This window comes from Shouchella oshimensis (assembly GCF_004375095.1).
GTDB lineage: Bacteria > Bacillota > Bacilli > Bacillales > Bacillaceae_D > Shouchella > Shouchella oshimensis.
On sequence record NZ_SNUX01000004.1, the window covers coordinates 1 to 56,875 of the forward strand.

Consider the following 56,875-nt stretch of genomic DNA (forward strand, 5'->3'; position numbering starts at 1 on the left):
AGGATCAAACTCTCCGTTAAAAGTGTTTGACTTGCTCATTTGCACAATTTAAAGCTGTGTCTAACTTCATTGACGAGATACCTTGTATCTCTTTTTACGCTTGGCTTTTGTTCAGTTTTCAAAGAACCACATTGGTTTTAGCAACTTTTCTATCATAATAAACGAAAGATAAATTGTCAACACTTTTTTCATGGTGGGCCTGAGTGGACTCGAACCACCGACCTCACGCTTATCAGGCGTGCGCTCTAACCAGCTGAGCTACAGGCCCATTAAGTTCGTATTTAATGGAGCGGGTGATGAGAATCGAACTCACATCATCAGCTTGGAAGGCTGAGGTTTTACCACTAAACTACACCCGCATTAAAAAGAAAAAAATAATCTATGTAAGAGTCGGGAAGACAGGATTTGAACCTGCGACCCCTTGGTCCCAAACCAAGTGCTCTACCAAGCTGAGCTACTTCCCGAAATGGCGCGCCCGAGAGGAGTCGAACCCCTAACCTTCTGATCCGTAGTCAGACGCTCTATCCAATTGAGCTACGGGCGCATTTTTCAATTCATTCAGCAACTCGCTGACGACAAATAGTAATATAGCATAAATATTTTAGAGCAGCAATAGTTTTTCAAAAGAAAATTATTGACGGAATTTTCATCTCATTATCAAAAACTTATTAACCCCCTATTATATAGCTGTTCTTAGCTTGTTTATTCAGAAGGTAGCCATTAAAATATAAGAAACGGAACAGGAAGGATAGAATTTATGCGAGTCCACCACAAACTGTTTTTACCTATTTTTCTTTTTATCTTAGTAGGTTGTATGAATCACGAGTCTACTGCCGTCACTTTCCATCCGCAAAAAGAACTCTCTGAACATTTGGCTAAATCTAGTGCTATTTCTTCTGTTACAAATCAACATCAACTCGACCTTACGATTTATGAGCATCAAAAGCCGACAGAATGGGGGGAATTTATAAGCGGCGTAAAAACAAAAATGGAAACCAATGAAAAGGCAATGGCATTAACATTCGATGCTTGTGGTGGTGAGCATGGCTCTTTATACGATGAAGCGTTAATGAACTATCTTATTGATCATCAAATCCCAGCCACTCTTTTTGTTAATGCACGCTGGATAAAATCGAACGAACCACTTTTTCTTGAATTAGCGGAAAATCCTTTATTTCAAATCGAAAATCACGGAACTGAACATAAGCCACTCTCTGTCAGCGGAAAAAGCGCTTGGGGGATAGACGGAACTAAATCAATTGAAGACGCCTATGAGGAAGTGCTAGTAAATCATAACCTTATAACCGAACTAACAGGAGTAGAACCGACGATGTTTCGCCCAGGTACAGCCTTTTTTGACAATATTGCTGTGAAACTGCTCGATGACTTAGAAATTGAAGCTGTTAACTATTCCATCTTAGGAGATGCAGGCGCCACCTTTACACCTGAGCAGGTGACGAATGCACTTGTTGACCATGCAGAACACGGAGCCATTGCCCTTTTGCATATGAACCAGCCAAGTAGCGGAACTGCAGAGGGCGTTAAACAAGCCATCCCCCTTTTAATGGAAGCAGGTTACACATTTGTTCGTCTTAGTGAGTTCCCATTAAAATAAGTATTTAAGCCCACTTTAAAACAATGGATACATGACAACACTTTACCTCATCACTTACGCCTGGAGATTGCAATTGAAACACTACACCTGTGGGGGAATAATGAATTTGTGTAACAGCCGTTAAACCTGGAATGGACTGAATGAAGTGATCGACAGCTTGTTGGTCACTTTTTTGAGCAGCGTCCATAAGTTGATACGAAAACGGTTGATTCTCAAGTTGTTTCATTAATAGTTGACTTTGTTGTAAAAGGAATTCAACTTTACCAACTGATTGTATAAATGTTGTTGTATCAATAGCAGGAAACGATCTACTGTGCTGTTGATACGTAAACGGATAGTGGCAATAAGGATACATCAATTCTCCTCATTACAAATCTACCCTATCTTATGCAGTTAAACCATGAAGTGAGCTTATTACTGAAAAAAGGTTATCTGAAGAAATAAAACAACTATATAAATGGCTAATTGAATGAACACACCTCTCCTTTTAATATGATTTACCGCATCGTTTATCATTTGGTCATCAATAGGAAAATGGTATGGAATTAACTTTTTCCCTAATTTGATTCCTTGAGAGAATTGCAATGTGTTCAAATAGATCAATACAGCTAGCACTGGAACAAGAATGAATAAATTTTTAAAATAAACGATAATAAAGACGGTTAAGAGAATGACTCGAACAAAGTTTCGGCCACTTTCCGTTCCTCTAATGGTTGAACGCACGAATAGATAAACTAGTGGATTGTGCTTTTTTTCAAAAAAAGCTAACGGTATGATCGTGCTAGAAGATGACTGATTTAACTTCACATCAATAAAACCGCTTAAAAAAACCTGCCCTAGTTTTCTCGTTCTCTCTTCAGACTTCATTAATCTCTTCCAAGAATGAATAGGAAAGACCATCAATTTAGAATAGAGTATGCCAATAAGGACGATACCTATCATAACGATAAACCCAAAAATGATCGGAGCTTTTAGTAATAAAAGAAAACAACCTGCCATACAAGCATAGTGAAAGCCAACAAATAGCACTGGTTTTATTGTAGTCCTGCTTATTATCATAACGAGAAACAAAATATGGAGAATACCTATAAGCTGTAGAAAAAGAAAAAGAGGCACCAGCTCCCTTGTGTTTAAAGAAAGAGCATATAGTAAAAACAACGTAAATAACGTACCCTTTATAAATTGAATCGTTAAGTTATATAATAAACATTGACGAAAATAACCCTCCATCTCTTTTACTTTAGGAGCCAAATAAACCTCATCAAACTCATTAATAAAGCTAACGATCCCTCTATTTAGTGTAAAAAAAAGAAAGAGGCCAGTAAGAATGAGTGTTTGATAGAATGAATGAAGGTTGCCATCTTGAAGTACCATAATAAGACCATAAACCACTACCATCAAAAATGGTATTAACGCAAACATACCGCTATGTCCCAACACTTTAAACAGCATTTTTTTGTTTTGTAGCATCAAATTATGGAATCGGCGCACAAATAAACCCTTCATCTTTTATCCTCAATCATGGAAAAGAAAATATCCTCTAACGATCGATCTTTAAAATCATCAGTAGACAAGTAAGAGCGACCTTTATAATATTGTTGATTTCCTTCATGTAAAACAATAATTCGATCACACAAGTCTTCCGCTATAGTTAACATATGAGTTGAAAGGATAATTCCTACACCCTCTCTTTTAAGTCTATTAAGATCCTCCGTAAAGTATTTTAAACCTCGTGGATCTAGGCCCATAAAAGGTTCATCAATAATAAGAAATGTTGGATTTGCGATCATTGCACTAATAATTGATACCTTTTGCTGAGTACCTTTTGACAAGGCGAAGGGATATTTGTTTAAGTGGGATCGAATTAAATAACGGTCTAGTAAAGCATTTAAATAATTGTCCGTATTGATTCGATAAATGCTTTTTATAAACTCAAAGTGTTCATAAACAGTAAGATTTGGATAGAGATACGGTTTATCAGGTATTAGAGCAAGTTTATCTCTTTGACTATACCAATCTTTATTGTTAATGGTAACTTCCCCGTCCATAGGTTTTAACGTGCCTGTAATATGACGAAGAGTTGTGCTTTTTCCAGCTCCATTCAAACCAACTAAACCAATAATTTCTCCAGTGTGAATACCAAACGTAAGATCTCTAATAATTCTTCGGGTAAGATAGCCACCGCTTACATGGTTTAAACTTAACATCATCCACCTAACTCCCTTATTGCTTGATTTCTACTAACGATTAGAATATTCTAACTTTCTCATAAGTATATCATCTATCACGTTATTGGTACTGTCTCTATTCATCCCTATTCAAAAACGAAGATTACGTTTTCCCTCTATCCTCTTTATGTACAATACATTACCTACTTTGTTAGTCTAGCAACTTTTAAACACACCAAAGTCATATGCCTTGATGTGTTTAGTATACAATTCAAAATCACGACCATTTATATGTTTTCTAATAAGAAGTGCATCCTTCTTTAAGAAAGAATAGTATTCAACAGTTTTCGTCTGTCATAGCTGGTATATTTACCTCTTTAACACATGAAACAGTAGACAAACCCACTATACATTTGACAATTGACACAATATCTTGAACTGGGATTCTTGTGCCTTGATATTCTGTTATAGCCTTTTCAGCTCCATCTTCATAAGGAATTTCGGCAGCCAATTCACCTGGATTAATACAAGTAACTGCAATTTGATCTTTCCTTAAATGTTCTCTTAATGCACTTGATAACCCACGTAGTCCATATTTGGAAGTGACAAAAGAAACCTGTGAACTGCTTGTATTATCTAATCCAGCCGTTGATCCAATTAAAATAACCTTACCATTTATTGATCTTCTTATATTTGGTAACAACGCTTGAATAAAAGTTATTGTTGAGGTCAAGTTAATATTTAACATAGTAGCAATGTCTTTTGGCTTATCGTTATCAAAGTCATAATAATCTTCAAATCCATCCTTCTCCCAAACACCAACATTATAGATAAGCACATCTATTGTTTTATCTTTTAATGCGCCTTTAACCATACCTATTTTATCTTGTTGAGATAAGTCTATTTCTAACCAATATCTTCGAACGCCATCATTCAAGTCTAAGGCATTAGGCCTGCTTCTTGAAATAATCCATACGGTATCTCCATTAGTAGGCAACCCTTTCACAAATGCATCCCCTAAACCTTTACTTGCCCCAAAAATAATGAAATTTCTACTCAAATTACCTCAGCCTCTCTACAAAAACTAGTCATGATGTGAATCATTTTCTAGTAAAGATTAACACCGTACTCTATAGTAAGACACCTCTTAAAGTCCAATAATTACTACGACTTTCGTTGTAGAGAAAATAAGGTTGTATATTGTTTATTATTTTAACAGTCTTTATCTATGCTATAATGCGGTTAATTAACTAACGAGGAGATTAGATAAAGATGCTAAAACTTATTATCGCAAACTAAATTCTATGAATTTAATAGGGGTCGCATCTATAAATTTTTAAAGGAATTTACAGCTTATTCATGTTACCCTTTTGCGAAATAAGAGAAAAAACTTTGTCTAACAATGAGTGTATTTACTACTATTACTAAATCTTTTGTACGAGTAGTATGCTGTTTTACACACTAAAAGACTTTATGAGCTCATTCTCATAAAGTTTTTTTGTTATTCGAAAAGGGGGTTGTTCAAATGAACTAAATTCATAACAACTAATAAATCATTTTCAGGAGGATTAAATAATGAAGAATGTAAACTTCATAACGGATTACCGAGAGGACGAAAAATGTAGAAATAGCTTTAATCAATTAGCACAAACGACTTTTCAAATTGATTTTAGTAAGTGGTTTAACAAAGGGTATTGGAATGATAAATATGTTCCTTATTCATTTATGAATAACAATGGGGAAATCATAGCAAATGCTTCGATTTATAAAATGAACATTGTCATTGATAATAGATCTTATAACGCTATTCAAATTGGAACGGTTATGACTGCTAATCGATATCGTCAAAAGGGTCTATCTAATGTACTAATGAATAAAATAATTGATACTTTGAAGGATGAGTGCGATTTTTTCTACCTTTTCGCGAATGAATCTGTCCTCGATTTTTACCCTAAATTCGGCTTTTCTAGAGTTGATGAAAGTGAGTATCGTTTGACTACTAACCGGTCATTAAGAGAACGTACTAAAAATAATGTAAGAAAACTAAGCGTTGATTCTGATATCCAATTACTTGAAGCAATGGCCAAAAATCGCTATCAAAATAAAAGTAAAATTAGTGTGCTACATAATGATGAGCTATTGATGTTTTACTTTTTAGTTGTATTCCCTGAATCCATTTATTATATTGCAGAACTAGAAGCCGTTGTCATAATGGAACACGAAGAGGATACCCTGCATATTTTTGATATTATCTCATGCAAAGCACAAGACATTTACACGGTGTTAGGTAACGTATTAAAGGAGGAGACTGAACAAGTTGTCTTTCATTTTGATCCAGGGAATGTAGAAGGTTTACAAGTGAAAAAAATTCCTTCAGATGATGATGCCCTGTTTTACTTATCGAATGCTTCTATATTTGATGGTCATTTCAAATTCCCTCTTACATCACACTGTTAAATTCAAATTTTAGTCCTCAATCATGGGGACTTTTTTTGTTCGTACTCGAAACTATTTGGGAACACGCCAAACTTATTCTCCTTCACTATACGTCGAATGACCTTGGACTGCATTTAGCACTACCCTTTTTATTAAAAAATGGTTGGAACCATTCCCCCATCCATGCGAATAGGCGAACCTCTAAAAGCAGATGCATATGGACTACATAAAAACGAAGCAAGTCTGCCTATTTCAGATGGCCTGATGAACCTCTGTATTTCAGATTGTGGCAGGTTCTGAGCCATGAATTTTTTCTCTTTTTCTGAAAATACCATGCTCTCATCGTTGTACATACTTTCTATTATTGATTGAACATTCTCCGATAGTGTAGGTCCAGGCATAATTGTATTAACGGTCACTTCAGTTCCTTTGGTGAGTAGAGATAAACTTTTCGCTAGTGATAACAGCATCGACTTTGTCATACAGTACTGTGGCATTTGTCCAGAAGGCATTACTGCTTCTTCACTTGCTATAAAAAGAACACGACCATCATTACTTTCTAGCATTTTAGGAAGATAGTGTTTACACAATCCATTTGCAGCTAATACATTCGTTTCAAAGTATGTTCTCCATACATCATCCGTAACATCTTCATACTGCATAATCTCATAAACTCCCATATTGTTAACTAAAATGTCTACAATGGGATATCTTCTAATTAGTTCATCTCTTTCTTGTACGTTGACAATATCCGCTGTAGCATTTTTGGGGGACGTTAAAGGAAATTCTAATTTAAATTCCTGTACTGTTCGCTCTACTTCCTCATCATTACGTCCATTTATAAGAACATTAACTCCTTCTCTAGCCAGTTCTTTCGCAATGGCTTTACCAATTCCTTTTGTTGATCCAGTAACTAAAGCCGTTTTATTTAATATGTCCAGTTTCAAGATACTTTTCCCCTTTTCATTTTACTTTCTTTGTGATTATTACTTTAAGTGTCTAGCACGCCACTTCAAAGGAGTTTCTCCTTCCCAATCCCGGAATGCCCGATAGAAGGAGCTCTGATCTTTATAACCAACGAGAAACGCCACTTCTCTAATCTCTAGTTTTGGATTAGCCAAGTACAATCTTGCTTGTTCATGACGCACATTCTTTAACACTTCTTTATAATTTGTATGTTCATCAACTAACCTTCTCTGTAAAGTTCGTTCGCTCATGCCTAGCTCAAAGGAAATGTGATGAATGTCCAGTTTATCCCCAGTTAAATTGCGTGTTAACAACCATTTTACTACTCCTGTTATTGATTGATTACTCCGCTGTTCTTCCAATGTTTGCTCTAAAACTGGAGTTAAAACCTCCAGTAGCTCAGCGTTATATGAACTAAAGGGACGATCTAGGTCTTCCATATGCAACGTCAGTCTATTCCTCTTTGCCCCGATTTGGATCGGGCACCCAAAGTACTCTTTTAGTACATTTACTTGAGCAAATGAGTGAGTAAACTCTACTCGTTTAGCTTTTATGGGATATCCAGTTCCACGTCTTCCTAATTCTAGTAAAAACGTAATGGTTGTGCCAACAAGCAACGCCGGTTCAATTAGCCCCTTATCAAAACTCTCTAGTTCAATCGTACAATTCGAATGTTCTTCTATAATGTGTAGTGTTTCAGGAGGACACATTTCTTTATAACGTGCCATTCTCTTAAGGGCATCTCGATAATCACTAGCATGATAAGCAGCTAATACAGCTGGGGGATATTGTGCTGTTTCGAATACAGTTGGAAGTTGTACCATCCCAAATTCTATGTCATTGATGATATCTGAGTATGCTTGCCATAGTGCATAATAGTGTTCAATGGTAACAAACGATTCATTAATGACACGTAAAGGTAATCCTGCTTTTCGAACCAAATTGGGTGCTTTAACCCCAAGTTGCTTCAAAGCATTCCAGAGCCCATCAGGTATTCTAATTCGAGCATTCGTAGTCATAATTCACCTCTCTATCAGCACATTAACAGCCTTGGATAAGTTGTTAACGGGACAGCTATTTCATATTATCTAACTTTTAATCGTTTGTAATTCGTAAGGAACGACATCTGATTCGCCAAAAACGACAAATTTACTTCGTAAAAATTATAGCTACTATTTTACTCTTAAAGCTACTCCTATATAGAACAAAAAGCACTAAGTCTCTGAAAGACCTAGTACTTCAACATTTTTTCTATATGTTGTTAAGAGATTCGAACCTAATTGACCTCACTTGAGCCTCCATACCATGGGATACGAATTCATTCTTTTAACCACTTTTTTCGTACCTTTGAGCGAAGCCATATAGAATTGTTATTATAACCATACACTATTAGGTGGTGTTCCACCTTCCAATGCTGTTGTAAGATTTAATGCAGCAAGCTCCCACATTTTCATTCTAGTTTGTACACTTGCACTTCCAATATGAGGAAGTGCAACAACAGTTGGAAGTGATAGAAGCGGGTGATCGAGCGGTATTGGTTCCTGTTCATACACATCTAAACCTGCCCCAAAAATCATGTCTGATTTGAGCGCAGCAACTAGATCGCTTTCGTTAACAATACCTCCTCTTGAAGTATTGATGAGAATGGAGGTTTTTTTCATCATTTTTAATTCGTTTAACGTAATCATATTCTTTGTCTCTGGGGTTAAAGGTGTCAGTATACTAACAACATCTGAAGTTTGTAGTAACTCATCTAAATTGGTATAAATCATTCCATGCTCTTCTTCCAAGTGTTTCTTTCTCGTTCGATTATAATAAAGTATCTTCATTCCAAACCCTTTTGCTCTTTTAGCTACAGCTAATCCAATTTCCCCCATGCCTATTATACCTAATGTGGAGGAATGCACATCTCTACCAGCTAGCATAAAAGGAGACCATGTTTTCCACTTTCCAGTTCTTAGCTCATTTGAAGCCTCAATGATCCTTCTTGCTGTAGTGAGCATTAATGCAAAGGTAAGGTCAGCTGTCGTTTCAGTTAAAATGCCTGGTGTATTCGTCACTTGAATACCTCTTAATTGAGCATTTTTCACATCAATGTTATCGTGGCCAACAGCTAAATTACTAACGACTTTTAGATGATGACTTTTTTTAAATAAATCGTTATCAATCGTATCGGTTAAGAGACAAAGCAACCCCTCAATGTTATCGATCTTTTGTAAAAGTACGTCCCTTGGAATAGGCTGGTCTTCAAAATCCCACGTTTCAACATCAAACTTTGCAGAAAGCTGTTCCAATAAATAGGTTGGAGGTCTTCTTGTAATCAATATTTTTTGTCGCATTGTCTATCTCCTCTCATTAGTATGAGCTACAAAGAGTAAGAACCGCCAATCATTACTTTGTGCGGCTCTTAGCTTTACCTATTACTCTGAGACATGTATTTTACTCAAAACATCTTTCCAGTTGGTAGGAGCACTTTCCCATATGTCCGCATTTAGGTTTGCTAGCTTTTCGAATCTATCACGTGCTGCCGTACTCATAGTTGCTTCGAGTCCAGCTTCTTTTAACATTTCAATTGATCCTTCAAGCTCTATGCCTCTTCTTTTTGCATGAACTGCACTTCCAGCAACCAATCGGTTCAACGTATTCATAAACGTATGGGTATCCATTGTTTCCTCTAAAGAAGTTAAAACTTTTTCAGATACATTGAATGTTTCAGATGCTTCAAGCATCTCTACATACAGCCCGACTATCCCTTTCATAAAAATACTGCGAACTAGTTTTACGGCCGAAGCTTCTCCAGGGTTTTCTCCCACATAGTCAATACTCATGTTTAAGGGTGTCATTTTTTCAATGAGATAGAGCGTGCCCGTACCACTAGCCATAATTGGTACTTTATGTTTATAAACCGGTAAAGGTCCCAGCATTGCAACATCTACAAACGTTATGTCTACTTTTTCTAACCCTTTTGAAATGTCCTGTTTCACTTTAGGAGTCGCAGCAGAAACATCGACATATATGAGATTTGATTCTTCCAGAAAAGAAGTAATCTCCACCGATACGTCTAATGCTTTATTAGCTGGGACTGCAACAAATAAAACGTCGAGGTCACTGACAACTTCTGCAATACTGTTCTTTAAGAAGACTCCTGCCTCTTGAGCTCGCTGTAAAATTTTCGGACCGAAATCTTCGTGCCCTACCATAACATCATAAGCCTTTATATGCTCAAGTCCTTCATCCCTTAATCCGCGAGATAGTTCAAAAGATGCTTCTCCATAACCAATGAAACCAATTCTCATAAGATTTCTCCTTTTAACATCTTTTTCTTTAAACAAAGCTTCATCTTTTACCTATTTTTGTTTAAGCCATTTAGGCCTAATATTGCCTGCAGCAATATCTTCAAGTCGCTTCACTTCATATTCTGCTTTCTTTTCAGCACGTGTAAGAGCCTCTTCAACTTGATCTACTGGAATGACAATGACGCCATCGGCATCACCCATAATAAAATCTCCAGGGTTAACATGTAGCCCTCCACATTTTATAGGTGTATTAATTGAACCTGGTCCATCTTTCTTTGGTCCAGATGGAATGGACCCTTTACTAAATACCGGAAAATCAGAAGTTGCAAGTGTTCCTGCATCCCGAATTAACCCATCTATTACATAACCGTTCAACTGTAGTGCCTGTGCAGCTGCAACCATTAATTCTCCAGTTACTGCTCTATCCGTAGAACCGTTCGAAGTTATAACCATTACGTGTCCTGGTTCTGACGCGTACATAGCTTCATGTAAAGCTAAATTATCCCCCACTGGCAGATCAATCGTTACTGCTGCCCCTACTAGAACACTATTAGGATTAGAAGGTTTTATATCCGCTGTCATTACTGATAAATTCTCCAATCCATCACTTATTAAAGTGGTACTTAATTTTTTAGCTCTCGTAACCCAAGATTCTTTTAATACAGTTGGTGATTCTTCAATTCTAATGGTCGTCATTTTTACAATCTCCTTTAGCATGTTAATTTAGCTCCAACAGGGAAGAAATATATATAACTAAAAAAATAAAAAAGGAAAAAATATTCCTTCATCGCTATAAAAAAAGTCAATCTGCGGTGACGCAATTGCTGTGCTGTTCCTATTGCTTGCTTTGATTATACAAATACATAGCCGACATATCGTTATGTGCATAAGGACTTTGATTTGCATCTAAATAGAGCGAAACGATTAAGTCTTTTAATGGCAACTTACAATCATTATCCTCCATCATCTTATTTACAAGTGAGATGTCTTTAGTTAACAACTCTAGAGAAAAACCCGGAGAGTAACGGTTCTTAGAAATAAACTCTTGAAAATGCCTATCGTAAATTTTGCTTTGGGCAAAACTATTTGAAAGAATGGAGAATAACTGATCGTGATCAATCCCCATTTTTTCACTAATTACTAACGCCTCACTAACAACTTGAGTGTGCACACCTACTAGATATTGATTAATCAATTTAATAGTAGTACCAGAGCCAACTTTTCCTGTGTGAAATAATTGAGAACCTAGGACAGTTAAAATAGGCGTAACTTCATCATAGACTTTTTTATCCCCACCAACCATAATACTCAATGTTCCATTTTCAGCTCCAACTGTTCCACCACTTACAGGAGCATCTAGATAACTCACTTGATTTTTCTGAGCTTCTCGATCAAGTATTGTCGTTAAATCAGGTGAAACTGTACTAAAATCTATAAAGATTTGCTTCGCGCGTGAATTTTTGAACAGCCCTTTATCGCCTAGATAAACGCTATTTACATCCTCAGGTTTTGGGAGACACGTCATGATTACATCAGATTCTTCGAGTAAACGTTGAATGGAGTACCCAGCCTTACCACCATTCTTACTAAACGTTTCTTCTTTTTCTTTACTTCGATTTAACCCTTTTACGTCAAATTTAGCTTTTACTAAGTTTAAAGCCATGGGCATCCCCATGTTTCCAAGGCCAATAAACCCTACATTCATTTTTCTCACATCCTTGTAGGTTAGTCTTTTTGTAATCCAACCATTTCCCATTCATGAATTTCATACCCTCTTGCTTTCTCAATAACGTAGGGATCTTCATGGACCAATTTAGTAACTTCCTCAATAGTCTCTACATAATAAATGACTAATCCACCTGCTCCATCTGAGAATTTCCCATTTAAGAAGATTTTTCCTTCTTTTCTTTTCGTTTCTAAATAATCAAGATGATTCTCACGGTATTTCTGACTTTTCTCTTTGTCTAACATAGGCAAAAAAACGGCAAAATATTTCATTTAATCCTCTCCCTCTACTGTCAGAGTTTTCATGAATTCAGATATAGTATATAAGTAATCCCCTTTAAAGTAAACGCTATCAGAAAAAAATATTTCTTTTTTAAAAATAATGTTATATTTTTTCCTTGTTTTTGATACTCTATTTTTAAGTAATTAATAAATAGGAGTGAACATACAGTGAACCCATTAAAACGTTTAAAATCTAAAGGTAGTTCATTAACTAAATCACAGAAACTAGTTGTAGATTATATTTTAAACCATTACCAAGAAGTGGGTTTTATGACAATAGAGCAATTGTCAAAGAATGTTGGTATTAGTCCTACAACGATTATGAGACTCATGGTGAACGTAGGTTTTTCCGGTTACTCTGAATTTCAAAGACATTTACATGCTACTCTTAAAGAAGAAACATCTCTCCAAAGCAAATTAATGTATAATCTTTCTATTATTTCTAAAAATGAAAGCTGGACACATCATTATGATTTACACATGAAACAAATTGAAAAAGCAATTGAGGATAATAGTGAAGATCATTTGATACAAGTTGTACAAATGATTAGCGAAGCCGACAATATTTACTGTACGAGCGTTCGTGCCGGTTTACCAGTTGCGCACTACTTGTCACAGAACATAAATAGAGTATTAGGAAATACAAGATTATCGCTTGCTGACTCTAGTGATTGGGCAGATGATGTCATCTCATATAGTAAAAAAGACGTATTAATTGTAGTTAGTTTTTCAAGATATGGAAGAAGAATTATTGATTATGTGGAACAAGCAAAAAAAAGAAAAGTAAAAGTAATCGTCTTAACAGATAAATTTTCATCACCAGTCATTCCTTATGGAGATGTCACATTAGTTTGCCCGACAAACAGTATTGCTTCACACAACTCGATTGTCTCAGCTATTTTCGTTTCAGACTATATTATCAGCCAATTGTCCATACTAAATCAGGAAGTATTAGCAGGAAGATTAACAGAAATAGATAGTATGTTGAAAGAAATAGATTACCATGTGAACAAGAAGGACTAAAAGGGATTTGAGCTTTTATGCGTTAGAACCTGTCAAATCTACTACCCTAAATGGATGATTGCCTTTATTCAATTAAGTAGCAAGCAACAGCTACTATTTCCGAACATTTCAGCCATTTCTTACTATGTGGAAAAAGTGCTTGGACTTCCGTTAATAACCTATATAGTATAAAAAAGTACCAGCGCTTTAATAGCCTTGGTACTAATAATTATGCGGCTATGAAGACTCGTTGGTTGATCATTGGCACATTTTATAAATAACCGTATTCATGTTCATTTTTTTAGGTGGTACGACTTTATCTCCTTAACTAAACCTTTATTCGAAACACTAGTAAATACAAATACATCACAAAAATAAAGGGAGCTTCCATCAGTATAGTGAACAACACCATCAATTGATGCAAACTTACCGTGTGTAATGACTGACTCGATTTTGATGTCATTTGGTTTCTGATAGTTATTATCTGCGGCAATGACAATTTTTTTCACACCCGCTATTTCCTCGTTTGTTGCAAATCGTCTCCAAATAGAAGAAGGGCTTAAAGTTTCTGATATAAAATTTGCATCGTTTGCTATAAACGCTAAAGTTAGGTCAATAAGAATTTTTTTACGCGGTGCATTATCACAGCCAGTAGGCACTTCGATTTTTACATTATTTAACAGATTCATTTAACATGACCTCTTTCTCTTGGGAAGTTTTTCATCCTCAATAAAACATATCATTGTGCAAGCCCTACTTCAAATACCTTACTAAAGTTTCTGTAGTAACGTTAAAACAAAAAAAGCGCATAGATAAATAAATCTACTGCGCTCCTATATTGATTTCTCATCTTTTTCTGCTACTACAGATTTACTATTCTCTGTAACATCCAGATAGATGATGTTTTGTGGAAAAAGAGTTTGGAAAGAATCCCGTCGACCACCTATATAAGTATAAAAAAGCACCAAAGCTCTGAAAGCCTTGGTACTACTGATGCGGTTGAGAAGACTCGAACTTCCACGGGATTTAACTCCCACTAGGCCCTCAACCTAGCGCGTCTGCCATTCCGCCACAACCGCTCGTTGAATAAAAAAAGCACTTTTTAAAAGTGCGGGTGAAGGGACTTGAACCCCCACGTCATAAAGACACTAGATCCTAAGTCTAGCGCGTCTGCCAATTCCGCCACACCCGCGAAAACAGAAAGAAAACATAATGGCGGTCCGGACGGGACTCGAACCCGCGACCTCCTGCGTGACAGGCAGGCATTCTAACCAACTGAACTACCGGACCATTATGAAGATGGTGGAGGATGACGGGATCGAACCGCCGACCCCCTGCTTGTAAGGCAGGTGCTCTCCCAGCTGAGCTAATCCTCCAAATGTGACTTCAGATAACCTTTGTACTTTTTCGTCCAATTCATGTCTTTCAGTCAGTCATGTACAAGTGTACACTCTTTCCTTCAAGCATCTGTTGTCCTCAAATTACTCGATTCTCTTTGTCAAGATAACTTCAGATAACCTTCGTACTTTTTCAATAAACTAAATGGTGACCCGTACGGGATTCGAACCCGTGTTACCGCCGTGAAAGGGCGGTGTCTTAACCGCTTGACCAACGGGCCTAGAGTAAAAATGGCGGAGAAGGAGGGATTTGAACCCTCGCGCCGCTTACACGACCTACACCCTTAGCAGGGGCGCCCCTTCAGCCACTTGGGTACTTCTCCGTGGCTCCACAGGCAGGATTCGAACCTGCGACCGATCGGTTAACAGCCGATAGCTCTACCACTGAGCTACTGTGGAATATGTATAAAACGTTCTTGTCTCCTTAGCGACTTCTATAATATATCATAAGCTACCAATTCAGTGCAAGAGTTTTTTAAGACAAAAATTGAAGTTTCCCTCTACATACACCACATACATATTTGGATTGATTTACTTTCCGTTTACGGTAGTATTTTTGCTCGCACGATGAGCATTGATACACGTAATATATTTGTGCCTGACTCTCTTTAACAGAGCGACAGTAACGGGGAGCACCAACTTTTTTTAGTAACTGTTTAAAATCTTGGTCCTTATGGCGGTAGCCCTTGCCTAGAAGGTGAAGGTGATAATGACATAGCTCATGCTTAATAATGCCAATCAGTTCCTCTTTTCCGTACTTGGCATAGTGCTTTTCATTTAGCTCAATATTATGGCTTGAGAGCAAATAGCGCCCTCCAGTTGTCCGTAAACGAGGGTTGAAGATGGCTGTATGCTGAAAGGGTCTGTCAAAATAAGAGTCAGATAGCGCTTCGGTTAAAGCTTGTAATTCTTTATTCGTCATAATCCCTCCAAAAATTATTCATCAACACTGACAACCCCGCTGGCATATACTATTTGAAAAACGAAGGGAGCGACAATCCTTTGCCTACTTGGCTTCAGAATCAATTAAAAAAGGCTTATAGTGAAAAGAATCGCCACCAAGTAAAAGTACTTAATCAGTGCTGGTTTTATTATAGATCTACTGTCCAAAGTCGCTTTAACAATAAAAAAACCATTTAAATTTTAACACAAAAAAGGAGAGGCGTCATGCTCTCCTTTTCATCATTGTGGTTGCTTCATCGTTAAGGCAATTCGCTCTTTTTCGAAGTCGATTGTTTCGACCCATACGGTTACAATTTCACCGATTGAAACAACATCAAGTGGGTGCTTTACAAAGCGATTGGCTAACTTAGAAATATGAACGAGTCCATCTTGTTTAACACCGATATCAACAAAAGCACCAAAATCAACAATGTTCCGTACCGTTCCTTGAAGCTCCATTCCTTTTTGCAGATCTTCCATCTTAAGGACGTCTTGCTTTAATTGTGGCGCGGTGACCTCATCTCTTGGATCACGGTTTGGCCGCACAAATGCGTCAAGTAAATCTTGCAACGTATGATGACCAATCTCTAGCTCTTCTTCAAATGAAGATGCTGTTTGTCCCGTTATTTTCACTTTCAACTGCTCGCTTCCAATATCCTGTGGTGTCATTGCTAGCTTCTCTAGAATAGCCGTTGCTTCCGCATAGCTTTCCGGGTGAATGGCAGTTGCATCAAGCGGATTCTTCCCACCCGCAATACGTAAAAAGCCAACTGCTTGTTCCAACGATTTTTTACCAAGGCGAGGCACTTTTTTTAATTCATTCCTACTCGTGAATGCACCATTTTCATCACGGTATGCAGCAATATTCGTTGCTTGCGTTTTGTTAAGACCTGCTACATAAGACAGTAATGACGCAGAAGCCGTATTCACGTTGACTCCAACTCGGTTGACGACCGTTTCGACGGTAAAGCTTAACGATTCATTTAACTTCTTTTGTGTTACATCATGCTGATATTGACCAACACCAACAGATTTTGGATCGATTTTCACAAGTTCCGCTAGTGGGTCTTGTAACCGTCTGGCAATGGAGATAGCACTTCGTTGCTCGACTTGTAAGTCTGGAAACTCTTTTCGCGCAAGTTCGGATGCTGAATAAACACTGGCACCTGCTTCATTCACTATCACGTAATATACGGTTTGATCCATTTCTTTTAGAACGGTTGCGATGAACTGTTCAGTTTCTCTTGAGGCTGTACCATTTCCAATTGCAACCATTTTCACATCGTGCTTCTTCACGAGTTTTCGAATAACGTCCGCAGCTTCTTTTTCTTTATGATGGGGCGCTGTTGGATAGATGACACCAATATCAAGAGGCTTACCTGTTTGGTCAATAACTGCCCACTTGCAGCCTGTTCGAAACGCGGGGTCCACCCCTAATATAATTTGTTCTTTCATTGGTGGTTGCAACAATAACTGCTTTAAATTCTCTGCAAATATTGATATAGCTTGTTCTTCAGCAACTTCCGTAAGTCTATTACGCACATCACGTTCAATGGAAGGTTCAATAAGTCTCGTATAAGCATCGCTTATAGCCTTTTCCATTATTGGCACAACAGGAGAACGCTTCTCCCCAATATATAGGCGTGTCAGTTTGAGAATAAACGCTTCTTTCGGGAACGTGACAGCGACTTTAAGAATTTGTTCTTTCTCCCCTCGGTTTAGCGCCAACGTTCGATGCGGTACAATCGTTTTAACGGATTCCTGATACGCATAATAATGGCTAAAAACACCTTTCTCATCTTCTGCGCCTTTTTTCAGTTCAGAAGTCATTAAGCCCTCTTTCATCGCTGCATTACGCAGGTTTTCACGTACTTTCGGATCTTCCGCAATGACCTCGGCTATAATATCATTCACACCAGCGAAAACATCTTCTACTTCATGTAACCCATGTTCGTCGCTAAAATAATGCGCTGCTTCCTCCTCCATATTAAAATTAGCAGGAAATGTTCGTATTTTTTGTGCTAACGGCTCCAAACCTTTTTCTTTTGCAACCGTTGCTCTTGTACGGCGCTTTTGCCTAAACGGTCGATACAAATCTTCTACTTTCTGCAATTGAGTCGCTGCAGTAATTTTTGCTGTTAATTCTGGTGTCAGTTTATCTTGTTCATCTATTAACCGAATGACTTCTTCTTTTCGCTCAGACAAATTCTTTTCGTACTCATATGTATCGGCGATTGTTTTAATTTGCACTTCATCTAGTGCACCTGTCTGTTCTTTACGGTACCGGGCTATAAAAGGGACTGTATTGCCTTCTTGCAACAATGATACGACATTCTTTACTTGTTTATACGTTAAGTTTGTTTTTTGAACCGTTTGCTGAATCCATTGTTCCATTGTGTGTTCCTCCTTTTTTCCACTTCTTCTCATCATAACATAAAAAAATAAGCAGCCACTTCTCAGCACTGCTTACTTGAAATTGCCTATCATTAAGGTTGCATCATCTTTTTGACTATAAAACTTGCCATTTAAAAGTTTTTCACTAACAGCTTTTGCTGTTGCTGAATACTCACGTACTTTCGGCAATTGCTCAACGCCATCGGAATACATAATGAACGATGAGCCAGGTTTATAGCGGAATTGTTCGCTACTGAGCTTTTGAACACGACCACATAGATAGCCTCTCTTAGGCATTGGTTGTTCCACTCTGCCGTCAGGATGATATAAAATAAACCCGATGTTACCAAAATTAGAGTACGTCACTGTAGAAGCTTTATAGTCAATGCGGAGCAACGTGATAACGGCACCTCTTTCATTTGCGAGGTACTGATTACATCGCTCTAGTATTTGTTCAGCTTCCTCGTCGTGATGATCTTGAATAGCACGAATGGCTTTTTCAGCGGAAAGATGCGCTCCTTTTCCACTGCCAAGACCATCAATGACTGCACAAATCGTGTACGCACTACTCTGAAATACGATATGGCCATCTCCACACACCGTATTTCCAGGTTTTGTTTTTTGAACCGTTGCTACATCAATGTGCTGATCCTTATAGAGTGTAACCATTAAAAGATCTCCGTAGGCTCTATTCGAATAGAATCACGAAGTTTTTGTAACGCCCTTCGTTGCAACCTTGATACGTGCATCTGAGAAATGCCTAGCTTCTCACCTGTTTCTTTTTGGCTTAAGTTCTCATAATACGTACACTGTAAGATCTCTTTCTCTCTCTCATTTAAAACCTGAAATGCTTTTTCTAATAACATTCTTTGATCGGCTTGTTCATAGCCAGTATCATCGTTCCCTACCAAGTCAAGGAGTGTTACTTCTCCTCCTTCTTGGTCTGCTTCCAACGAGCGATTGACTGAAAGCGCTTGGTAACTCTTGCTCATTTCCATTGTCTCTAGTACTTCTTCTTCCTCAACTTCCAAGTACTGAGCAATTTCATGAACGTACGGAGAACGTTGCAATTCGATGGTAAGAGCATCGGCAGCTTTTTTGATTTTAGGACCCAGTTCTTTTATTCGTCTTGGAACGTGTACGCTCCACGTCTTATCACGAATAAAGCGTTTGATTTCACCAACTATAGTCGGAACCGCAAAAGATTCAAAGCTTCGTCCAAATTCCTCATTATAACGGTTTAATGCGGCAAGTAAGCCAACCATTCCCACTTGAAAGAGGTCTTCGTCATACTCTCTTCCTTTCGAGAATTTTCGTGATAGAGAGCGAACCAGCGCTTCAAAATGCTTTACGAGACGTACTTGAACTTCTTCGGAACCTGTGCGCTGATATTCTTCAATCCATTGATAAATGTCATCCTTATTCTGATTGTAAGGAAGAGATTCCGTCGACACTTTCCTTCACCCCACTCTCGTAAAGGTACTTTGTCATAACAAGCATTACACCGTTATCTTCATTAATTTCTACTTTATCCATTAACGTACTAATGAGGAATAAACCAAGCCCTCCTTCCTTTAAATCTCCTACAGGTTTTTTGGCATCAACTGGTCCGAGACGACTTTCCACTTCCGCAATGTCGAAGCTTTTGCCTTGATCTGCAACGACAATTTGAATGCGATCTTCGTAAATATAACATGCTAAAGAAATAAAACCGTCTTCTGAATACGCATGTTCAACAACATTTGTACATGCTTCTGCAACAGCAATCTTCAAATCTTCAATATCATCATAAGAAAAGCCTAATCGGTTCGCAATACCTGAGACAGTTAAACGCGCAATGCTCACATATTCTGGTTTAGCAGGGAGCTCAAGATGGATTCGATCGTTTTGTTCCATCACCCTTGTCCCTCCTTCGATTTGATTGAAATAACTTCGTCTAAACCAGTAATTGAAAATAGACGTTTAATGCGAGAAGTCATTCCTAATAACGTTAATTCACTGTTCGTTGCATCCGTTGCTTTTAATACGCCAACAAACACACCTAAGCCTGTGCTATCAATATACTCCACTTCATCAAAGTGAATATTAATTTGTTGATTTTCTTTTTCTGCTAATGGGAGCAGCGATTCTTTTAATTGAGGTGCTGTGTAGGCATCAATTTCTCCCGCCAAATGTATATGATAAGTGGAATCCACTTGTTCCGATTTTATTGAAAGGTTCATACTTGTTACTCCTCCTCAAAGACCATTTCAGTTCCATTGTACTCTCTTACCACGTAACAAACTTTGTTAAACCTTTCTCCGCAAAATAATTAGGGTGAAATCATCACGTAAGGTGAAATCTTGTAACTTCATTAACTCTTCATACACATGATCAACCATTTCCTGGGCACTTAAATGCATATACTTGCGAATGAGATTTGTTATTTCTTCTCTTTCAATAAATTCATCACCAATTCTACATTCAGTTACACCGTCAGATAAAAGAACAACGAAATCTCCTATCTCTAAATGTCGAATGTATTCACGGTATGTGGTTTTTCTAGAGACGCCTAGAACTAATCCTTTTGCACGAAGTTCTTCAAAAGAATCTTCTTTTTCATTGTAAAAAAAGCCCGGTTCATGACCAGCTCCAGAATAATGAAAATCAGACGTTGTTCTGTTATAGTATCCATACATCATCGTAATAAACATACTATCGTCAACATTTTGTTCGACTACCCGGTTTAAGTTCCCCAACAAAACAGACGGCTCCAGCTGTTGTTCAGACGGTAAACTATCCATAGCATATTTAATCATCGACATACATAAGGCGGCTGGGACACCTTTGCCAATTATATCAGCTATTGCCATGCCTAATCCTCTATTATCGTCGTGGACATAGTGATAGTAATCACCACTCATTTTTTTAGCTGGAACAGAAACAACCCCAATATCAAGAAAATGCGCTTTAGGCTTTTCTTGTGGCATGAGGGTTTGCTGCATACTCGCCGCAACATCAATTTCTAACTCTAATTCTTGCTGACGGTTTCTCAATATTTGATGTTCTTGATAAGCTAAGCCATAACCCATCATGACTTCTAAGAGTAAATCAAATGAATCCTTTACTTTCTTATCAATAGTAGGCAGCAATTCTGTTAATAATTTAAAGTGAATGCTCACAAATTCTTCTGGAGAAATTTGTTGCTCCAGAAGAAATTTGCTTATTTTTTGCGCTTCATAAAGACTTTCTTCTGATTGTTCTTCAAGAAATTCTTTAAGGATTCGCTTATAGGAGAGTTGCAGTTTATGATCGGTTAGTCGCATTCACTCCCCTCCTTATCTTGTCCATTTTGTCGCGGTGATTGTCGTGCCCACTCCTACCTCAGAATCAATGGTGAATTCATCCATTAATCGTTTCACGCCAGGCAAACCCGCACCTAAGCCGCTAGAAGTTGTGAATCCATCAACCATCACTTGTCGAATATTTTGTATACCTGGTCCTTCGTCTTTCGCTGTTACACGAATTCCTTTACGCGGTCTAGCGTTGTTTAAATCTTCCACAATTTCAAGGATGATTTCTCCTCGGTTTGCGTATAAATAGATATTCCGTGCTAATTCAGAGATAGCTGTTGTAATGCGCGCTTGATCGACATTGCCAAAACCAATTTGGCGAGACAGGTCACGTCCTGCTTGTCTAGCTGCCACAATACCCCACTCATTATTTACTTCAACAGCGGATTGGAGATTATCCATACTTAACCCTCCAATTCCTGTTGCAAACTTGCGAGTCCTTGTTCAAGGTCCAGAGCAGTTGATACGCCCTCTAATTTAATTCCCATGTCAATAAGAGTAATCGCAACAGCAGGTCGAATACCTGTTAGTACGACTCTTGCCCCCATTAAACTTGACATATCAACTACATCACCTAAAACCTTTGCAATAAAAGAGTCAATCATATCAACACTTGTTAAATCGATAACAACACCGTTAGAGCCTTCCTCATGAATTTTACCTAATAAATCTTCTTGAAATTGAAGAGCGGTTTGATCATCAAGTTCGGTTTGTATACTAATTAACAAATACTGATTCAATTTCAGAATTGGAATTCTCATATTCCATTCTCCTTCCAATTACATATCCGTTAATTGTTTCCCAGTTAGTTCTAAAGCGGTAACAACGCCTTTTCGTAATGTACTCTTTGTAGGGAATTTCGTTAAATCAATACCTAAATTAACAATGGTTTGTGCGATTTCAGGTCGAATTCCTACAAGTATACACTTAGTACCTACAAGTCGTACAGCTTCTGATGCTTCAATAATATGATGCGCTACCATTGTATCTACAACAGGGACACCTGTAATATCTATTAATACGACTTTTGAACGGTTTTCTATAACACCCTCTAAAAGGTTTTCCATAATCAGTCGCGCCCTGGCTGTATCAATACTACCAATGAGGGGCATGACGGTTATGCCTTCAAAGACAGGGATTAGGGGTGCAGATAACTCTAACAAAGAGAGTTTTTGAAGTTCAATCGTTTTTTCCCATGCTTCCGAATAATCTTTAACAATTCGATTCATCCGTTTATCAATCCACTCATCAAGTTCAATTAAAAACTCAAGCGCTTCTTTTTTTTCAAACTCTGATTCGAGAACGAGTGTTTGACACGCTTTTCGAAGTAGTTGAATGGATTGAGACAAAAAATGAAGAGTACCCCCATTTTGGATATAGCGAAGAACGTAATTATTAATTTTATTATTATTTAATTTGTCGTTGCGCTCGTCGGCTGTTTCCAGCATTAAGTCTAGAAACTCTTGATTCGTCTCATGAAATGATTTATCGGTAAGGGATTGTAAGTAGTTTTCAGATCGAAGTTCCGCTAGCTTCTTTCCCCAATCATCGAGTAGTTTACCCCTATTCTTCTTTAGATACGAGACAATATAGGACTGCATCGCCTTGTCTCCTCCTCCCACTAAAAACATCCTTACCCCTATTATTTCATGAGTTTCGTTTGGTTGCAAAGAATTATATTTGGGAATCGTCGACTAATTTTTGCTGATCCAGCTTTTTAGACATAAAAAAAACCCCTTTTCAGCGAGAGGGGTTAAAAATCAATTAATCCTAAACTAATTGTCAATGCCTTGTCTACCGACTGCATCATCTTTTCATCTAAGTGCGTAATTTTATCTGTCAATCTTTGTTTATCTATTGTTCGAAGCTGCTCAAGTAAAATAACAGAATCTCGATCAAATCCGTACTTGCTTGCATTAATTTCAACATGCGTAGGTAATTTAGCTTTTTGTATTTGTGCCGTTATCGCTGCAACAATTACCGTAGGACTAAATCGATTTCCAATGTTATTTTGAATGATGAGAACTGGTCGTACCCCACCTTGTTCTGATCCTACAACTGGAGATAGATCAGCAAAATAGACATCTCCCCGTTTCACTATCAAAGGCTACACCCCGCTAACGAGACGTGTCAGCGTATGATTAGCTTCCTCCTCAGCAAGAAAAGCTTCAGATGCAATGGTTAGATTAATCTTTGCCATTTCCATATAGCCTTGTTGCATCGATTCGCGAATTTCAGCCTTTAGTTCAGCACGGTCTTTTAATCTTGGATCATTCCATTTTTCTTGTTCAAGCACAATGTCCACCTCATTCAATCAGTGTATGGCTTAAGACAGCCGAATTAGTCCATTTCCAACTCAAGTAATATACATGTTTCATCATAGCATCCCCACCATTACTTTGCAAAGCCTCTTTTTAAAAAAGATGAGTAATCGTGTAATTTCAACGGACATCACGTTTATCTTAAGCCTATCTTTACCCACTCTTGTTAATCTATGCAGTGAACCAAACATTTAGATGTCTTCCGTAAAAAAAGCCAGAAAACAGAGAAACAACCAGGCATAGAGTCTCCTCCACACCTGGTCGTTTTCACGATCTTCATAAGTGGTCAATTACTTCTCGCCAACAGCTACAACCGAACGTGCTACTTCAATCAGCTCATCCATCTCCATATCTTGTGATAATAAGGAGAAATCTGAACCATTATGGGACCACATAATGGTATCATTCACTTGAATTCCTACAGCAAAGCCGAGATCGACTACTTTCGCCGACACTAGATTCTGCGGAGTAGATGCAGGAACGACTTGCGCTTGCTCTTGAATGAGTGTAAACGACTTATCACCTGTATATTGTTGTACAAATGTCGTACGATCGCCTGTCTCGACTTGATCCTCTTCTGGCTGATCATTAATACCATCTGGAACAAATTCTGGGTAGTAAATGCGGAACTCTTCATTTAACTCTTCATCAGGATCAGCCATCGTCGGCTCTGACATTTGGGCACCTGTCATGACTTTTTCTGTTTCAAATTCTTCTGCTGCAACAGTAGGATTTTTTTCAAATTCCGTGAACGTTAAATCTACAAGTACTTTTTCATCTGCGTCCATAATCTTAACTGAAGCCGGCTTCAAATCCTTTTTGTGTAAACGGATTTCTTGGCTATTTAGATTCTTATTTTGGTACATGGTTGCCGTCTTAAAAATATAAAAGTCATCGTCTTGTGAAAATTCCATGTCAGCACCTAGGCTAATGTCTTTTAACAACGATTCATACAAATACGCTTGACTGCTTGTTTTTGGCCAGTCGCTTTGAAAGCGAAACACTTTGTTTAAAGCAGGTGTAAGAACAAAGACACCCTCATCATTTTTTAAAATAATTTGGCTTTGATCGTTGGTTGTATTCTTTAAGTCCACCTTGTAATACGATTGATCTTTTTGCATGACTTCGACGTCATATGTTTGCGGCTCTTGTCCTGTTGCTAGCTGCATCGTTGCTTTTGATGTGTAGCTTGTTGTTTCTTCCAACGCCTTATCAACGTCATTCAATACATCTTCTTGCGATTTCTCTCCACACCCTACTAAAATGACCACCATAAAAGCAGCCACTAGTGAAAGCCACATCTTTTTTCTCATCTTACCATTCACCCCTTCAGCTCACATTCGGCGATTGGACAAAATCCAATACCCCTGTTGCTGTAAACTATATGAGCGGGGTCCAAGCAATATGCAGACAAGTCGTGACAAGTTTTTAGAAATCTTCGAGAATGACTTGAGCAAAGGCGTATTCTTTCGAATGAGTAATGGATAAATGGCATTTATTTTTTTTTTGTTGTTTAAACCAAATCTCAGGCTTTCCTGTCTCACTTGCTAAAATTTCGATGTCTTGAAAAGAGAGATGACGCCCTATTCCAGAACCAACAGCTTTAGCATATGCTTCTTTTGCAGCAAACCGTCCAGCAAGATATTCAATTTTTCTCGTTTCACCGGCAGTAGCAATTCGCTTATATTCTTGCTTGGTTAAAATACGTTCAATAAAACGCTCTGGATGACGGAGCACTAGCTTTCGTATACGATCAATCTCAATAATGTCGATGCCTGTTCCGATGATCATTTTTTGCACCCCTTCTTTGTGTTGGTCTTAGAATGAAACTGGTATAATAGCAATAGGATAAGGATGACGATTTTATGTAAAAGGAGCTTGCCTATGTTTTTTAGAAATGAAACTTTTTCTTCCTATACGAGAAATTATCCGGTTGTCACAACCATTATTGCGTTAAACCTACTTATTTTTATTTTGATGATGATCTTTCCTATTATTCGTGAAAGAGGGGTTGGTTTTAATTTAGCGATTGAATATGGAGAGTATTGGAGGCTCATCACCCCTATTTTTCTCCATAACGACCTTTTTCACCTTGCTTTTAATATGGGCGCACTGCTCATTTTCGGACCGGCACTCGAATCAATGATAAAGAAATGGAAATTCGTTTTACTGTTTCTACTACCTGGTATTTTAGCAAACATTGTTACCTTTTATTTGCAACACAGCTATTACATGCATCTTGGTGCTTCAGGCTCTATTTATGGCTTATTCGGCGTTTACTTGTTCATTTACTTGTATCGTGAAGATCTCATTAGTAGACAAACGTCTCAAATTATCGTGCCTCTTGTTATTATTGGCGTTATTATGACCTTCCTCAACCCTAGTATAAGCATAACTGGTCATATTTTTGGTCTTGTATCCGGTGGTTTACTTGCACCGTTGTTTTTAAAAGGCGCATCAACGCCATTTATCTATCGAACACGCACTCGAAAAGCTTATTTTGATGATGATGAAGTTTCGTTTAATCCAGATCGCTGGAAAAACCGTGAACGTAATCGAAAAATAAAAAAAGCACTTCTTATTCTAGGTATTATTTTATTTTTAGGGTTTGTCTTCTTGCAGTCCCTTCCTCAGTAATCATCCCGCATTCCTCACACACACGGATCAGCATAGACATAGAGTTGTCCGCATATGTATAGATGAGCTTGGCTAATTGTTGTGTGAGGGTGATAAAGTGGGAAAAGGATTACGTTATGTACTCGTGTTATTTTTAGGCTGTCTTCTAATAAGTGTAGGGATTAATTTCTTCTTTGTGTCTTATCATCTTTTAGATGGCGGCATAATTGGAGTCGGATTAATTGCCCACTATTTGTGGAACGTTCCAGTGGGAATGACGATCATCGTAGTCAGTATCCCTATTTATATTTTAGCATGGATGTATTATCGACCATTTTTTTTCAATTCATTGGCAGGTGTCATTGTTTCATCTCTTATGATCGATTTCTTCGCTGCATTTATTCCTGAAACACCTTTACTGGGTCCATTAACTAGTGCTATACTCGGTGGTTTGATGCTCGGTGTTGGTGCAGGCATTATGTTTTTGCTCGATATTAGTACAGGCGGCTTTGACCTTCTAGCACAAATGATTTCAGCGAAGACCACTTGGAATGTTGGTGTCCTCATTGTTGGCTTTGATCTCGCCGCAGTTGTCGCCGGTATACCCGTCATTACAGTTGATGAAATTATTTTGTCTACGATTGCTGTAATTGCCACAGGTACCGCAACAACCGTTATTACAGCCGCTGGAGGAGTAAACGCACACCCGAGACCACCTTTACGTATTTAAGGAAACTGCAAATCACCTGAAAAAATCCAATACAGTGCACCGTATACTACTGCTATGCTAGCAATGAGAATAAACCAAAATCGATTACTTTTCTTCATTTAACAACACCTCTTTTCAAACCATATTGTACAAAAAAGCCGTCGCAATTGCGACGGCTTTTTTTATTCATCTTCTTCGTTCTCATTTTGACTGTTTTCATCATCTGTGAGGTTTTCGTTATTTGGCTCAAAGAAACGTAATAAATCGCCGTAAATAACTTTATCAGAGTATTCAAGATCAGACGTGGCACGTTCAGCGTATTCACCACACGCGTCTACTCCCTCTTCGTCTTCAATCGGTTCTCCTGTCTCTTTGTTATAGCAAGTGTTATTCGTCCAAACAACATCGTCTGTTATAAATGAACCGTTCCGCAAAACAGCAAACGAATCTCTTTCAGGAGCAAACAAATCTGAACCAAATTGAATATCTTCCTTGGTATTCATACCTAGCAAATGCATAAGCGTTGGTTGAATATCAATTTGTCCACCAACTGTATCAATCGTTTCACCTTCATGACCAGGTATGTGAATAAACAACGGTACACGTTGTAATTGAATTGTATCAAAAGGCGTAATTTCTTCTTTACCTAAATACTCAGCCATGGATCCGTTATGATTTGTAGAAATTCCATAGTGATCCCCATATAAAATAAAAATAGAATCCTCATACAAGCCAGCTTCTTTAATGTCGTTAAAGAATTGTTCTACCGCGTAATCCATATAACGAACTGTTGGGAAATAACGGTTTAAAGTCCCGCTTCTGAATTCCCCTTCCGCGATCATTTTATCCTCTTCCTCTAATTCAAACGGAAAATGGTTTGTTAATGTAATAAATGTTGTGTAGAACGGATTCGGTTGCTCTTGTAAATGCTCAATGGACTGTTCAAAGAATTCACGGTCTTTTAATCCCCAACCAATTGAATTCTCTTCCGTTACATCATAGTATTCTACATCATAAAATTTATCGTACCCAAGCGAATCATACACAATATCTCGATTCCAGAATGACCGATTATTTGCATGCATAACAGACGTATAATAGCCATTTTCTCCTAAGATATTTGGGGTTGCATTGTATTCATTTTGTGCGTGAGTAAAGAAAACAGCACCACTACTACGCCCAAACATTGAATTTGCTACAATGAATTCTGAATCAGACGTTTTCCCTTGTTCGGTTTGGTGATAAAAATTCTCAAAGTAATAACTATTCTCCTTTAGTTCATTTAAAAATGGCGTAATTTCTTCTCCATTTAAATCATTATCAATAACAAAGGACTGCAACGATTCTAACGAAATCATAAAGACATTTTTGCCTTCCGCTGTACCAAACATATCAGCATCAGGTTCTTTATGGTTTGCTTGTACATAGTTTTGAACTTCAACTATATCCGAGCTATCAGCTAGAACACGCTGAGCCCTTGACTGTGACTGCAAAAACACATCATACAAATGAAAATTAAACACACCAATGTTTTTGACTAACATATCACGATCGAACGAACGTGTTAAAAGCTGCGGTCTTTCCGTTTGAGCTAATGTTAAATTCCCTAAAAAAAGAAGAATTGAAAGAGAGAACAACAAAATTGGTTCACGCTTTAAACGTCCAACGACAGGCACTTTTTGTCTAAACACAAAATAAGCAAGAATAAATACATTTGAGAAAATAAAGAGATCCCAAATGTTCATTAATTCAAATACACTTGATGATAAATCTTGCATATTATTTGTTTGGAACAATACAGGTAATGTTAAAAAGTCTGAATAAAAACGATAAAACATTAGATTACCGTACAAAATAAAAGAACCAATAAAAGAAAGCACAACGATCATAATATTCCGTGCTCGATTCTTAAATAGTAAGGCAATAGCTAAAAGGAGTATGGATGAACTAATCGGGTTTATAAACAATAAAAACTCTTGCATCATATTCTCAGTTGGAATTGTAAATGATATTTTATAGAGAATATACGTTGTTAGCGACAATAGAACGACGGCAAGCCAAAAAAACTTTAATCGTCTAAAGCCCGCTTTAATCTTGGTCATATCGTTAGTCTCCTCTCATAACACGAGTGTGACCCTTATTTTCTTTTTTTATCTAGTTGTTGGGTTCTACAAAGAATAAGTTTATCAAAATTCATTCACCTTGAATACCATTCCACGGACATAAGAAATTTTCACACTGGTTTTACATTTTCTTTACATTTTCAATAAATTCTTCGTATGAAACGCCTTGTTCGTATATTTCATTGGCAATGGTGCCTACATAGCGTAAATGCCATGGCTCATAACTATAACCTGTTATGTCTTGCTTCCCTTCTGGGTAACGTACAATAAAGCCAAATAAATGAGCATTTTCCTCAACCCAAATACCCTCTTCTGTATCTCCAAAAGTCTCTGTCAAACCGAAATTTACACTAGAAGACGAAACGTCCATTGCTAAACCGGTTTGATGTTCACTAAAACCAGGTTGTGCAACCAACGTTTGGTCAAGCCCACTTTGAATTTGTTGATTTTTAAACAATTCATATTGGCGTTCAAACGAGCGAAATCCTGAGTTTGCATAAAGGATATGTCCATCCAATTCAGCTTCATAGAAGAGTTGTTCAAGGGCATCTGCTGCTTCTTCTCGTAAATACGAACGCTCTTGTATACCTTCATACGGTCTTCGAACATCAGGAACGACCAAATCAGCTGGCTCATAATCAACTGGTAAGCGATTGTTTAAATTTACATTCGCTTCAATATTGTCCGGGTTTTGTATAATCGGATCACCTTGTACAGTAATCACTTCATTTAATTCAATTATACGGTTATCGCCTTCAACAAGTTCCGCTTCTGGCGGTTTTTCTTCTTCTTCAATCACTTGCTCTGCCTCTTCTTGTGAAGAAGAACACCCTGCTAATACAGCACTAAAAACGACTGCAGGTATCCAATAATTTTTCATCCCACTCATCCTTGCTCTCTATTCTTATCGTCTAATAGTAAAGGACTTCTTGGGTTTTTTCAATCTTGTCCACCATATTATTCTATCTAGGATATGCATGAAGAAACGACTTTATGAAGAGATCGAGGTTGATTTTTTAGCCAGTTTAAGGGAATCGGCTTTTCCTTTCGATACCCTTGTTTTTAAACCCTAAACCTCTTCTTTTATGTGTAGGTGCAAAGGAAAAAGGGTAAAGAATTGAAACAACTAGTAAAAATGAGGTGAAGTATAATGAAACGAGAGCGTTTTTATGTAACCGTTGATATGGCTATGATGAAAATTGCAAAAGAAAAAATACCTGATAATACCATTCAGTACGAAATTTATGCGAACCAAGAAGAAGTTGACCGCATCCAAGCAATTATTGAGCAAGTAAAGTCTGAAGATTTTCGCCAAGAAGAAATATTTCAACGTCCTTTTCAAGAAAAAAAAGCCGATGAAGACAAAGAAATGACCGATAACGAACTTCAAGAACTCTATACGATTATTTATGACCTTGGAACGGTGGAAACGAAAGAGGTTGTCAAAGACTTGAAATAAAAGAGCGAAAAGAGCGCGTACGCGCTCTTTTTTTGTGATACAATAACGATAACGCTTTCACAAATAAAGAGGTGGTTCTTCAGATGGAAATGAATGGACTTATGGGTGGCGTCTACCGTATCGCTGAATGGATTATGCGATTAGCAGCCATTAATTTACTTTGGATTCTATTTACTGTAGGGGGACTTGTTGTTGGAGGCTTATTTCCAGCTACTCAAGCTGCATTTGCAGTAACAAGACAATGGATTCGAGGCGAGACAGATCTTCCAATTTTTAAAACGTTTGTTCACTATTTTAAAAAGGATTATTTGAAAGTTCAAATAATGGGTCTGTGCTTAGCGATTATCGGCTTCGTGCTATATATTGATCTCGTTTTTATTTATCAGTCGACTAATCCTTACGTACAGCTATTAGCGTTCCCTTTGCTCATTTTGACGTTTATTTATATTCTCACCTGCTTCTATGCTTTTAGTGCGTTCGTTCACTACGAACTTCCCGTCTTTAAATTGTTAAAGCATGCCGCTTTACATACGGTTGTGCGACCGTTTTTAAGTATTGGCATGCTCATCAGTTGTGCTGGTGTTGTCTTTTTAATGTTTCAATTTCCAGGTGTTCTTCCGTTTTTCGGAGTCTCGATACCCGTCTTCTTGCTGATGTGGTTTTCTCACACTGGATTTATTCGAAATGAAGAAAAACAAAAAAGTCAGGCAGCTTAATAGCAGTGGTTTATAGACAAAGCGTACCGCCAATTGGTAGGACGCTTTTTTTCTTTGCAGCTAATCCTTGTTCTTCCCATGCTTGTTCAAACCGTTCGAGAGCTTCTGGTCCCGTATCATCTGCAAGTCGAAAGGTTCCATAGTGCATCGGCACCATATGGCTAGCTCCTAAATCAATAAAAGCTTGTACTGCTTGTTCCGGGTTCATATGATCAAGCTCCATAAACCACTCAGGTTCATAGGCACCAATTGGAACTAATGCATAATTGATTCTTTTTACGCTTTGTAGTTGTTTGAATCCTTCAAAATAACCACTATCTCCAGCAAAGTAGAGCGATTGATCTGTAGACTCTAAGACCCAACCACCCCACCGTGAAGTATTCGTGTCAAATAAGCCTCGCTTCACCCAATGTTGTGCTGGTACAAATGTAAACGTAACGTTTTGAATGCAATAATGTTGCCACCAATCTAATTCTATCAGCCGATCTTCTAAAAACCCTCTCTTCTTCATAAAAGCCTTTAACCCTTTAGGTATTAAAAAAAGTGGATCACCAGGTAAATTTCGTAATGATGGGAGATGCAAATGATCATAATGACCGTGTGAAATAAGGACAACATCTATTTCTGGTAAATGATCAATAGGAATCGTAACCGGCACATTTCGCTTCGTTGTACCCATAAAATTCGTCCAAACAGGGTCCGTTACAACAGTTAGTCCATTTATACGGATGAAAAACGTCGCATGGCCTATCCATGATAGACTATCTACGTTGGCATTATGGATGTTACGATAATCTGGCTGGTGCTCAACAGCGATTGTCTTCCTTAAGTCTTTTTTCTTGCTCATTCGTTCTCGATACCAATTTATAAAATCCCTTACTCCATGTTGATTCTGCACACCATTTAGATTTTCAAACCTTTGTTTTTTCAACTCACCAACACCTACTTTATTTAATTGGCAGTACATTCCCACTATCACCTAAAACAGATGGATACGTATAGTGAACTGAGGTGAGCTGTTCTGTCGTTAACTCTAACTGAATAGCAAGTGAAAGTAAATTGATCCATTGATCTGCATAAATGGTCAAAAAGTCAGCACCTAGAATTTTTCCAGTCTTTTTACAAACATACACTTTTGCTAAAGCTTGATCTTCTTTTATCATTGAATACGTTAGCCAATCTGTCATCGTTGTGTTTTTAACATCGTACGCTATCCCCTCCTGATCAAGCAGTTCCTTTGTTTTCCCAACTTTAGCTAGCTTCGGTATTGTGAAAACAACAGATGGCATTGCCCCTTGTTGAAGAGTTTGCTTTTGTTCCTCTAAAATATTGTGTACAACAACTGAACCTTCATGACTTGATAACGGTGTAAGTGGTAATGAGTGGGTTGCGGTTACATCACCCGCTGCATACACTCGTGGATTTGAAATACTTTGCAACGTGTTGTTAACATGAATACCTGCTTCATCATAATGAATATTAGCGGCTTCGAGATTTAATTTCTTTATATTCGGCGTTCGTCCAGCACCATGAACGGCTTTGTCAACAGTAAGTGTTTGCTTATCTGTTTTTATTGTGACATCATGAGCGTTTGATTCAATGCTTGAAATTTCCTCATTCCAATGAAATGTAATGCCAAGTGCTTCTGATTGTTTTATTAAAGCTTGGACATGATCTTGATCAAATGCTTTTAAACCACGATGACCAGAATCAATAATATGAACGTTCGCACCTGCTCGAGCTGCGAGGTGAGCGAACTCAAATGAAATGTAACCTCCACCGATGAAAGCAATTGACTTCGGTAATGAAGGAAGATTTAAAAACGCTTCATTTGTTAGAAGGGTCTCGGCCCCTTTAAACGGTAGAGGGGATGGCATAAGCCCAGTTGCAATAATGAACGTTGTGGCTGATAAAGTAATATGGTCAACTTGCACAGTTTCTTCGTTAATAAAAGACGCATAACCGTGATACGTATCGATGTTGGCTTTTTTCAACGATTGTTCAATCTCTTGATAAACAGAATCTGTATATGTGTTTTTTTCTTTCATCGCATCTTCCCAGTTAAAGGAAATCGTTCCTTCTATACCGGTACCTCTTAATTTCCCAGCTTGCCATGCTGCTTCACTTCGCGTGTATAGCATTTTTTTAGGGTCACATCCGAAATTGGGACACGTTCCTCCAAAACGGTTACCTTCTATAACAGCAACACGCTTAGTCGCTTCTGCTAACGGAAAGGCTGCGGCCATTGCTGCCGGCCCGCTTCCAATAATGATAACATCATAGGCTTGTACCATCTTAACTCCTCCTCTGTTAGCCTTCTTATTCCCTAATACCTTTATAAAAAAACAGAGGATTGATGCATAGAATATAAACTTACGTTCCCTTATTGTGCTCATGATCCCTCTTTCACATAACAAAAAAACAGGTAAGAAGTCAGAAGCTTCTTACCTGTTTTCTACTACAAAGACTGGATATTTTTAAAACTAATTTCTATGCTTTCAAGCGGTGATCGCTCACTCACATCTTGCTCAACGATGAAGTATTTTGTTCCGACCGCTTTTGCCGCTTCAATAATTCCTTTAATATCAAGCTTTCCTTCTCCTACTTCAGCAAAAGGGATTTCTCCATCTTTCATATCTTTTACATGGATAATAGGGACACGATTTTCATGGACGGCTAAATACTCCGTTGCCTTATGGCCAGCATATTCAACCCAAAAGGTGTCACATTCAAGAGCCATATTGCACGTGCGAGTATTGCGCAACAATATGTCCAACCCAAATTCATCGTCAAACGTATCAAATTCAAAATCATGGTTATGGTACAACAATACCATTCCTGCTTCTCTAACCTGATTACCAATTTCCTCAAGTTCTTCCGCCAGATCAAAGTAATTTGTTTTCGTTTGACGCTCTTCTTCTGTTAAATACGGGCAAACAATATGAGGTATGCCTACTTCTTTATGATACGTGATAACGCTCTGTAACTCGTTACGCAGCTTCTCAAGAGGGACATGACTAGACCAAGGCTCTAGGCCAATTTCTTCAAGCATCGCTTTCACTTCTTTAGAAGAGTGATCCCCAAAACCTGCGAACTCAACGCCTTGATAGCCAACTTGCTTAACCTTTTCCAAGGTTCCTTTAAAATCTTTTTCCATTTCATCTCGTAATGTATACAACGCCAGTCCGACATTCATGTTAGTATTCCTCCTTATTAGACTTCTTTCACTGCAACAAACGCTTTTGTTTCCGATGATTGAAGTGCTGCTAAAACAACTTGTAACGATTTCATTCCTTCTTCTCCTGTTATGGCAGGCTCTCGATCCTCAATAATTGACGTTACAAACTCATCAATCACACCGCTGGCTACTTGACCACCAGCTTCATTTGTTGCAATTGCGCCAACAGAGTACTGTTCCACACTGCCGTCTGTTAGCTTTACTACGACTTGGACTTCTGGATGATCGCGAATCTCAAGAACACCGTTTTCTCCATAAATCGTTGTCGTATTATCTTCACCTTTATAATAGGTCCAGCTCGCTGCCATCGTACCAATAGCGCCGCTTTCCATTTTCAATAATGTTGTTGCATTGTCATCAACATCCGCTTCTTTATGTAATGTATTAACGAATGCAGCCACTTCAGATACTTCTTCACCTAATAACCAACGAATGAGGTCGATTTTGTGCACACCTAAATCGCCCATGGCACCGACAAACGCTTTATCCTTTTTAAGAAACCATGTATCTTTTCCTTGTATACTCCAGGAGTCTGCTCCACCGTGTCCAAACGTTGTTTTAAACGTCAGCGTTTTACCGAGTTTTCCAGACAATAAAATTTCCTTTGCCTTCACATGAGGTGGCATTAACCGTTGGTTGTGACCAATCATTAGCTTAACGTTGTTTTCACTGGCAGCTTTAATCATGTTCTGTGCCTCTTCTATTGAAGTAGCCATAGGCTTTTCACATAATACATGACAACCTGCATTTGCAGCATCAATGGAAACACTAGCATGGTCAACGTTTTGTGTACATACACTAACAGCGTCAACATCAACTTCCGCTAGTAACTCCTTGTGAGACGTAAAGACATTTGTAACGCCATACTGATCAGCCATTCTTTGAGCGACCTCTTTGTTTAAATCGCAAAAGGCAACCAATTCAACGTTTGGGTTAGCAGCATACTCTGGTACGTGGCGGTGTATGGCAATGGATCCACAGCCAATAACCGCAACTTTTAATGGTTTATTCATGTTGTTTCCTCCTTAAAGCCACCACATCTTTGGAGCTGGCTCTTTCATTAAGACTTGTTGTAAATTGCTAACTGCTTTTTGGAACCCTTCATCAATTGACATTAATCCATCCTCATGTTCAATACTAATAGCACCATCATATCCAACTAAGCGTAGTGCACTAATAATATCTGACCACGTTTTTAAATCATGTCCGTATCCAACCGATCTAAAATACCAAGCGCGATCTTGAAGATTCGCATAGGATTGCATATCCAAAACACCATGCATGTTCATATTGTCTTGATCCATGTACGTGTCTTTTGCATGGAAGAAGTGAACAGCGTCTTGTTTCCCAAGAATTTTAATCGCCGCAACTGGATCAATACCCTGCCACCATAAGTGACTTGGATCAACATTTGCACCAATTGCCGGGCCACACGCTTCGCGTAGTTTTAGTAGTGTAGCAGGCGAATGCACAAGGAAACCTCCGTGTAATTCTAAAGCGATCTTAACACCATGTTCTTCTGCAAACGCTGCCATCTCTTTCCAGTATGGAATTAACTTTTCTTCCCACTGCCATTTTAAGATGTCACCATACTCATTCGGCCAAGCAGCAACCGGCCAGTTTGGTTGTTTATCTCCTTCGTAAGCTCCTGGTGTTCCTGAAAATGTTGTAACAGTTGGAACTTGTAGTGCCTTTGCTAATTTAACCGTCTGCACAAACGATTCATGGGATGCTTTTGCAAATGCTTCATCAGGTGATAGGGCATTTCCGTGACAACTTAAGCTAGATATAGTTAAACCACGGTCATCAACTGCTTTTTTAAACGCTTTCAATTTCGCTTCGTCTTCTAACAACTCAGCAGGATTACAATGGGCTGTGCCAGGATAACCCCCTGTTCCAATCTCTACTGTTTCAAGCCCTAATTGTTTTACGTGGTCAAGCATTTCCTCAAAAGGCTTTTCAGAAAATAAAACAGTAAATACACCTAGTTTCATTTTTAGTTCCTCCTATGAAATCGATTTCATATTTCGTTAGTAAGATTCCTCTTTATTGTACTGTTTTTACGGCTGTTTTTTAACCCCCTTTTTAAAAAAAGTTATGAAAACAGCAAAAGCCGTCCTCACAACTGATGTAAACCTGTCTGTTTCTCACTCCAGCTCCAGCACTTTAACGCCACTTCTCGACTCAATGCTGTTCTTGCGGGTTTTGACACCTTTCTTTTAATAAAGTAGTTTCCCGCATCCTTTTTTACTCTATCTGATAAAGCCAAATAAATCATCGTATCAGCCCCTTCTCTAGGTGTTAAAAAGAATGGACGAAGTAATGTATGGATCGCTTTACCGAAACCTGACCCACGATCAACTCCTAAATTCGTTGAAACAGCACCTGGATGCATAGCGAATACCGATACATTGGTTCCTGCTACCCTTTCTTTTAATTCATTTACAAACAATAAGTTACAAAGCTTCGATTGCCCATATCCTTTTGCAACATTGTATCCTTCGTGTAAATGAGGATCCTTTTCATAGAAATGAGCCCATTCATGTGCACCAGAAGATACAACAATAATGCGACCATCTTTTGACTGCTTAATGTGGTCTAGCAGAAGATTCGTTAGCAAAAAGTGACCTAAATGATTTACACCCATTTGCATTTCAAAGCCATCTTCCGTTTCCTGACGCTTAGGACAGACAACCCCCGCATTATTAATAAGTACGTCAATTGTAGAATGCTTCTGCTTTAGTGCTTCAGCTGCTTGCTTGACACTACTTAATGAGCCGAGATCGCATAGTTGTAGTTCGACACTGCCATTTTTTTTATGTTGTTCTATATAAGACAGCGCTTCTTTTCCTCGCTTTTCATTTCGACAGAGCATCACAACGTGCATCCCACTATTCGCTAAAACGAGCGCAACACTTTTGCCCATACCAGAATTTGCTCCTGTTACTGCTGCAACCTTCATGTGTATCCCTCCTACTTAGGTTATTCCTTCCTTTATTGAAAACAAAACTATAAAAGTCCTGGTTTTACTTTTCTGAAAACGGTTATAGCAATAGTACTACAATACTGGAGGTATGAACATGTTAATTCATGCAAAGAAATTAAGTACGTTTACGATGAACGCTACCGATGGTGAACTTGGTCAGCTTGACGACTATTATATTGATTCCAATACCTTACATGTTCGCTATTTTGTCGGTGACACTCGCACCTGGTTTTTCGGTGGAAAAGTTCTTTTAAATGTGGATGCGTTTACAACCATTGACGAAGAAAAAAAACAGATTAGCATCGATGCCACAAAGGAACAAATTAAAAATAGCCCTAAGCCTGATGAAACTGCTCCTATCCATCGCCAGTACGAACGTGAATTAAGTGACCACTATGGCTGGCCAACTTATTGGGCCGTCCCAGCTCATCCAGTTGCAGCTGGCTACGGAACCCATACTGCTGCAGGAGCTCCACTTGTGCCACCCGTATTTGTACCATCTGATAACCAAAATATCGAAGGAATAAAGAATGCCGTTCGTACCGGTTCAGAGGAACAAGAACTCGAGCGGAACCAGCAAGAAAACGTTCATCTTTTTAGCCTCGACGAACTAAAAGGCTATCACGTTCACGCTAAAGGCGGTCAAGTAGGAAAAGTCATGGATTTTGTTCTCCATTATAACCAAACCATTGAAAGTGGAAATTGGAGCGTTCGCTACATCGTAATTGATACTGGAGGGTTTATGCAAAAAGAACCTGTTATCGTTCCCGTTCAGACGATAAAAGAAGTAGCATGGTTTGATAAAAGCCTTATTATCGATCTTGAGAAAGATAAGATTGAATCAGCCGAAGAACACCCAACTGATCAAACCATTACTCTAGGGACAGAGCAAGCCATATTTGAGCACTACAATCTAACCCCTTACTGGCATGACAAAAAAGAAGAAGGCCGCTAGCCTTCTTCTTTTTGCTCTTCTTGACCTTTAGTAGGGTCATGATAATCTTCTTGCTCTAATACGTCTTTTAATTCGTCTTCAACACTTGTTTCTGTTAGAGGTACTTTCGAGCGATATGCAGCTCGCGCAATTAAATGACCTGCTACTGGTGCTGTTAAAAAGACAAAAACAATCCCTAAAATTAATCGAATACTGATATATTGATCCGTTAACCAAAAATAAAAGAAAGTACCGGTTAAGGTTAATAACACAGCTAATGTCGCACTTTTTGTTCCTGCGTGGGACCTTGTGTATACATCAGGAAGGCGAATAATACCCACTGCACTAATAACAGCCATAATCGCTCCAGCGAGTATTAAAATGGCCCCGATCGCTTCACCTGTCGCGCTTGCGTTCAATGATGACCCCCCTCTCAATAAACTTAGAGAAAGCAATGGTACTAATAAACGCTAATATCCCAATAATCAAGATGACTTCCAAAAAAGCTCGTGTATTTAAGACAATTGAAACAACAGCAGCAACTGAAATAAGGTTTACTCCGATGGCATCAAGAGCGACAACCCGATCTGGCATACTTGGACCTTTGATGATGCGAAATGCTGCAATACCTATCGCAGTAGCGAAAAGGAACAAAGCAATAATTAATAGGACTTGAAACATTAACGCGTCACCTCCATAATTGCTTTCTCAAACTTGGTCAATGCCCTCAAAACAGCATTTTTTGATTCTGGAACGTCCATTGCATGGATGTAGAAAACGTTATTTGATGGCGATATCTCAATAACTACTGAACCAGGTGTAAGCATTAATAAAAGCGAAAGAGCGGTAATTTCCCAGTCTCCTTTTAACTTTGTCTCATATGTGAAAATACCTGGCGTTACCTTTAATTTCGGTGAAAGGATTTGACGAATAATTAACACACTCGAACTAATCAGTTCACGATTAAAGATCAAGAGTAATTTAAATGCTGAATATGCACGTTTCAAATAGAATTCTTTAAAGAAGAACCTTCTCATGACATAAATAATCCCAAGACCGATTAGAAAACCGCCAAAGAACGTCGAAAATTCGAATGTATCTTCATCTTGTAGCAAGACCCACAAGAAGGCAATTAAAATATTTAATAAGAGTTGGCCAAACATCCATCCATACCTCCTCTTTTACTTAGAAACAAACTCATTTAAGCGCCTCCTTGATTTAGAACTGCTTCTATATAGATCGTCGGGTTCATTAACGTTTCAGCAGCATCGCTTACCACTCCAGCAATTCCTTCAACTCCAAAACCTAAAGCAAAGGAAGCAGCCACAAAAATGATACTCGGGATCATCATGGCTTTCTTCATTGGAAGCATATCTTCTTTACTAATTGTCGATTCACCAAAGAAAACAGCTCTGAAGATACGCAGTAGCGAATAAAGAACAAAGATACTCGAAATGAGTGTGAAAGCAAGTAAAACATAAGCACCAGATTCAATTGCTCCTTGAGCAACATACACTTTACCGATAAAGCCACTCAATGGTGGAATACCAGCGAGTGATATCATTGTAATAAAGAACATCCAACCGAGAAGTGGATAGTTGCGTATCATACCACTAACGCGATCGAGCCTACCAACATTTGATAAATAAATGGTAGCACCAATTAACAGGAATAATAGCGCCTTAACGATCATGTCGTGAACAAGGTAGAAGATAGATCCTTCGATAGCGGCTTGATTGGCAATCGCTAGTCCACTCAAAATAAAACCAACTGCTATGACAACATTATAAGCAATGATTTTTCTTAGATCATTATAGGCTATGGCACCGATTGAACCTCCAATCATTGTCAAAATAGCCATTATGCCAATTAACGTGTGCGTAATATCAGGCTCATGGTAGAACAAGAGGGTAAATACACGGAACAACGCATAAATGCCTACTTTTGTTAGAAGAGCGCCGAATAAAGCAGCAATGCCCATCGGTGGCGCACCATACGAACCCGGTAGCCAGAAATATAATAGCAAGCCTGCTTTGAGACTGAATACAAGCAGAAGAACAATGGCAATCGTTGTTAGAAGTGCAGGTTGTCCTGCTTCTGCCACTCGAAGTGAAAGCTGGGCAAAATTAAGAGTTCCTAACGTACCATATAAGAAAGCAATCGCTATAAGGAATACAAAAGAAGAAAATACATTTACGAGCACATATTTGATGGATTCCCTTAATTGTCCTTTTTCCCCGCCAAGAACAATTAATGCATATGACGCTAATAACATGACTTCAAAACCTACGTATAGATTGAACAAATCTCCAGTTAAAAACGAACACGCAACACCGGCTAAAAGTAAGAGAATTAATGGATAAACAAACATTTTTTCTTTCTCTTCACCAATCGTCGCAAACACATAGATTAACACAGTGGCTGCAATAAAATAAGCCGTTGCTGTTAATAGTAAAGAAAAACTATCCCCTACAAATGTAATACCATACGGAGCATCCCAGCCCCCGAAATCAAGGGTTTGAATACCATTTCGCTGTACTTCCACTAATAGATAGGTGGAGACACCGAATGTTAAAACCATCGTTAGAAAGCTAATCACTCTTTGAGTCCTAACAAACGGGCGTAGGAAGATCAATATGATTCCAACAATTAATGGGAGGACCATTGGGATTACTAATAAATTACTCATCATTATCATGTCCCCTCAATTTTGTAAGATCATCAGTTTTTAATTCTTTATAGGTTCGATAGGCTAACACGAGAAAGAATGCTGTTACACCAAAGCTAATAACAATCGCTGTCAAAATAAGTGCTTGTGGCAACGCATCCGTATAAGAAGCTGCATCTTCACCAAGTAAAGGCGCACTAGAATCTCTCGAAAACCCACCCATAACAAGAATAAGCATGTGAACCGCGTGTGACATAATCGCCGTTCCTAAAATAACACGTAGTAAACTTTTAGAAAGGATTAAATACGTGGCAACAGTGACTAAGATACCAACTAAAATCGACATCATTGTTTCCATAAGTTATACATCCTCACTTATACTAATAATGATTGTGACTACGGTTCCGATAACAGCAAATGCCACTCCTGCTTCGAACAATACAACTGAAGCAAGTGGAATTTCTCCTAAAATAGGTAAAGTAGCAGATACTTCGGTTTGACTTAAGAACGGGACACCGAATGCAAGTGCAGCTAGACCTGTACCTACTGACAAAAATGCCCCTACTGCTGCTAGTAATTTAAAATCAATTGGCATTCCTTTTCGAACCGTGTCAATATCGAACGAGAGTAGCAGTAAGACAAACGCTGAGGCAAGAACTAACCCGCCAACAAAGCCACCACCTGGTTCATAGTGACCTGCAAGAAACAAGTGCACACCGTACGTCAAAATAATAAACACCGCTACTTTAGAAACGGTTTGAAGGATGACATCATTCGCCTTCAACGTCCTGCCCCCTCTCCTCTTTTTTCGGTTTCAATTTTATTAACACGTACACACCGAGACCAGCAATAAGGAGTACTACAACCTCTAACATCGTATCAAAGGCTCTAAAGTCACCTAAAATCGCGTTCACAATATTTTGAGCTCCAGCAAGCTCATACGCGTTTTCATAAAACGATGAAATGGAATCGAAAAATCGATTGTTTTGAACCGATAAAGCTAATAATGTAACAAGCGTTCCAACAGAAACAGCAATGATAGCATTCATCACTTTAATTCGTGGTTTGCGCGCTTCTTTTTCCCATTCCGGTAAAAAATAGAAGCATAACAGGAATAATGCTGCTGAAACAGTTTCAACAACGAGCTGTGTCAATGCCAAATCTGGTGCCCGGAAAAAGACAAAGAATAGTGCAAGCAAGTATCCTAATACGCCATTTAACAAAATTGCTGTTAATCTTGATTTTGCAAATGGGATAGACAGAGCTGTAACAGCCATAACGGCAGCGATAAACCCTTCGTAAATACTAATTGGTGCATCATTAGACGAATCAATGGAAATGGCACCTGTGTAAGCGACAACGCCTGTAACGATGACAAGAATGGCGATAAAAATATACACCATGTAATGATACATGTTTCCAGTCATGTATCGGTTTGTAAAATTAGTGGATTGGTTTTCAAGTGTTAGCAACGAACGGTTGTATAAATTATCAAGCGTCCATTTTCTAGGAAAAAGAGCATAGACTCCTTCCCACTTCGGCCACAGTTGATAGAGCACAACTCCGAAACCAACAACACCTAACGTCATTAACAATTCAGTATTAAAGCCGTGCCATGCAGATATATTAAATTGTGTGTCGTATCCCTCTACCCCAACAAAGGTTGGCATGACTGCTGCATAACCCGGTTTAATTAGGTATTCTCCTAAAAGGTTCGGGAAGAAAAAGAACACAATGACCAAGCTAGCTAAAATAACGGGTGAAATCAGCATACCAATTGGCGCTTCATGCGCTGTTTTTTCAAGTTTTTCTGGTTGATGCTTTCCAAGAAAAGTTTTGAACACAAGAATCATGCTATAGACAAAGGTGAATACACTTGCGATCCAAGCGACGATTGGAAACAGCATCCCCCATGTATCAATGGAGAAGAACGAGAGTTGTGTTACATCAAGAACTGCAGTGAAAAACATTTCTTTACTTAAGAATCCATTAAATGGTGGCAAACCTGCCATTGCAAAACTACCAACAACGGCTAACGTAAACGTAACTGGCATAATCGTCATAAGTCCACCCAGCTTACGAATATCACGTGTCCCTGTTTCGTGGTCGACAATTCCAACAACCATAAAGAGCGCACCTTTAAACGTTGAGTGATTGACTAAATGAAACAGCGCTGTAAAAATAGCGATAGAATACATGGCTGATGCTGCATTTGATGCATCGAAGTAAAGAGCCGCTGATCCAATGCCTAGTAAACTCATAATTAAACCAAGTTGACTAATCGTCGAATAGGCAAGAAGGGCTTTAAGATCTGTTTGACGTACCGCATTAAAGGAACCCCAAAACAATGTAATCATACCGACAAGGCTGACGACCCAAAACCATACAGCATCCCCACCAAATACCGGTGTAAAACGAGCCACTAAATAGATACCAGCCTTTACCATCGTTGCTGAATGTAAGTACGCACTAACAGGCGTCGGCGCTTCCATCGCATCCGGTAACCAAATATGAAACGGAAACTGTGCTGATTTCGTAAATGCTCCTAATAGCACGAGTAGCATAGCAGGAATAAAGAGCGCGTGATCCGTATACCCTGCTACATTTGCGATGATTTCACGAATACTAAACGTGTCCATCATCGTTGACAACATGATGAAACCAGCCAACATCCCTATCCCGCCAGTAACCGTGATTAACATGGATTTCTGTGCCCCATAGCGAGATTGACGTCTGTGGTACCAATAAGCAATTAATAGAAAGGATGAGATGCTCGTTAATTCCCAGAATAAATAAAGAACCATTAAGTTATCTGAAAAGACAACACCTAACATTGCACCCATAAACATAAGAAGGTAAACGTAAAAATGGCCTAGAGATTCTCGTTCTTTTGACAAATAATAAATGGAATAAAGAATAACAAGGCTTCCCACTCCGGTAATGAGTAAGGCTAATATTAAGCTCAACCCATCAAGATAAGCAGTGAAATTTATGCCAAGTGACGGAATCCAGGGAACTTCATAAATATATACCTCTCCACTAGCAACACTTGGAATAAACTGAACAAGATAAAGAAAGAGTACAATCGGTACAATCAAAACAAACCAGCCTGTATGTACACGCTTTAGTGATTTATACAATAACGGCACAATAAGCGCTATAATAAAAGGCGAAACAATTGCAAGATTTAACATGTACAAAAAAACCTCCTCTGCACGAACTTTGAATCATCTATGGAACATACATATCGCTATAAATTCCTTACAAGTTTACCCTTAGAAAACGAAGCTAACCAAAACTTGTGCTACTTATATTATGGGTGTATGATGGGGTCAATGGCTTATGGAAACGGTACGACAAGCCAAAATCGCGCAGCATCACGAACCTCACTGCGCGCCTAACTATAATGGATATAGCCTAGATTCTTGCACATCTATCATGGTTAATTGGAAGGTTTTTATTGAAGGGAATCGATTACATGCCTAACTAAATGATTACTTTCTAAAGAAAAGTATATACTATTTTTAGTTAACATGCATCGAATATGCCTTCGCTTTCACTAGTTGTGTCCAAATCGTCACATTTTCAAGCGTCCAGTCAAATTGGTTTTTTGTGCATTTACTATAGAGTAAAAAAACTTTCATTTATTTAAAGATATGGATTGATATTTTTTGTACAGCGTTATATAATTATTTGGTTTCAAAGCCTCAGTCGCTAAGGGCAACTGGGGGAGTGTGGGAATACGTCACATACACAATTTCTTTGTTCTTAGATTTATACTATTAAGCTGAGGTGAACTCTTTCATGAAAAAAGCAAAAGGACGTATGGATGAGAGCATTTTAGTTTGCGTCTATTATGGTCCAAACGGAGAGCGTCTAATTAAACGGGGTGCAAAAATTGCTACTATGCTTGATTGCCCACTTTATGTTTTAACTGTTGATGCACTTCCTTATGATGAATTGGATGCTGAGAAATCAGCATATGTTGATCGCTGGAAAGAACTTTCTGAAGAATACGATGCTGAAGAATTTATTGTTCGAGACAATGAGAAGAAACCAGCTGTTAAAGTAATCGCAGAAGTTGCCAGAGAGCACCACATTACGCAAATTATTATCGGTCAAACGGCTAAAAGCAGATGGGAAGAAATTACAAAAGGATCGTTTATGAATGTTCTTTTAAGAGAGATTCCATTTGTTGATTTCCACGTTGTTTCGTGTGATCGTGCCATTAAAGGACTTGAAGGTCATTTTGAGAAGGGCTGTCGTGCTTATCTTGTTGAAGATGAGGAAGGCTATGCCATTATGTTCTCCCATACAAATAAAGCGAAATACGAGGGTATTTTCTTTAAAGAAACAGGTACGGATTTTAACAACGGTATCTTCAAATTCATGAAGCATAACCGTATGATTCAAGTACACGTGACTGATGATCGTGTCACTGAACCTACGAAAATCTATCCTACATTAAGAGAAGAAAAACTCCATAAATAAAACCGGAACAGCGTTGTTCCGGTTTTATTTATTTCCATATACAACCATGATTTTGTCGGAATCCAGTTCGATTTCCTCTATCGGGGCGCCATTTGGTTTTCCAAACGGCAGCTGTGCTTTTAGTTGCCACCCTTCAGGTACACCCCACTTTTCTTTCTCTTCCAAACTCGTTAGCATTGGATAATGATATAAATTGCCACCAAATCCTTCTACCTGTAATGCGTTCCAAGCGGCTATTTGGAGCATCCCTGATGAATGATCTGACCATGATGAGAAGTAATCAAGTTTTTTTGGATATTGTTTTTTTGCGTCGGTAATGGCTTGTTGATCTTCAAAGAAAAGAACCGTTCCAAAACCAGCATTATGCTGTGGCAAGTAATCAAATGGATCTGTAGACTCCTCTTTCATCTTCGTAGCATCCGTCCAAAATTGCCGATGCTTCTCTCCTAAAAGTAGGAGCAATTTACCAGACTGAATGTTAAAGGGCGTTGGGACATACGTCACGACATGCTCAAGAACAGTAACAAGACGCTCTTTTGAGACGACTGCGTCCGCCGCCACATTTTCATACGAATGTCTAGTTTGAATAGCCTCAAAAAAGGTAGTCATTTCACTTCCCCTTTCAACAAATGGTTACAATTAAGTTTACAGAGTAGCGGTTATTTTCTCAAGGAAACTGCCTATTATGAATGACTCTTAAACTTAATGTACATCTCAGAAGGATCTTGAACGATAAACCATGCTTCCCCTTGATCGACAATGTTTTTATTGGCTCTGTTCCGTACCTTGTTAAATGTCTCTTCATTATTTACATGAATGGTGTACTGTTCCATGCCTACGAACGCTTCTTTTGGCTTTTCTTTGTTTCTTACCCACGTATTAAAGCCAAAATGATGATGGTAGCCTGCCCCTGACATAAACAACGCTTGCTGTCCAAAGTACGTCATCACATCGAATTGAAGAATGTCTTTATAGAAAGCCTCTATATCAGCCAGGTTTTTCACATGAGTATGAATATGGCCCATCGTCAACCCATTGGGCATACCGTTCCATTCACCAGCGACTGCAAGCAACCCCGTTACGTCTAGAGGTTTTGTGTCCATAACAATCATACCATTCTCTTCATATGACCAATTCGTTCGTGGTCGATCACAATAGAGCTCAATTCCATTTCCATCTGGATCGTGAATATAGACCGCTTCACTAACAAGGTGGTCGGCTCCACCCATTTCAATGTTATGAGTGAGTAAATGTTTGATTTGTGTGCCAAGAGATGCACGATCTGGGTATAATAATGCAATATGGTAAAGCCCTACATATAGCTGACCAGGATTCTTTTTTGCTTCTCTATTCTCTCTTAATGTAAGAAGAAGCTTCCCTTCATTTGAAAACATTTTTGCTTCTTTTTCGCTTAATTCAATATGCTTAAACCCAATAATATCCTTATAAAAGGAAACTGACTCATTGACATTCGTTACGGTTAAGATCACTTCACCTAATGTTACATGTTCATACATGTAAAAACGCCTCCTTCATATACTAATTCTATATAGAAATTGTATAATGGCGATTCAATAATTGGAAGTACGCACTAATTTGTACTATAGTATATAAAAAGATACTTTATTGCGAGGTGGATTAAATGGAATCATCCTGTCAAGTCGATACAGCGCTCGAAATCTTAGTGGGAAAATGGAAGCATAAAATCTTATTTCAGTTAATAAATCATGATGTGATGCGCTTTAACGAATTAAAACGATCTATCCCCGGCATTACACAAAAAATGCTCACATCCCAATTGCGTGAGCTAGAACAAAACGATATTATCCAACGACAAGTTTATCCTCAAATCCCTCCAAAAGTTGAGTATTCGATGACGCCTTACGGAGAAAGTTTAAAACCCCTCCTTGATGCTATGCACAGCTGGGGATCTAATCATATCAAGCATTTAGATCAACTATTCCCACAGACAAATGAACAATAAAAAAAATTCAAGCGCGTGTCGCTTGAATTTTTTATGGCTTTGTTACTTTAAGAACCCACCAAATAAGGACAAACTGTAGTGGCAACCGAAGCCACAGTGCATAGGCTGGTACATCATATTGAGCAGGGAAGAGCGCCATATAGACGTTTACTGGAAAAACAAGTAACAAGAAGAGCGTTGTCCAAATACCCGCTCTAGAACGAGTTGGTTTGTAGAGAAGGAAAATAGCGAGAGCGATTTCAACAATCCCTGATACATAGACAATAAAAGGTCGAAATGGTATCCATTCTGGCATTGCTTCAATAAAAAAGCCATCCATAACAAAATGCCCAACCCCAGCTAAAAAAAACAAAAATGAAATCAAATAAAGTCCAATGACTCTGAACATGACGATGTACTCCTATTCTTTAGTAACAATTAATTCTGGTAACCACTGACTCATATGTGCTTCAACGTCGTTAAGATGTTTTTCTAATTCTGGCAACTCAGCATCCGTTAAATCTTTCATTGGAGTCACTCGATAATGTTTGTCACCTTCATCGAATTGAACATAGGTTGGCATGAAGGAAGGATTAATAGCTTGCGCCTTTTCATCAGTAGATTTCTGCAAATCAAAAGTAAAAATACCTCCTACGCGCCTTGAATGATCATACTGACCCGAAAGAAAATTGCCGAGTGAATAAACCGCAAGCATATCGTGGTCATGCTTGCCTTCTACCCATTCACTTGGTTGGAGTACATGAGGATGATGACCAATGACAGCAGTAGCACCACTATCCGCAGCTACTTGTACCCAGTCACGTTGTTGTTGATTCGGTAAATCAACGTACTCTTCGCCAGCATGCAGGGCAACAATCACCGCATCAGCTTCTTTATCTGCTTCCCTGATTTGCTCTGCCATAAACGATGACTCTGAAAGGTTCACTAAATAATCCCTTCCGTCTGGTACCGGGATGCCGTTTGTTCCATATGTATAGCTTAGTATCGCAATAGAGATACCTTGACTCTCAATAATACGTAATTCGGTAGCATCTTCTTTATTTCGAAAGGCTCCTGTATACGGTATATTTAGTTCATCCCAATAATCTAAGGCATTCATGATCGATTGAGGACCGCGGTCCAGAGTATGATTATTCGCTAACGTTACAACGTTAACACCAGCTTCTTTCAACGCATCACCCACTTCGAACGGTGAGTTAAAAGCAGGGTAGCCTGACAGACCAAGGGCTTCGCCACCAATCATAGTCTCTATATTCGCAATGGTCACATCTGCCGCTTGTAAGTATGGGGCAACATTAGTCAGCATGGGTAAAAAATCAAATCCCCCCTCTACCCTTGCGTCCTCATACACACGATCATGTATCAGCACATCCCCGACTGCACTTATCGTCGTAGTCAAATGAAAACGATTTGAATGAGCTGAACGCTCACCCACCTCTCGCTGTTTCATCTCTCCTAAGAACAATACATCTTTCTCAGTCGCTTCCACTTCTGCCTGACAACCACTCATTAGTAGCAGAAGCAATCCAAAAGTAGGAATGGTTCGTCTCATTTCCTTGACTCCCCTCAGACTAATCTCCTGTCACAGCAGCTTCTTCCTTCCCTCTACTTTCTACTTCATCGTGTAAATGACAAGCAGCATAATGACCAGGCTTATATTCCTTCATCTCTGGTTCCATAATAGCACATTTTTCCATTACCTTGGGACATCTCGTTCGGAATACACAGCCACTTGGTGGAGAAATTGGACTAGGAATCTCTCCTTCTAGTAAGATGGTTTCACGCTTGTCTTCCAGATCAGGGTCAGGAATAGGGATTGCTGACAGCAATGCCTCTGTATAAGGATGTAGGGGTGTTTTATATAGTTGCTCACTGGTTGTTAATTCAACGAGCTTACCTAAGTACATCACTCCAATTCGATCACTAATATGCCTCACCATTGATAGATCGTGAGCAATAAACAAAAACGTCAAGCCTTGTTCTCGTTGAAGCTTTTGTAATAGATTTACGACTTGCGCTTGAATAGAAACATCCAATGCAGAGATTGGTTCATCCGCAACAATAAATTCGGGGTTTAGCGCAAGTGCTCTAGCGATGCCGATACGCTGCCGCTGTCCTCCACTAAATTCGTGGGGATAACGATTTGCATGCTCTTTGCTCAAACCAACTGTTTCCAGAAGTTCAAAAACTCTTTCCTTTCTTTGTTTCCCTTTCAAGCGCCCGTGTACATCTAAACCTTCTGCAATGATATCCATTACCATGGAACGAGGATTTAACGATGCATATGGATCTTGAAAAATCATCTGCATACGTTGATCAAGTTCTTTCTTTTGTAATGCAGATGCATGGTGAATATCTTGGCTTTTAAAGAGTATGTTCCCTGAACTAGGTTGATAGAGACGTAACATTGTTCGCCCAAGCGTTGATTTTCCACAACCCGATTCTCCTACTAATCCAAACATTTCCCCTTTTTTTATGGCAAAAGATACACCATCTACTGCTTTAAGCGTTTTGTTCTTTTTTAATTGAAAATATTTCTTTACATTCTTCACTTCTACCATTACATCTTCAGTCATCATGTTGTCTTCATCTCCCATAGTGAAGAATTTAAAAAACGCCTCACACCGCACCACTCTTTCTCGTAAACCGTATCGGTTAATGGTATCTCTTCCACTACCTTCCCAGTTTTCGGCGCATGAATGATGTTGCCATTCCCTGCATACATGGCAACATGATGAACCCTACCTTTCCCTTCTTCATAGGCAAAATAAAGAAGATCTCCTTCCTTCATTTCTTGTTCAGCTATAGTGTCTCCTGATCGAAATTGATTGGAAGCATCTCGAGGAATCGTTATCCCACATATTTGATGAAGGCGATAAACAAAACCAGAGCAGTCAAAACCAAAACCACTCATTCCTGCCCATAAGTATGGCAAACCTAGAAAGCGTCGTGCTTCTGCTACCATAGATTGCCCATTATTTTTCTTGAATGAAAATTGAACATTCTTTCGTTTTACTAAGGCATGGCCAAGGGGTGTTTCTACTTTAATCCAGTCGTTCAATTCATCCAAAACAGTTAGCTCTGTTCCATAGCTCACTTGTAGCCATGCTTTCTTTTCTTTCGTAAAGAGCCACGCCGTTTGTTCGACAATGATTGCTCGAACTGTCAATTGTTCGTTAGGATCGGCTACTACAAGATGATGGCTTGGTACCCAGCCTGGATATCCGTCTTCGTTTTTACTTGTTGGCTGACTTGGAATGAGAATTTCTTTCCAACCATCTACTTCTTGAACTACATAAACAGATTCATTAAAAAGAAGCTGTGTTTGCGCAAGGTCGTTCGTGCAAAGCTGGAGACGGTCGTCATAAGTCATTTTTTCTAAATAACGTTCTAATTGATAGGGTTCTCGTGTCATAAGAGAATCAATGGAGCGAGGTGACGCTTTCGTCGTCCATACAGTTGAAACTGGTACACTTACACATTCTATATTCATCCCGCTTCACTCCTTTACACCAGGTTCAATGGATACGATTTTCTTCTCTGTATCTAATGTAGCTTGAGCACCATAAGGAACCGAATAGACTGGCATGCAATGACCAATTGAGAAACCTTTCATACAAGGCTTTCCATCTTGATTTAAATAATGATCAAACACTTCATCTAACGCTAGAGAACGATGGCGTTTTTTCGGTGAACAGTTATTAAAATTGCCGATTACAAAACCACTTGCATCGTCAAGAATACCTGCGAGCCTCAGTTGATTCAGCATACGATCAATACGATACGGCTCTTCTTCAATCTCTTCAATAAACAGAATGGACCCTTTTGCATTGAGCTGGTACTGGCTTCCGACTAAGCTGGATAACAGAGTTAAATTTCCACCGACAAATGGGCCGCTCACACGTCCACTTTGCAGAATCGAAAGAGGTTCTGTCTGCTCCGTCAACATAAGAGGGGTTGGCTTTACAATTTGATTCAACCCTTGTTCGGTTACCGAGTCAATCTCACCTGTTAAGTCTGAACTCATCATCGGACCATGAAAGGTCACAAGACCTGTTTCTTGATGAATCGCTGTGTGTAAGCACGTAATATCACTGTATCCCCAAAATACTTTTGGATGTTTTGCAATTAGTTGATAATCAATTTGATCGACAATACGCGGTGTACCGTAGCCACCACAAGCACAGAAAACCCCTGCAATATCTTGATTTGTAAACATATCTTCTAACGCTTTTACTCTATGAGAATCAGCAGCACTTAAATAGCCGTACCCGTCCGTTAAGTGAGGAGAGGTCACAATCGAGATCCCCATTTTTTCATACAGGTGTTTGCTTTTTTCAATATTCTTCATTAATGGTGTACTAGCTGGCGCGATAACGCCAATCGTATCTCCTGCCTTAATCGGTTTTGGATAAATGGTTTTCATTCATTTGACCCTCCAAATAGAAAGAAGGAGAGAGACAATAGCTCCCTCCCCTAGCTTATTCGTTTAAATCTGCCCATTTTAATTCTGTATACCCTACTGGGTGGCGAACAATGCCAGATACAGATTCATGTTGTAGAACCGGTTGATTGTAGAAGTACAATGGAAAGAATGGCATTTCATCTAAAACGAGTGCTTCTGCTTCATGTAAAAGCTCGAATCGGCGCTCTTCATCAGCCTCCGCTTTTGAATCTGCAATCAACTGATCATATGTTTCATTTGACCATGCTGTTCTGTTCATTGAACTATCAGTAATAAAACTCTCCAAGAAATTAATAGGATCGGCATAATCAGCTATGAACGACGAACGGGACATTTGCATTTCTAATCCACGTTGACGATCTAAAAAGACACTTGATTCAACGACTTCAAGGTTCACATCTACCTCCAGATTTTCCGCGTACATTTGCTGGAGGCTTTCCGCAATACGCTCATGTTCTGCAGGGCCTGAGCTATAAGAAATCGTTACATTCGGCAAGGTTTCGTACCCTTCCTCTTCCATTCCTTCTCTTAAAAGTTGTTGTGCCTCTTCAACATCATATGCAAATAAGTCTCCGCCGACTTCTCTAAAATCCTCTCCGGATGGCTCTGGGAAACCGTAAGCAACAAATCCTCCAGCTGGTCGTTGATTTTGACGAATGACACTTTCCACAATCGTTTCACGATCAACCGCTTTTGCAAACGCTTGACGGATCTTTTTATTTTGAAACGGCTCTTCTGTTGTTAAGAAACGATAGAAGTATGTTCCTGCTTGGTCATATAAATCCACTTCCCCACTAGCAATTAACTCTTCAGCTAGATCGGCAGGAGGTGTTGTCGTATGCAGACCACCTTGCTCATATAAGCTGTATGCTGTATTTTGATCTTCTAACATTAACCATGTGGCACCATCCAGCGCAACACTTTCTGCATCCCAATAGTGATCATTTCGAGTCATTCGCAGCTCGGTATTATGATCCCAGCCTGTTAAAGTAAACGGTCCGTTCCCAACGTACGTGCTCGCTTCTTGATGCCATGACCCGTCTTCCTCAACTGTGTCTTTATGGACAGGGAAGAAGGATGGATTCGTAATAAGATTTAAGAAATATTGTTGCGGGCTATTCAAAACAACTTCTAGCGTCTTTTCATCTAGCGCCGTAACCATAACATCTTCTTCAGTGGCTTCCCCTTCATAAAATTCAGTGGCGCCTTCAATTAAATTTGCTAAAAATGCCGCCGGGGACCCTGTTTCTGGATCAACTAGTCGCTTCCACGCGTACTCAAAGTCTTCTGCTGTAACTGGATCACCGTTAGACCAATTTGCATTTTCACGTAGATAGAAGGTATAGGTTAAGCCATCTTCAGAAACCTCATAACGCTCAGCAGTGGCTTCTTCAGGTACGTGCTCAGCATTTAATCTCATCAACCCTTCCATAATATTGTTAAGTGGTGCACTCGATACCGATTCGAACGCTATTTGCGGATCAAGGCTTACTGGCTCCGCACCATTATTCACAATTAAAATCTTGTCTCCCCCATCCGAATCATTCGTATTATCATTACCGCCTGGTTCTGCATCATTTGACGTACCTGTTGTACATGCCGCTAACATCATTGTTGCTGCCATTGTTCCTACTAACCATTTCTTTTGCATGGAAATTCCCCCTTTTGTGTTATCCAAGCTCTTCAAAAACACCCTTTGATCTAGGATCAAGTAACCAGCAAGCTGCTTTATGAGTCGCCGTTATTGCTGTTGTTACTGGCATATGGTAACGACAAACATCCATTGCATAGTGACAACGTGCAGCAAACGGACACCCTGCCGGTGGAGCAAATAAATCAGGTGGTGTTCCAGCGATTGGAATAAGCTCTTCTTTTGCATCATCCAATCGTGGAATGGATTGTAGTAACCCTTTTGTATAAGGGTGCGTTGCTTGATAAAACAACTCTCGACGATTGCTTTGTTCAATGACTTTTCCTGCATACATAACGTGCACACGATCTGCTAGCTGAGCAACCACCCCAAGGTCGTGCGTAATTAGAATAATCGCCACACCTGTTTTACGTTGCACTTCTTTAAAAAGCGCTAAAATCTGTGCTTGAATGGTGACATCTAGTGCCGTTGTTGGTTCGTCTGCAATTAAAATATCTGGCTCACAAATAAGGGCCATTGCAATCATGAGCCGTTGTCTCATACCACCGCTAAACTCATGTGGATATTGCTTCAACCGCTCTTCCCCATTTGAAATACCGACAATGGTTAGCATCTCAAGTGCCTTTTCGTTCGCTTTAGCAGCAGAAATAGATGTATGTTTCCGAATACCCTCTGTTAATTGTGTACCAATTGTCAACGTCGGATTAAGTGATGTCATGGGATCTTGAAAGATCATCGCTAGATCATTACCTTGAATTCGTCTCATTTTCTTATCAGACAACTTCAACAAATTCTGACCTTTAAACCAAATTTCACCACTTTTTACTTTCGCAATTCCTTTTGGCAATAAACGCATCAAACTTTGTGCAGTGACGCTTTTTCCACAGCCACTCTCTCCAACAATGGCAAGGGTTTCCCCCTTTTCTAACGTTAGATCTACACCTCTAACGGCCTGAACCTCACCACCATATGTTTTAAAATGAATATGTAAATCTTTCACTTCTAATAACGGCATGTTATTTCCCCCTTGTTTTCGGATCAATGGCATCCTGCAACCCATCACCAAATACGTTAAAGGCATACATCGTTAGCGAAATAAAGAAAGCTGGGAAAAACAAACGCCACCAGTTACCAGTTAAGATGGACGAAAGACCGTCTTCTGCAAGAGAGCCCCACGATGCATAAGGAGCAGAAATGCCTAAGCCAAGAAAGCTTAGAAACGCTTCTGCAAAGATAGCCGTTGGAACCGTCAGTGTCATTTGAATAATAATTGGTCCCATTGTATTCGGTAATAAGCTTCTGCGAATAATATGATTTGTACTAGCACCGAATACTTTCGAAGCAAGCACGTATTCATTTTGCTTTAGGGAAAGGACTTGACCACGAACAATACGCGCCATGCCTACCCAGCCGGTAATCGTTAAAGCAATTATGATAGTTAATAGACCCGGTCCCATAATGACCATTAGTAAAATGACGACGAGTAAATAGGGAAGCCCATAAAGGATTTCGACTATACGCATCATCACAGAGTCTGTGCGCCCCCCTTTATAACCAGAAACGCCACCGTAAATAATCCCAACAATGCAATCAATAAGTGCAGCAACCAATCCGACAAATAAGGAAATTCTTGCCCCATACCATGTTCGGGCAAACATATCCCGTCCAAGGGCATCTGTACCAAACCAATACTCAAGGGAGGGAGGTTGATTGACCATACTGTAGTTCGGTGTTGCGATAGAATGAGGCGAAATCCACGGCCCAATGATTGCCATAACGGTTAAACCCATCATCGTAAACAGACCGAACATAGCGAGCTTATTCTGTCTTAACCGAATCCAAACCGACTGCCAATAAGACAAGGATGGTCTCGAAACAAGCTCCGCGTTTAGCTTTTCACTACTAGGTTTAAATAGATGATCCTCAACAGATTTCCCATTTGAATTAAGTAAGGCCATCAGCTCGCCTCCTTTTTATCAAGGCGTATCCGCGGGTCAAGAAAGCCATAGACAATATCGACAATTAACAGCATGACGAGTAAAATCGCACTATAAAAAATGGTTGTTCCCATTATGACCGCATAATCACGATTGTTTATACCTTCCACAAAATAGCGACCAATACCAGGGATGGCGAAAATTTTTTCAATGACAAAACTACCTGTTAAGACACCTGCTACGAGGGTTCCAAGTATCGTGACTACCGGCATGAGCCCGTTCCGTAATGCATGCTTAGTCACAATGACAAATGGAGATAACCCCTTTGCTTGCGCTGTTCTTATGTAGTCTTGTGTTAATACATCAACCATCGTTGAACGAGTTAACCGGGCAATAATAGCCATTGGTGATGTTGCTAATGCAAAGACAGGCAAAATCATATGTGTCCAGTCGTGCCACAAGGCAACCGGTAAATAATCTTTAAACGATTGAATAAGCAACGCTGCTAGTATGAAGTTCGGAACAGACAAACCGAGCACCGCTAACGTCATTAAGAGGTAGTCAATCATTCCATTTCTTCTCAACGCTGCTAACACACCCAATGTTACTCCTGATAATAGAGCAAACGCTAAAGCGAACAGACCTAACTCTAGGGATACTGGAAACCCTCGAGCAATCAAATCGTTAACCGACACAGCCGGTTGAGAAATAGAAGGTCCAAAATCGAACTGTAAAATGGACCCTAAATAATCGACATATTGAATAACAACAGGTCGATCTAGCCCATAATATGCTTCTAAATTTGCTTGAACCGCTTCACTCGTATTATGTTCACCATTCAAAGGTGAACCCGGTACACTATGCATAAGAAAAAAAGTCGCTGTTACAATGATCCACAGCGTGACAATCATCGCTAAAAAACGTCGACTAACGTATTTAAGCATCGCCTTCGCCTCTCTTTAACAAAACGTTGTTTGCATCGCAAGCTCTGTCATTACAAGCATAGCTTGGTAAGCTTCCTT

General features: G+C 38.9%; 64 protein-coding genes and 11 tRNA genes (1 of these 75 cut by a window edge). 11 read left to right on the forward strand and 64 right to left on the reverse strand.

What is annotated here, in order from left to right; translation table 11 throughout:
- Nucleotides 1-191: 191 nt before the first annotated feature.
- From E2L03_RS15535 to E2L03_RS15550, 4 genes are all read right to left on the reverse strand, one after another.
- Nucleotides 192-268: transfer RNA gene (locus tag E2L03_RS15535), tRNA-Ile, on the reverse strand.
- 17 nt (nt 269-285) lie between these two features.
- Nucleotides 286-359 (reverse strand) — tRNA-Gly (locus tag E2L03_RS15540).
- A 31-nt stretch (nt 360-390) separates the two neighbouring features.
- A tRNA-Pro gene (locus tag E2L03_RS15545) sits at nt 391-464 on the reverse strand.
- A 3-nt stretch (nt 465-467) separates the two neighbouring features.
- Nucleotides 468-544 (reverse strand) — tRNA-Arg (locus tag E2L03_RS15550).
- A gap of 213 nt (nt 545-757) precedes the next feature.
- Here E2L03_RS15550 and E2L03_RS15555 point away from each other — a divergent pair.
- Complete coding sequence (locus E2L03_RS15555) at nt 758-1,615, forward strand: polysaccharide deacetylase family protein (RefSeq protein WP_241742018.1); 858 nt, start codon at nt 758-760, stop codon at nt 1,613-1,615.
- 4 nt (nt 1,616-1,619) lie between these two features.
- Here E2L03_RS15555 and E2L03_RS15560 read toward each other — a convergent pair whose 3' ends face one another.
- The 4 genes from E2L03_RS15560 to E2L03_RS15575 all read right to left on the reverse strand — a co-directional run bounded on the left by E2L03_RS15560 (nt 1,620) and on the right by E2L03_RS15575 (nt 4,843).
- Nucleotides 1,620-1,970, reverse strand: a complete 351-nt coding sequence (locus E2L03_RS15560) for a YuzC family spore coat inner layer protein (RefSeq protein WP_134259607.1) — start codon at nt 1,968-1,970, stop codon at nt 1,620-1,622.
- Between the two features lie 59 nt (nt 1,971-2,029).
- Nucleotides 2,030-3,121, reverse strand: coding sequence for an ABC transporter permease (locus E2L03_RS15565; RefSeq protein WP_134259608.1), 1,092 nt, complete (start codon nt 3,119-3,121; stop codon nt 2,030-2,032).
- Complete coding sequence (locus E2L03_RS15570) at nt 3,118-3,825, reverse strand: ABC transporter ATP-binding protein (RefSeq protein WP_038483018.1); 708 nt, start codon at nt 3,823-3,825, stop codon at nt 3,118-3,120. Before E2L03_RS15570 ends, E2L03_RS15565 begins: the two co-directional genes overlap by 4 nt.
- 295 nt (nt 3,826-4,120) lie before the next feature.
- Nucleotides 4,121-4,843 (reverse strand): SDR family NAD(P)-dependent oxidoreductase, encoded by a 723-nt coding sequence (locus E2L03_RS15575; protein WP_055736422.1) that lies wholly within the window; start codon nt 4,841-4,843, stop codon nt 4,121-4,123.
- Between the two features lie 515 nt (nt 4,844-5,358).
- Here E2L03_RS15575 and E2L03_RS15580 point away from each other — a divergent pair.
- On the forward strand, nt 5,359-6,240 hold the full coding sequence (locus E2L03_RS15580) for a GNAT family N-acetyltransferase (RefSeq protein ID WP_134259609.1): 882 nt from the start codon (nt 5,359-5,361) through the stop codon (nt 6,238-6,240).
- 131 nt (nt 6,241-6,371) lie between these two features.
- On the opposite strand, the gene E2L03_RS15585 is transcribed toward E2L03_RS15580, so the two are convergent.
- The 7 genes from E2L03_RS15585 to E2L03_RS15615 all read right to left on the reverse strand — a co-directional run bounded on the left by E2L03_RS15585 (nt 6,372) and on the right by E2L03_RS15615 (nt 12,479).
- Nucleotides 6,372-7,160 (reverse strand): SDR family NAD(P)-dependent oxidoreductase, encoded by a 789-nt coding sequence (locus E2L03_RS15585; protein ID WP_437183249.1) that lies wholly within the window; start codon nt 7,158-7,160, stop codon nt 6,372-6,374.
- Nucleotides 7,161-7,205: 45 nt separating this feature from the next.
- On the reverse strand, nt 7,206-8,204 hold the full coding sequence (locus E2L03_RS15590) for a helix-turn-helix transcriptional regulator (protein WP_134259611.1): 999 nt from the start codon (nt 8,202-8,204) through the stop codon (nt 7,206-7,208).
- A gap of 354 nt (nt 8,205-8,558) precedes the next feature.
- Entirely contained in the window at nt 8,559-9,524 is a 966-nt protein-coding gene (locus tag E2L03_RS15595; protein WP_134259612.1) for a 2-hydroxyacid dehydrogenase, read from the reverse strand.
- An 81-nt stretch (nt 9,525-9,605) separates the two neighbouring features.
- The gene (locus E2L03_RS15600; RefSeq protein WP_134259613.1) at nt 9,606-10,481 is read right to left on the reverse strand and encodes a DUF1932 domain-containing protein; all 876 of its coding nucleotides are present in this window, start codon (nt 10,479-10,481) and stop codon (nt 9,606-9,608) included.
- Between the two features lie 51 nt (nt 10,482-10,532).
- Nucleotides 10,533-11,177 (reverse strand): RraA family protein, encoded by a 645-nt coding sequence (locus E2L03_RS15605; protein WP_055736427.1) that lies wholly within the window; start codon nt 11,175-11,177, stop codon nt 10,533-10,535.
- Between the two features lie 139 nt (nt 11,178-11,316).
- Nucleotides 11,317-12,186 (reverse strand): NAD(P)-dependent oxidoreductase, encoded by an 870-nt coding sequence (locus tag E2L03_RS15610; RefSeq protein WP_055736428.1) that lies wholly within the window; start codon nt 12,184-12,186, stop codon nt 11,317-11,319.
- Between the two features lie 20 nt (nt 12,187-12,206).
- A complete protein-coding gene (locus E2L03_RS15615; RefSeq protein WP_038483041.1) occupies nt 12,207-12,479 on the reverse strand; it encodes a YciI family protein in 273 nt (90 codons plus the stop codon).
- A 177-nt stretch (nt 12,480-12,656) separates the two neighbouring features.
- Between E2L03_RS15615 and E2L03_RS15620 the strand changes: the two genes are divergently transcribed.
- A complete protein-coding gene (locus E2L03_RS15620) occupies nt 12,657-13,511 on the forward strand; it encodes a MurR/RpiR family transcriptional regulator (RefSeq protein ID WP_134259614.1) in 855 nt (284 codons plus the stop codon).
- A gap of 272 nt (nt 13,512-13,783) precedes the next feature.
- Here E2L03_RS15620 and E2L03_RS15625 read toward each other — a convergent pair whose 3' ends face one another.
- The 9 genes from E2L03_RS15625 to E2L03_RS15665 form a co-directional block, all read right to left on the reverse strand.
- Entirely contained in the window at nt 13,784-14,179 is a 396-nt protein-coding gene (locus E2L03_RS15625) for a hypothetical protein (protein WP_134259615.1), read from the reverse strand.
- 305 nt (nt 14,180-14,484) lie between these two features.
- Nucleotides 14,485-14,569: transfer RNA gene (locus tag E2L03_RS15630), tRNA-Leu, on the reverse strand.
- A gap of 30 nt (nt 14,570-14,599) precedes the next feature.
- Nucleotides 14,600-14,682, reverse strand: a tRNA-Leu gene (locus E2L03_RS15635).
- 21 nt (nt 14,683-14,703) lie between these two features.
- Nucleotides 14,704-14,780: transfer RNA gene (locus tag E2L03_RS15640), tRNA-Asp, on the reverse strand.
- Nucleotides 14,781-14,790: 10 nt separating this feature from the next.
- Nucleotides 14,791-14,866: transfer RNA gene (locus E2L03_RS15645), tRNA-Val, on the reverse strand.
- 167 nt (nt 14,867-15,033) lie between these two features.
- Nucleotides 15,034-15,108 (reverse strand) — tRNA-Glu (locus E2L03_RS15650).
- A gap of 11 nt (nt 15,109-15,119) precedes the next feature.
- Nucleotides 15,120-15,210, reverse strand: a tRNA-Ser gene (locus E2L03_RS15655).
- A gap of 1 nt (nt 15,211) precedes the next feature.
- A tRNA-Asn gene (locus E2L03_RS15660) sits at nt 15,212-15,286 on the reverse strand.
- Nucleotides 15,287-15,362: 76 nt separating this feature from the next.
- A complete protein-coding gene (locus tag E2L03_RS15665) occupies nt 15,363-15,809 on the reverse strand; it encodes a SprT family protein (protein ID WP_038483055.1) in 447 nt (148 codons plus the stop codon).
- Nucleotides 15,810-15,889: 80 nt separating this feature from the next.
- Between E2L03_RS15665 and cmpA the strand changes: the two genes are divergently transcribed.
- A complete protein-coding gene (gene cmpA / locus E2L03_RS15670; protein WP_095150667.1) occupies nt 15,890-16,027 on the forward strand; it encodes a cortex morphogenetic protein CmpA in 138 nt (45 codons plus the stop codon).
- Between the two features lie 42 nt (nt 16,028-16,069).
- On the opposite strand, the gene E2L03_RS15675 is transcribed toward cmpA, so the two are convergent.
- From E2L03_RS15675 to acpS, 13 genes are all read right to left on the reverse strand, one after another.
- On the reverse strand, nt 16,070-18,223 hold the full coding sequence (locus E2L03_RS15675) for a Tex family protein (RefSeq protein ID WP_038483058.1): 2,154 nt from the start codon (nt 18,221-18,223) through the stop codon (nt 16,070-16,072).
- Nucleotides 18,224-18,295: 72 nt separating this feature from the next.
- Complete coding sequence (locus tag E2L03_RS15680; protein WP_134259616.1) at nt 18,296-18,892, reverse strand: PP2C family serine/threonine-protein phosphatase; 597 nt, start codon at nt 18,890-18,892, stop codon at nt 18,296-18,298.
- Nucleotides 18,892-19,677 carry an RNA polymerase sigma factor SigB gene (gene sigB, locus E2L03_RS15685; protein ID WP_038483064.1) on the reverse strand — a complete coding sequence of 262 codons (786 nt, stop codon included), beginning with the start codon at nt 19,675-19,677 and terminating at the stop codon, nt 18,892-18,894. The genes E2L03_RS15680 and sigB overlap by 1 nt, the downstream gene beginning before the upstream one ends.
- Nucleotides 19,643-20,122: an anti-sigma B factor RsbW gene (gene rsbW, locus E2L03_RS15690; RefSeq protein WP_035398802.1), complete on the reverse strand. Its 480-nt coding sequence runs from the start codon at nt 20,120-20,122 to the stop codon at nt 19,643-19,645. Before rsbW ends, sigB begins: the two co-directional genes overlap by 35 nt.
- Nucleotides 20,119-20,445 carry an STAS domain-containing protein gene (locus E2L03_RS15695; protein WP_035398804.1) on the reverse strand — a complete coding sequence of 109 codons (327 nt, stop codon included), beginning with the start codon at nt 20,443-20,445 and terminating at the stop codon, nt 20,119-20,121. Before E2L03_RS15695 ends, rsbW begins: the two co-directional genes overlap by 4 nt.
- 66 nt (nt 20,446-20,511) lie before the next feature.
- Nucleotides 20,512-21,528 (reverse strand): PP2C family protein-serine/threonine phosphatase, encoded by a 1,017-nt coding sequence (locus E2L03_RS15700; RefSeq protein WP_038483067.1) that lies wholly within the window; start codon nt 21,526-21,528, stop codon nt 20,512-20,514.
- A 12-nt stretch (nt 21,529-21,540) separates the two neighbouring features.
- Nucleotides 21,541-21,957 (reverse strand): anti-sigma regulatory factor, encoded by a 417-nt coding sequence (locus tag E2L03_RS15705; RefSeq protein WP_035398808.1) that lies wholly within the window; start codon nt 21,955-21,957, stop codon nt 21,541-21,543.
- A 2-nt stretch (nt 21,958-21,959) separates the two neighbouring features.
- Complete coding sequence (locus tag E2L03_RS15710; RefSeq protein WP_035398810.1) at nt 21,960-22,316, reverse strand: RsbT antagonist protein RsbS; 357 nt, start codon at nt 22,314-22,316, stop codon at nt 21,960-21,962.
- An 18-nt stretch (nt 22,317-22,334) separates the two neighbouring features.
- Nucleotides 22,335-23,156 (reverse strand): RsbT co-antagonist protein RsbRA, encoded by an 822-nt coding sequence (gene rsbRA / locus E2L03_RS15715; protein ID WP_134259617.1) that lies wholly within the window; start codon nt 23,154-23,156, stop codon nt 22,335-22,337.
- Nucleotides 23,157-23,308: 152 nt separating this feature from the next.
- Entirely contained in the window at nt 23,309-23,659 is a 351-nt protein-coding gene (locus E2L03_RS15720) for a type II toxin-antitoxin system PemK/MazF family toxin (RefSeq protein ID WP_035398813.1), read from the reverse strand.
- 3 nt (nt 23,660-23,662) lie between these two features.
- A complete protein-coding gene (locus tag E2L03_RS20875; protein ID WP_206698938.1) occupies nt 23,663-23,869 on the reverse strand; it encodes an antitoxin in 207 nt (68 codons plus the stop codon).
- Nucleotides 23,870-24,166: 297 nt separating this feature from the next.
- Nucleotides 24,167-25,189 carry a LolA family protein gene (locus E2L03_RS15730; protein WP_051667622.1) on the reverse strand — a complete coding sequence of 341 codons (1,023 nt, stop codon included), beginning with the start codon at nt 25,187-25,189 and terminating at the stop codon, nt 24,167-24,169.
- 115 nt (nt 25,190-25,304) lie between these two features.
- Entirely contained in the window at nt 25,305-25,667 is a 363-nt protein-coding gene (gene acpS, locus E2L03_RS15735; protein ID WP_038483073.1) for a holo-ACP synthase, read from the reverse strand.
- Between the two features lie 93 nt (nt 25,668-25,760).
- Here acpS and E2L03_RS15740 point away from each other — a divergent pair, with 93 nt between their 5' ends.
- A complete protein-coding gene (locus E2L03_RS15740; RefSeq protein ID WP_038483076.1) occupies nt 25,761-26,513 on the forward strand; it encodes a rhomboid family intramembrane serine protease in 753 nt (250 codons plus the stop codon).
- Between the two features lie 97 nt (nt 26,514-26,610).
- Nucleotides 26,611-27,222, forward strand: coding sequence for a YitT family protein (locus E2L03_RS15745; RefSeq protein ID WP_236702432.1), 612 nt, complete (start codon nt 26,611-26,613; stop codon nt 27,220-27,222).
- Between the two features lie 161 nt (nt 27,223-27,383).
- On the opposite strand, the gene E2L03_RS15750 is transcribed toward E2L03_RS15745, so the two are convergent.
- Both E2L03_RS15750 and E2L03_RS15755 read right to left on the reverse strand, forming a co-directional pair.
- Nucleotides 27,384-29,303 carry an LTA synthase family protein gene (locus tag E2L03_RS15750; RefSeq protein ID WP_038483078.1) on the reverse strand — a complete coding sequence of 640 codons (1,920 nt, stop codon included), beginning with the start codon at nt 29,301-29,303 and terminating at the stop codon, nt 27,384-27,386.
- 142 nt (nt 29,304-29,445) lie between these two features.
- Nucleotides 29,446-30,213 (reverse strand): M15 family metallopeptidase, encoded by a 768-nt coding sequence (locus tag E2L03_RS15755; protein ID WP_095150668.1) that lies wholly within the window; start codon nt 30,211-30,213, stop codon nt 29,446-29,448.
- A 261-nt stretch (nt 30,214-30,474) separates the two neighbouring features.
- Here E2L03_RS15755 and E2L03_RS15760 point away from each other — a divergent pair, with 261 nt between their 5' ends.
- Nucleotides 30,475-30,783 carry a hypothetical protein gene (locus tag E2L03_RS15760; protein ID WP_095150669.1) on the forward strand — a complete coding sequence of 103 codons (309 nt, stop codon included), beginning with the start codon at nt 30,475-30,477 and terminating at the stop codon, nt 30,781-30,783.
- An 83-nt stretch (nt 30,784-30,866) separates the two neighbouring features.
- Entirely contained in the window at nt 30,867-31,499 is a 633-nt protein-coding gene (locus E2L03_RS15765) for a YesL family protein (RefSeq protein WP_051667623.1), read from the forward strand.
- A 10-nt stretch (nt 31,500-31,509) separates the two neighbouring features.
- On the opposite strand, the gene E2L03_RS15770 is transcribed toward E2L03_RS15765, so the two are convergent.
- The 6 genes from E2L03_RS15770 to E2L03_RS15795 all read right to left on the reverse strand — a co-directional run bounded on the left by E2L03_RS15770 (nt 31,510) and on the right by E2L03_RS15795 (nt 37,699).
- Nucleotides 31,510-32,466, reverse strand: coding sequence for an MBL fold metallo-hydrolase (locus E2L03_RS15770; protein WP_134259618.1), 957 nt, complete (start codon nt 32,464-32,466; stop codon nt 31,510-31,512).
- The gene (locus E2L03_RS15775; RefSeq protein WP_166740341.1) at nt 32,447-33,793 is read right to left on the reverse strand and encodes a dihydrolipoyl dehydrogenase family protein; all 1,347 of its coding nucleotides are present in this window, start codon (nt 33,791-33,793) and stop codon (nt 32,447-32,449) included. The genes E2L03_RS15770 and E2L03_RS15775 overlap by 20 nt, the downstream gene beginning before the upstream one ends.
- A gap of 164 nt (nt 33,794-33,957) precedes the next feature.
- Nucleotides 33,958-34,695: a sugar phosphate isomerase/epimerase family protein gene (locus tag E2L03_RS15780; RefSeq protein ID WP_055736900.1), complete on the reverse strand. Its 738-nt coding sequence runs from the start codon at nt 34,693-34,695 to the stop codon at nt 33,958-33,960.
- A 17-nt stretch (nt 34,696-34,712) separates the two neighbouring features.
- The gene (locus E2L03_RS15785; protein ID WP_038483096.1) at nt 34,713-35,750 is read right to left on the reverse strand and encodes a Gfo/Idh/MocA family protein; all 1,038 of its coding nucleotides are present in this window, start codon (nt 35,748-35,750) and stop codon (nt 34,713-34,715) included.
- Nucleotides 35,751-35,762: 12 nt separating this feature from the next.
- On the reverse strand, nt 35,763-36,731 hold the full coding sequence (locus E2L03_RS15790) for a sugar phosphate isomerase/epimerase family protein (RefSeq protein WP_038483099.1): 969 nt from the start codon (nt 36,729-36,731) through the stop codon (nt 35,763-35,765).
- A 125-nt stretch (nt 36,732-36,856) separates the two neighbouring features.
- Nucleotides 36,857-37,699 carry an SDR family oxidoreductase gene (locus E2L03_RS15795; RefSeq protein ID WP_038483101.1) on the reverse strand — a complete coding sequence of 281 codons (843 nt, stop codon included), beginning with the start codon at nt 37,697-37,699 and terminating at the stop codon, nt 36,857-36,859.
- 118 nt (nt 37,700-37,817) lie between these two features.
- Between E2L03_RS15795 and E2L03_RS15800 the strand changes: the two genes are divergently transcribed.
- Complete coding sequence (locus E2L03_RS15800) at nt 37,818-38,678, forward strand: PRC-barrel domain-containing protein (RefSeq protein WP_134259620.1); 861 nt, start codon at nt 37,818-37,820, stop codon at nt 38,676-38,678.
- On the opposite strand, the gene E2L03_RS15805 is transcribed toward E2L03_RS15800, so the two are convergent.
- From E2L03_RS15805 to E2L03_RS15835, 7 genes are read right to left on the reverse strand one after another with little or no spacing between them, the layout of a single operon-like run.
- Nucleotides 38,675-39,076: a Na+/H+ antiporter subunit G gene (locus tag E2L03_RS15805; protein WP_038483104.1), complete on the reverse strand. Its 402-nt coding sequence runs from the start codon at nt 39,074-39,076 to the stop codon at nt 38,675-38,677. The two genes, E2L03_RS15800 and E2L03_RS15805, sit on opposite strands and share 4 nt — an antisense overlap.
- Nucleotides 39,054-39,338, reverse strand: a complete 285-nt coding sequence (locus E2L03_RS15810; protein WP_038483107.1) for a Na(+)/H(+) antiporter subunit F1 — start codon at nt 39,336-39,338, stop codon at nt 39,054-39,056. The genes E2L03_RS15805 and E2L03_RS15810 overlap by 23 nt, the downstream gene beginning before the upstream one ends.
- Nucleotides 39,338-39,820 carry a Na+/H+ antiporter subunit E gene (locus E2L03_RS15815; RefSeq protein WP_038483110.1) on the reverse strand — a complete coding sequence of 161 codons (483 nt, stop codon included), beginning with the start codon at nt 39,818-39,820 and terminating at the stop codon, nt 39,338-39,340. Before E2L03_RS15815 ends, E2L03_RS15810 begins: the two co-directional genes overlap by 1 nt.
- 38 nt (nt 39,821-39,858) lie before the next feature.
- Entirely contained in the window at nt 39,859-41,346 is a 1,488-nt protein-coding gene (locus tag E2L03_RS15820) for a Na+/H+ antiporter subunit D (RefSeq protein ID WP_055736921.1), read from the reverse strand.
- Complete coding sequence (locus tag E2L03_RS15825; protein ID WP_038483113.1) at nt 41,339-41,683, reverse strand: Na(+)/H(+) antiporter subunit C; 345 nt, start codon at nt 41,681-41,683, stop codon at nt 41,339-41,341. The genes E2L03_RS15820 and E2L03_RS15825 overlap by 8 nt, the downstream gene beginning before the upstream one ends.
- Nucleotides 41,684-41,686: 3 nt before the next feature.
- Nucleotides 41,687-42,109, reverse strand: a complete 423-nt coding sequence (locus tag E2L03_RS15830) for a Na(+)/H(+) antiporter subunit B (RefSeq protein WP_038483116.1) — start codon at nt 42,107-42,109, stop codon at nt 41,687-41,689.
- Nucleotides 42,096-44,519, reverse strand: coding sequence for a Na+/H+ antiporter subunit A (locus tag E2L03_RS15835; protein WP_038483118.1), 2,424 nt, complete (start codon nt 44,517-44,519; stop codon nt 42,096-42,098). The genes E2L03_RS15830 and E2L03_RS15835 overlap by 14 nt, the downstream gene beginning before the upstream one ends.
- Before the next feature lie 610 nt (nt 44,520-45,129).
- Here E2L03_RS15835 and E2L03_RS15840 point away from each other — a divergent pair.
- On the forward strand, nt 45,130-45,816 hold the full coding sequence (locus E2L03_RS15840) for a universal stress protein (protein WP_134259621.1): 687 nt from the start codon (nt 45,130-45,132) through the stop codon (nt 45,814-45,816).
- Nucleotides 45,817-45,840: 24 nt separating this feature from the next.
- Here the strand turns inward: E2L03_RS15840 and E2L03_RS15845 are convergent, their stop codons facing one another.
- Together E2L03_RS15845 and E2L03_RS15850 are read right to left on the reverse strand one after the other, a co-directional pair.
- Nucleotides 45,841-46,425, reverse strand: a complete 585-nt coding sequence (locus tag E2L03_RS15845) for a nitroreductase family protein (protein ID WP_124742556.1) — start codon at nt 46,423-46,425, stop codon at nt 45,841-45,843.
- A gap of 74 nt (nt 46,426-46,499) precedes the next feature.
- Entirely contained in the window at nt 46,500-47,333 is an 834-nt protein-coding gene (locus E2L03_RS15850) for a VOC family protein (RefSeq protein ID WP_134259622.1), read from the reverse strand.
- A 125-nt stretch (nt 47,334-47,458) separates the two neighbouring features.
- Here E2L03_RS15850 and E2L03_RS15855 point away from each other — a divergent pair, with 125 nt between their 5' ends.
- Entirely contained in the window at nt 47,459-47,800 is a 342-nt protein-coding gene (locus tag E2L03_RS15855; RefSeq protein WP_038483126.1) for a winged helix-turn-helix transcriptional regulator, read from the forward strand.
- A 31-nt stretch (nt 47,801-47,831) separates the two neighbouring features.
- On the opposite strand, the gene E2L03_RS15860 is transcribed toward E2L03_RS15855, so the two are convergent.
- The 10 genes in view from E2L03_RS15860 to dppA are tightly spaced (at most 55 nt apart) and all read right to left on the reverse strand, a layout consistent with a single transcriptional unit that may run on beyond the window.
- Nucleotides 47,832-48,188: a DoxX family protein gene (locus tag E2L03_RS15860; protein WP_124742558.1), complete on the reverse strand. Its 357-nt coding sequence runs from the start codon at nt 48,186-48,188 to the stop codon at nt 47,832-47,834.
- A 12-nt stretch (nt 48,189-48,200) separates the two neighbouring features.
- Complete coding sequence (locus E2L03_RS15865; protein ID WP_134259623.1) at nt 48,201-49,352, reverse strand: CapA family protein; 1,152 nt, start codon at nt 49,350-49,352, stop codon at nt 48,201-48,203.
- Nucleotides 49,353-49,371: 19 nt separating this feature from the next.
- Nucleotides 49,372-50,397, reverse strand: coding sequence for an ABC transporter ATP-binding protein (locus E2L03_RS15870; RefSeq protein ID WP_437183244.1), 1,026 nt, complete (start codon nt 50,395-50,397; stop codon nt 49,372-49,374).
- Nucleotides 50,376-51,293 (reverse strand): C40 family peptidase, encoded by a 918-nt coding sequence (locus E2L03_RS15875; RefSeq protein ID WP_134259624.1) that lies wholly within the window; start codon nt 51,291-51,293, stop codon nt 50,376-50,378. The genes E2L03_RS15870 and E2L03_RS15875 overlap by 22 nt, the downstream gene beginning before the upstream one ends.
- Before the next feature lie 6 nt (nt 51,294-51,299).
- The gene (locus E2L03_RS15880) at nt 51,300-52,226 is read right to left on the reverse strand and encodes a S66 peptidase family protein (protein WP_124742562.1); all 927 of its coding nucleotides are present in this window, start codon (nt 52,224-52,226) and stop codon (nt 51,300-51,302) included.
- A 55-nt stretch (nt 52,227-52,281) separates the two neighbouring features.
- Nucleotides 52,282-53,916, reverse strand: coding sequence for a peptide ABC transporter substrate-binding protein (locus E2L03_RS15885; RefSeq protein ID WP_134259625.1), 1,635 nt, complete (start codon nt 53,914-53,916; stop codon nt 52,282-52,284).
- Nucleotides 53,917-53,935: 19 nt separating this feature from the next.
- A complete protein-coding gene (locus E2L03_RS15890; protein WP_134259626.1) occupies nt 53,936-54,931 on the reverse strand; it encodes an ABC transporter ATP-binding protein in 996 nt (331 codons plus the stop codon).
- A gap of 1 nt (nt 54,932) precedes the next feature.
- Complete coding sequence (locus tag E2L03_RS15895) at nt 54,933-55,874, reverse strand: ABC transporter permease (RefSeq protein ID WP_055736890.1); 942 nt, start codon at nt 55,872-55,874, stop codon at nt 54,933-54,935.
- On the reverse strand, nt 55,874-56,797 hold the full coding sequence (locus E2L03_RS15900) for an ABC transporter permease (protein WP_055736889.1): 924 nt from the start codon (nt 56,795-56,797) through the stop codon (nt 55,874-55,876). Before E2L03_RS15900 ends, E2L03_RS15895 begins: the two co-directional genes overlap by 1 nt.
- A 15-nt stretch (nt 56,798-56,812) precedes the next feature.
- Nucleotides 56,813-56,875, reverse strand: the end of a protein-coding gene (gene dppA / locus E2L03_RS15905; protein WP_038483149.1) for a D-aminopeptidase DppA. The gene runs 756 nt beyond the window's last position; only the last 63 of its 819 coding nucleotides appear in the window; its start codon lies beyond the right edge, outside the window — the gene reads right to left on this strand; it ends in the stop codon at nt 56,813-56,815.

Coding starts and splice junctions, on each gene's coding strand:
- E2L03_RS15555 (WP_241742018.1), top strand. CDS start 758: ATGCGAGTCCACCACAAACTGTTTTTACCTATTTTTCTTTTTATCTTA.
- E2L03_RS15560 (WP_134259607.1), bottom strand. CDS start 1,970: ATGTATCCTTATTGCCACTATCCGTTTACGTATCAACAGCACAGTAGA.
- E2L03_RS15565 (WP_134259608.1), bottom strand. CDS start 3,121: ATGAAGGGTTTATTTGTGCGCCGATTCCATAATTTGATGCTACAAAAC.
- E2L03_RS15570 (WP_038483018.1), bottom strand. CDS start 3,825: ATGATGTTAAGTTTAAACCATGTAAGCGGTGGCTATCTTACCCGAAGA.
- E2L03_RS15580 (WP_134259609.1), top strand. CDS start 5,359: ATGAAGAATGTAAACTTCATAACGGATTACCGAGAGGACGAAAAATGT.
- E2L03_RS15590 (WP_134259611.1), bottom strand. CDS start 8,204: ATGACTACGAATGCTCGAATTAGAATACCTGATGGGCTCTGGAATGCT.
- E2L03_RS15595 (WP_134259612.1), bottom strand. CDS start 9,524: ATGCGACAAAAAATATTGATTACAAGAAGACCTCCAACCTATTTATTG.
- E2L03_RS15600 (WP_134259613.1), bottom strand. CDS start 10,481: ATGAGAATTGGTTTCATTGGTTATGGAGAAGCATCTTTTGAACTATCT.
- E2L03_RS15605 (WP_055736427.1), bottom strand. CDS start 11,177: ATGACGACCATTAGAATTGAAGAATCACCAACTGTATTAAAAGAATCT.
- E2L03_RS15610 (WP_055736428.1), bottom strand. CDS start 12,186: ATGAATGTAGGGTTTATTGGCCTTGGAAACATGGGGATGCCCATGGCT.
- E2L03_RS15615 (WP_038483041.1), bottom strand. CDS start 12,479: ATGAAATATTTTGCCGTTTTTTTGCCTATGTTAGACAAAGAGAAAAGT.
- E2L03_RS15625 (WP_134259615.1), bottom strand. CDS start 14,179: ATGAATCTGTTAAATAATGTAAAAATCGAAGTGCCTACTGGCTGTGAT.
- E2L03_RS15665 (WP_038483055.1), bottom strand. CDS start 15,809: ATGACGAATAAAGAATTACAAGCTTTAACCGAAGCGCTATCTGACTCT.
- E2L03_RS15675 (WP_038483058.1), bottom strand. CDS start 18,223: ATGGAACAATGGATTCAGCAAACGGTTCAAAAAACAAACTTAACGTAT.
- E2L03_RS15680 (WP_134259616.1), bottom strand. CDS start 18,892: ATGGTTACACTCTATAAGGATCAGCACATTGATGTAGCAACGGTTCAA.
- E2L03_RS15695 (WP_035398804.1), bottom strand. CDS start 20,445: ATGAACCTTTCAATAAAATCGGAACAAGTGGATTCCACTTATCATATA.
- E2L03_RS15700 (WP_038483067.1), bottom strand. CDS start 21,528: ATGCGACTAACCGATCATAAACTGCAACTCTCCTATAAGCGAATCCTT.
- E2L03_RS15705 (WP_035398808.1), bottom strand. CDS start 21,957: ATGGATAATCTCCAATCCGCTGTTGAAGTAAATAATGAGTGGGGTATT.
- E2L03_RS15710 (WP_035398810.1), bottom strand. CDS start 22,316: ATGAGAATTCCAATTCTGAAATTGAATCAGTATTTGTTAATTAGTATA.
- rsbRA (WP_134259617.1), bottom strand. CDS start 23,156: ATGCAGTCCTATATTGTCTCGTATCTAAAGAAGAATAGGGGTAAACTA.
- E2L03_RS15730 (WP_051667622.1), bottom strand. CDS start 25,189: ATGAGAAAAAAGATGTGGCTTTCACTAGTGGCTGCTTTTATGGTGGTC.
- acpS (WP_038483073.1), bottom strand. CDS start 25,667: ATGATCATCGGAACAGGCATCGACATTATTGAGATTGATCGTATACGA.
- E2L03_RS15740 (WP_038483076.1), top strand. CDS start 25,761: ATGTTTTTTAGAAATGAAACTTTTTCTTCCTATACGAGAAATTATCCG.
- E2L03_RS15750 (WP_038483078.1), bottom strand. CDS start 29,303: ATGACCAAGATTAAAGCGGGCTTTAGACGATTAAAGTTTTTTTGGCTT.
- E2L03_RS15755 (WP_095150668.1), bottom strand. CDS start 30,213: ATGAGTGGGATGAAAAATTATTGGATACCTGCAGTCGTTTTTAGTGCT.
- E2L03_RS15760 (WP_095150669.1), top strand. CDS start 30,475: ATGAAACGAGAGCGTTTTTATGTAACCGTTGATATGGCTATGATGAAA.
- E2L03_RS15765 (WP_051667623.1), top strand. CDS start 30,867: ATGGAAATGAATGGACTTATGGGTGGCGTCTACCGTATCGCTGAATGG.
- E2L03_RS15770 (WP_134259618.1), bottom strand. CDS start 32,466: ATGTACTGCCAATTAAATAAAGTAGGTGTTGGTGAGTTGAAAAAACAA.
- E2L03_RS15775 (WP_166740341.1), bottom strand. CDS start 33,793: ATGGTACAAGCCTATGATGTTATCATTATTGGAAGCGGGCCGGCAGCA.
- E2L03_RS15780 (WP_055736900.1), bottom strand. CDS start 34,695: ATGAATGTCGGACTGGCGTTGTATACATTACGAGATGAAATGGAAAAA.
- E2L03_RS15785 (WP_038483096.1), bottom strand. CDS start 35,750: ATGAATAAACCATTAAAAGTTGCGGTTATTGGCTGTGGATCCATTGCC.
- E2L03_RS15790 (WP_038483099.1), bottom strand. CDS start 36,731: ATGAAACTAGGTGTATTTACTGTTTTATTTTCTGAAAAGCCTTTTGAG.
- E2L03_RS15795 (WP_038483101.1), bottom strand. CDS start 37,699: ATGAAGGTTGCAGCAGTAACAGGAGCAAATTCTGGTATGGGCAAAAGT.
- E2L03_RS15800 (WP_134259620.1), top strand. CDS start 37,818: ATGTTAATTCATGCAAAGAAATTAAGTACGTTTACGATGAACGCTACC.
- E2L03_RS15810 (WP_038483107.1), bottom strand. CDS start 39,338: ATGTTTCAAGTCCTATTAATTATTGCTTTGTTCCTTTTCGCTACTGCG.
- E2L03_RS15815 (WP_038483110.1), bottom strand. CDS start 39,820: ATGTTTGGCCAACTCTTATTAAATATTTTAATTGCCTTCTTGTGGGTC.
- E2L03_RS15820 (WP_055736921.1), bottom strand. CDS start 41,346: ATGAGTAATTTATTAGTAATCCCAATGGTCCTCCCATTAATTGTTGGA.
- E2L03_RS15825 (WP_038483113.1), bottom strand. CDS start 41,683: ATGGAAACAATGATGTCGATTTTAGTTGGTATCTTAGTCACTGTTGCC.
- E2L03_RS15835 (WP_038483118.1), bottom strand. CDS start 44,519: ATGTTAAATCTTGCAATTGTTTCGCCTTTTATTATAGCGCTTATTGTG.
- E2L03_RS15840 (WP_134259621.1), top strand. CDS start 45,130: ATGAAAAAAGCAAAAGGACGTATGGATGAGAGCATTTTAGTTTGCGTC.
- E2L03_RS15845 (WP_124742556.1), bottom strand. CDS start 46,425: ATGACTACCTTTTTTGAGGCTATTCAAACTAGACATTCGTATGAAAAT.
- E2L03_RS15850 (WP_134259622.1), bottom strand. CDS start 47,333: ATGTATGAACATGTAACATTAGGTGAAGTGATCTTAACCGTAACGAAT.
- E2L03_RS15855 (WP_038483126.1), top strand. CDS start 47,459: ATGGAATCATCCTGTCAAGTCGATACAGCGCTCGAAATCTTAGTGGGA.
- E2L03_RS15860 (WP_124742558.1), bottom strand. CDS start 48,188: ATGTTCAGAGTCATTGGACTTTATTTGATTTCATTTTTGTTTTTTTTA.
- E2L03_RS15865 (WP_134259623.1), bottom strand. CDS start 49,352: ATGAGACGAACCATTCCTACTTTTGGATTGCTTCTGCTACTAATGAGT.
- E2L03_RS15870 (WP_437183244.1), bottom strand. CDS start 50,397: ATGGGAGATGAAGACAACATGATGACTGAAGATGTAATGGTAGAAGTG.
- E2L03_RS15875 (WP_134259624.1), bottom strand. CDS start 51,293: ATGAATATAGAATGTGTAAGTGTACCAGTTTCAACTGTATGGACGACG.
- E2L03_RS15880 (WP_124742562.1), bottom strand. CDS start 52,226: ATGAAAACCATTTATCCAAAACCGATTAAGGCAGGAGATACGATTGGC.
- E2L03_RS15885 (WP_134259625.1), bottom strand. CDS start 53,916: ATGCAAAAGAAATGGTTAGTAGGAACAATGGCAGCAACAATGATGTTA.
- E2L03_RS15890 (WP_134259626.1), bottom strand. CDS start 54,931: ATGCCGTTATTAGAAGTGAAAGATTTACATATTCATTTTAAAACATAT.
- E2L03_RS15895 (WP_055736890.1), bottom strand. CDS start 55,874: ATGGCCTTACTTAATTCAAATGGGAAATCTGTTGAGGATCATCTATTT.
- E2L03_RS15900 (WP_055736889.1), bottom strand. CDS start 56,797: ATGCTTAAATACGTTAGTCGACGTTTTTTAGCGATGATTGTCACGCTG.